The organism is Sphingopyxis sp. GC21, assembly GCF_025727575.1.
Classification (GTDB): Bacteria; Pseudomonadota; Alphaproteobacteria; order Sphingomonadales; family Sphingomonadaceae; genus Sphingopyxis; species Sphingopyxis terrae_A.
In genome coordinates, this window is record NZ_CP095845.1 from 226,010 (window position 1) to 281,864 (window position 55,855).

A 55,855-nucleotide genomic window follows, 5' to 3' on the forward strand; every position below is an offset into this window, starting at 1 on the left:
AATATATGGATGCGCTCGAAAAGCTGCCGCGCACCATTGATGTCGCCTGTCATGTCCCGCACGGCGCGGTGCGCGCCTATGTGCTGGGCGACCGCGAACAGCCGGGCGCGGTGCCGACGGCCGAGGACATCGCCGAAATGTCGCGCATCGTCGAAGAGGGGGTGCGCGCCGGTGCGCTCGGCTTTTCGACGAGCCGCACCGTCATCCACAAATCGGTCGACGGTGAAGTCGTCCCCGGCACGACCGCGACCGCCGAGGAACTGATCGAGATCGGCCGTGCGATGGGCCGCGTCGGTTACGGCGTGTTCGAAATGGCGAGCGACCTCAACCGCGAATGGAACGAGTTCGACTGGATGGGCAAGCTGAGCCGCGAAACCGGCCTGCCCGTGACCTTTGCGGCGCTCCAGTCGATCGCCAAGGAATTGCCGCTCGACGAACAGATCGAAACGATGCGCGCCGAAAATGCGAAGGGCGCCAATATCGTCGCGCAGATCGCGCTGCGCGGCAACGGCATCATCATGGCGTGGCGCGGCACCGTCCATCCCTTCCGCTTCCGCCCGTCATGGCGCGCCATCGAAGGCCTGTCGTGGGAGGAGCAAAAGGCGAAGCTGCTCGACCCCGCGTTCAAGGCGCAGCTCCTTTCCGAAGACAATGACTTCAGCGAAGCGCCGCAGGACATCATGGGGCTGTTGATGGTCGTTGCCGGCGGCTGGACGATGCAGTTCGAGATGGACGATGATTTCGACTATGAACCCGGCGCCGATGCCAGCATCGCGGCGCGCGCCGCGGCGGCGGGTGTCGATCCGGCCGAATATGCCTATGATCTGCTGTGCCGCGACGGTGCGACCGGTTTCGCCTATCTGCCGATCCTCAACTATGCCGACGGCAATCTCGACTTCCTCGAGGCGCTGCAGGACAGCGATGATACGGTGAACAGCCTGTCGGACGGCGGCGCGCATTGCGGTACGATCTGCGACGCCGCATCGCCCACCTTCATGCTTCAGCATTGGGTGCGCGATCGCAAGCGCGGCGGGCGCGTGCCGCTGGAACGCGCGATCAAGCGCCAGTGCCGCGACACGGCGCTGCTCTATGGGCTCGAAGACCGCGGACTGGTGGCGCCGGGCTATCTCGCCGATCTCAATGTCATCGATATGGAAGCGATCAAGCTCGGCAAGCCTTGGCTCGCTTTCGATCTGCCCGCGGGCGGCAAGCGTCTGCTGCAAAAGGCCGACGGCTATGTCGCGACGGTCAAGTCGGGCGTCATCACCTTCAGGGGAGGCGAAGCGCAGGGCGTTTATCCGGGCGGCGTGATCCGCGGTCCGCAGCGCGTCGAGCTCGCGATGGCGGCGGAATGATGCGGGCCGTCCGGCTTCGCGCTCCCGCTTCGCTCGACAATCTGACGCTCACCGATCTCGCCGATCCCGGGCAACCGGGGCCGGGCGAGATCCGGGTGCGGCTGGCGGCGTCGTCGCTCAACTTCCACGACTATGCGGTGGTGGCGGGCATGATCCCCGCTGCCGACGGGCGTATCCCGATGTCCGACGGTGCCGGCGTGGTGGAAGCGGTGGGCGAGGGGGTGACGCAGTTCGCGGTGGGCGATCCGGTCGTCTCGATCTTCTTTCCCGACTGGATCGACGGCGCGCCGCCGACCAGTGCTTTCACGCGGGTGCCGGGCGACGGCATCGACGGCTATGCGCGCGAGGTCGTCGTGACGCCCGATCATTGGTTCACGCGCGTCCCGGCGGGCTATTCGGCAGCGGAGGCCGCTACGCTGACCTGCGCCGGGCTGACCGCCTGGCGCGCACTGTTCGTTGATGACGCGATCCGGCCGGGTTCGACCGTGCTGGTGCAGGGATCGGGCGGGGTGTCGATCTTTGCGCTGCAGTTCGCCAAGGCCGCAGGCGCGCGGGTGATCGCGACCAGCTCGTCCGACGACAAGCTCGCAAGGCTCAAGGATCTCGGTGCCGACGAGCTGATCAATTACAAGGCGGTTCCCGCCTGGGGCGCAAAAGCGATGGAACTGACCGGCGGGCGCGGGGTCGATTGCGTCGTCGAGATCGGGGGTGCCGGTACGCTCGACCAGTCGATGATCGCGACGCGCGTCGGCGGCCATGTCGCGCTGATCGGCGTGCTCGCTGGCTTTGCCGGGCCGGTGCAGACCGCGCTGCTGATGGCGAAAAATCTGCGCGTTCAGGGATTGACCGTGGGGAGCCGCCAGCAGCAGCTCGACATGATCGCCGGGATCGAGGCGAATGCGATCCGGCCGGTGATCAGCGATCATTTCCCCCTCGAAGGCCTTGCCGATGCGTTCCGCCATCAGGCGGCGAACAAGCATTTCGGCAAGATCGTCGTCGACATCTGATACGAAAAAGGACCGGCCTGTGGGATTTGCCGAATATGAAAGCTATGACGCGCTCGGCCTTGCCGACCTCGTCGCAAAGGGCGCGGTATCGCCGCTCGAGCTGGTCGATAGCGCGATCGAACGGATCGAGGCGCTCAACCCCCGCCTGAACGCGGTGATCTTCACCGATTATGACGGCGCCCGGACGCGCGCGAAGGCGCCGCTTCCCGACGGGCCGTTCCGGGGTGTTCCCTTCCTGCTCAAGGACATATTGGGCGATCTCGCCGGGTGGCCGACGCGTAACGGATCGCGCATCTCCCCGCCCGTTCCGATGCCCTTTACCGCGACGTTGGTGCAGCGCTTCCTGGCGGGCGGACTGATCCCGATCGGCAAGACCAATGTGCCCGAATTCGGCGTCGTCGCGACGACCGAGAGCAAGCTGTACGGGCCCGCCTGCAACCCCTGGAACCCGGCGCATTCAACCGGCGGCTCGTCGGGCGGATCGGGCGCGGCGGTGGCGAGCGGCATGGTGCCCGTCGCGCACGCCAACGACGGCGGCGGATCGATCCGCATCCCTGCAAGCTGCAACGGCCTGGTCGGGCTGAAGCCGACGCGCGGGCGCAACCCCTTGGGGCCGCTGCTCGGCGACGTCATGGGCGGCCTCGCCGCCGAACATATCGTCAGCCGCAGCGTGCGCGACACCGCGGCGATGCTCGATGTTACCGCGGGCGCCGAGCCCGGCGATCCCTATGCGGCGCCGCCCGCTCCGCCGAGCTGGCGCCGGGCCGCCGAGGCGCCATGCCCCAAACTGCGCATTGCGTTTGCGCGCGCTGCTCCGGGTGGTCGGGCGCTCGATCCTCAGGCGGTCGCCGCGGCCGAACATGCGGCAAAATTGTGCGAGAGCCTGGGTCATCATGTCGAGGAAGCATCGCCCCCGGTCGACAATGATGCGATGGTCCCGGCCTTCATGGCGATCTGGTCGAGCGGCGCGGCGATGCAGATCGACGGCATCGCGATGATGACCGGGCAGACCCCCGGTCCCGACAATCTGGAGGGGCTGACGCGCGGCCTTTACGCGATGGGCAAGGCGATCAGCGCGCCGCAGCTGTGGGGCGCGATCTTCCAGCTGCAGCAGATGGCGCGCGCGGTCGCGGCGTGGCACGCCGACCATGACGTCTGGCTGACCCCGACGCTCGGGGCCCCGCCGCCGCGCAACGGCAGTTTTCCGCTCGACAGCGAAGACGTAGCCGCCGGTTTTGGCGCGATGACCGACTATGTTCCCTTCACCGCGATCCAGAATGCGACGGGGCAGCCCGCGATCAACGTCCCCCTCTGGTGGACGCCCGAGGGACTGCCGATGGGAACGCAGTTCGTCGGTCGTTTCGGCGAAGAGGCGCTGCTGCTCCAGCTCGCGGCGCAGCTCGAAGAAGCACAGCCCTGGTTCGGCCGGCGACCGGCGCTCTAGGGGCGATCCTCAGACGAGCGCGCGAACGGCCGCTTCGGCGTCGTCGGCACCATTATAAGCGTGAAACGACAGCCGGACGGTGGTGCCGCGGAAGTCGGCGCTGATTGCATTCGCGGTGAGCGCAGCGGCGACGCGCGGCTGGTCGGTGCCGGTGTTGATGCACAGCGTCCCGCCGATGTCGCCTTTGGGCCAGCACCACTGCGGGGTCGAGGGTTCAAGCGCGGCGCGGAGGATCGTCTGGAGCGCGCGATTATGCGCGCGGATCCGCTCGACGCCGATCGCGGCGATGGCTTCGATGCCCGCGGTCGACAGGACGAAGGGGGCGACATCGGGGGTGCCCCCCCACCAGCGGCGCGCGTCGGGGGCATAGCGGAAGCTTTCGATATCCATCTCGAACGGATTGTCGTGGCTCCACCAGCCGCGCTCCATCGGATCGAGCGCGGTGCGGTCGTGCGGCGCGACCCACAGCCACGCGGCGCCCGGTCCGCCGCACAGCCATTTGACGCTCGTGCCGATCACCGCATCGACGCCCCATAGGGCGGGCGCGACGGGAACAACGCCGACCGATTGCGCGCAATCGGCGATGCAGCGTGCGCCCGCGGCGTGCGCGGCCGCGGCGACGGCGGCGATGTCGGTCAGCGCGCCGCTGTTCGAGCTGACGTGCATGGCAACGACTAGCGCGACATCGTCGTCCAGCGCCGACGCCCACTGCGCCGGATCGCGCACATCGGCGGCGGCAGGCAGATAGCGCGTCGTCCACCCCGCGGCGGCGAGCCCGCTTGCGACATAGCCGATCGTCGGAAAGGCGCTCGGCGCGAGCAGGATGGTGCGCCGCGTCGTCGCGGTGCCCAGCGCCGAAAGGTAGCGAGACAGCGCTGCGCTGACATTGGTGGCGGGGCACAGATCGCGCGCTTCGACGCCGATCAGCTTCGCCAGCGCGGCGCGCCAGCCGTCGATCGCCTCCAGCCAGTGCGGCCAGGCTTCGCCCGTCTCGCGCCACGGCGTCAGCATCCGGTCGCGCAGCAGCGCCTCGGCGCTGCGCGGCTGGCAACCGACGCTGTGGCTTTTCAGATAGACCGCGCCGGGCGGCAGGAAAAAGCGCCCGGCCACCGCGGCCGGCAGCAGTGCGCCGCTCACAGGCCGCTGCCGTGCCCGGCCGGCGCATTGCCGCTGATGCTGTCGCGCTTGACGCCATATTCGGCGCCCCAGCGGTCGGTCATTGCGGCGCGAATGTCCCACAGTTCGGGGAAGAAGCGATGCCGTGCGCCGGCATTGAGCAGTTCGACCGGACGCCCTTTGAGCGACTTCGATCCCATGCCGATCGACCGGTGGATGAGATAGATGTGATGGGCGCGAAAGATCTGGAACAGCTCGTCGAATTCGATCAGCGCCTCGGCAACCATAAAGGCCTCGTCGTGCCGGTAGCCGGTGTCATAGACGTCGGCGACGCTGCGCCCGGCAGGATCGAGATAGGCCGATTTGTAGCGCGCCCACAGCGGCTGCGGCAGGGTGAGCAGCAGCTGGAAGCCGGGGCTTTCCTGCCCCGACCCGTTGCCGAGCTGAAGCCGGATCGCCTGATAGTCGAACGGACTCATCGTCTCCAGCAGCGCCAGCTGATCGGTCATCAGCCGCATGATCCGGTTGACGCGGTCGAAGAGCGACAGGACGCGCATCGTCTCGCCCGCCGCCATATGACCGTCGATTTCGGCGAGGGTGAAGGCCATCAGCTTCATCCACAATTCCTCGACCTGATGGACGATCTGGAACTGCAATTCGTCGGGGGTGCAAAGCTCGGCGAGCGGCTTCTGGCAATCGAGCAGACGGTCGACCGCCAGATAGACGCCATAATCCTTCATGACCGGCGCTTCGATGCGCTGGTGAATATCCTGTTTGTCGAGGTGCATGGGAAATCCTTGCGATTGATGGAACCGAAAGGGCGCGCCGCTTGGGCGCGCCGACGGATCAATCGCGCGGGGCCACTCCCGCGGGCGGACGCCGCGGCGATCCCGCCTGGCCGAGCCAGAGGAGGGCGACCGCGGGGGTCATTGCGCGGCAAGATCCGCGGGCAGGGTGGGTTCGCCGATAAGGCCGAGGAAGCGGCGCCACATCATGTCGCGGGACGGCCCGCCGCGCTCGACATAGTCGCGCACCATCGCTTCGCCGAGCCCGTAGTTGATGACGTAACTGCGATATTTTTCGGTGAAATCGGTCATCTGCTCGGCGCGCGGTCGCGACACGAGCCCATATTTCTGGGTCAGCGCCACCGCCGTCGGCCGGTCGATCGCGCCGTCGAGATATTGCTGGGCAATCGTCAGCCGGGCGCCCGACAGCGCTTTCATCGCATCGAGAAGCTGCCAATAGCGTTCGTCGGCGGGCGGTTCCATGCCCGCCAGCGGCATGATCGTGCCGCGCTCGACGGCGATGCGTTCGTCCCCCGGAAAGGCAAGGTCGATGCCGTAATTGGCACTCCCTTCGGCAAGGAAGCTTTGCGGGCTGTAGAGCGGATAGACGCTATATTCGATCCAGTTGCGGTCGCGGACCAGCTTCGCTTCGATTTGCAGATTGAACAGATGGTGGCCCGGATAGCCTTCGTGGCAGCCGAGATCGAGCGCGCGCGACAGGCGGATCGGCAGGTCGGTGTTGACCTGGATGATGCTGCGATAGCCGCCCATGTAGAAATTATAGCCGCTCCAGCTCTTTCCAGTGACGAACTGCAGGTCGAAATTCTCGCCCTCGGGCATCGCCACCTGCGCGGCGGTGCGCGCGCGGCACTGGGCGATCGCTGCGTCGAAGGTCGGCTTCAGCCGGGCGGCGGGAATGGTGAAGCGGTTGAAATAGGCATCGACGCGATCGGCCAATTCGCCGTCGCCGGGGACGAGCTGCGCGATCGCGGCCAGCGCGGCGTCATAAGCGGACAGCGGTTCGAGCTTCGGGCGCACGCCGAAAAGCCGCTCGGCCTCGTCGGCAAAGGCCAGCCGCTTGCCCTGCAACATTTCGCTGCGCGTCTCGGCAGCGAGCAGCATCGCCTTCAGCGCGCGCAAGCGCCGTTGATCGGCGGCGGCGGTCAGGTGCGGCGTAACGTCGTCGAGCGATGCCGAGAGCTGGCGCGCGGCTTCGCCCAACATCGCAAGGCTGCGCGGATCGGTCACGGCCGCCGCCATCAGCGCCTTCGGTCCGTAATAGGCGTCGATATCGCTCTTGTTATGCGTACCCAGTTCGAGAACCAGCCCGACATAATCATGCGCGACGCTGTCGAGCGTGTGGCGAGCGACCGCGGCCACGGTGGGATCGAGCGCGGCGTCTGCTCCGGCGGGCGCCGGCATCGGCGGCGGCAGCACCGTCTGCGGCAGGATGGTGACGGCCATTGCCGGCTCCGCGGGCGCCTGTTCGGTTGGCGCGTCCTTTGCAGCGCGTTCGGCCGCCTTGCGCTGCGCCACCACCCGTCGCATCTCGGGGTCGAGCGCATAGCATCCCGACAGGGTCATGCCTGCAAGGACCGCAAGGGTCAGAAGCGCGCTGCGGCGGGGCATCAGCCAGCCGTCGCGGGCCGCACTTCGGAGGTGTCGCTGACATCGCCGTCGCGGGCGATTTCCGCGTCCGAACTCGTCTCGATCCCCGAATGGTCGGGATGGAGCGGGGCGAAGCGCAGCACGGCAAAACCGGTCAGCGCGGCGACGAGCGATCCCATCAGGATACCGATCTTGGCCTCCTCGATCAGCAGCGCGTTGCCCGGGAAAGCAAGGCCGCCGATGAACAGGCTCATCGTGAAGCCGATCCCGCACAGCACCGACACGCCATAGATCTGCAGCCAGGTCGCACCGCGCAGCTTGCCCGCGATCCCCAGCTTTACGGCCAGCCAGACGCTGCCGAAAATGCCGACCTGCTTGCCGAAGAACAGCCCGGCTGCGATGCCGAGCGGCAGCGGGGCGAAAATCTGGTCGACCCCCAGTCCGCGCACGTCGACACCGGCATTGGCGAAGCCGAACAGCGGCACGATCGCAAAGGCGACCCACGGGTGCAGACCATGTTCGAGGCGGTGAAGCGGCGAGGTTTCGCTGTCGGGCGCACCCGGCGTGCGTTCGAAGGGGATCGCCATCGCCGCGAGGACGCCGGCGATCGTCGCATGAACGCCCGAGAGCAGCATTGCGTACCAGAGCAGCGCAAAGAGCAGCAGATAGACAGCGAGATGCTTCACTCCGGCGCGGTTGACCGCGAACATCACGCCGAGCAGCAGCGCCGCAGCGCCGAGCGCCAGCATGTTGATTTCGGCCGTATAGAAAAGCGCGATGATCGCGACCGCACCCATGTCATCGACGATCGCGACGGTCACCAGAAACAGCTTGAGCGACGTCGGCGCGCGCTTGCCGAGCAGCGCGAGCACGCCGATCGCAAAGGCGATGTCGGTCGCAGCGGGAATCGCCCAGCCTTGCGCAAGGCCCGCCGTGCCCCCCGCAAGCAGTATGTAGATGACCGCAGGAACCGCCATGCCCGCTGCAGCGGCGATCATCGGCAGCCGCCGCCGGTCCCAGCTCGCAAGGCGTCCGTCAACGAACTCGCGCTTGATCTCGAGCCCGACGAGCAGGAAGAAGATCGCCATCAGCCCATCGTTCACCCACAGGTGAACGGTCATCGGACCCAGCTTGTCGGTCAGCGTCGGCCCCGTCACCGCATGGATTGCGTGGTGATAATCGGCGCCCAGCGCTGAATTGGCGATAATCATTGCCAAAGCGGCCGCGAAAATCAGCAACATCCCGCCGGCGCTCTCGCTTTCAAGAAAGTCGCGGAGAGCCGAGCGTGGCGACGAACTGCGGGTCACGAAATTACACCTCTTTTGTCTGGGGGCCATTTGGTGGACGTCGTAGCGCGCTCGAACGGCCGCGTCACGCTTTACAAACCGATTGTGCCGATCAGCCATTACCATATGGGACGCCAAGACGTCACGAACAGGGGCGGGGCAGGCGGGTGGAAGCGGTGACCGCATGGCTGGGCTGTCTGGTACAGGGCGCCGGCCATGATTTTGCTACCTTCACCGCCGCCCGGGGCGCGGCGGCGTTGCCCATTTCAGGCCTTGGAACAGGGCGTCCGGGGACCGGCGTCTGCCGCCAGCACAGGCCGCATAGGGGATTCGCCCCTTGCGCGCTTCTCCCGCTAGTCAGGTGGTTCCACCTGCGCTGAAAAGCCTCTAGGGTCGCCGGAATCGGTGCTGGTTTTGCGCCGCTGACGTGCATACGGGGCCCATGGATCTTTACCTTCCTGTCGCCAATCTGTCGGTCAACGCGCTGGTCATCGTGCTGTTGGGCGGCGGGGTCGGCTTTCTGTCGGGCATGTTCGGCGTCGGCGGCGGCTTTCTGACGACGCCGCTGCTGATCTTCTATGGGATCCCGCCCACGGTCGCTGCGGCTTCGGCCGCGACGCAGGTGACGGGGGCCAGCGTCTCGGGCGCACTCGCCCATTTCGAGCGCGGCGGAGTCGATTTGCGGATGGGCGCGGTGCTGATCGCCGGGGGGCTGCTCGGATCGCTGATCGGCGCCGGATTGTTCGAACTGCTCACCGCATGGGGGCAGATCGATACGACGATCAACATCCTCTATGTTGTGCTGCTGGGATCGGTCGGCGGGTTGATGGCGCGCGAAGCATGGGGCGCGCTGCGCGCGCTGCAGGCCGGGCTTCCGGCGCCGGCGCGCAAGCGCCGCCACCATCCGATGGTCGCGAACCTGCCGATGCGCTGGCGCTTCTATCGCTCGGGCCTCTATATTTCGCCACTCGCGCCGCTAATCCTCGGGGCGCTCGTCGGCATATTGACGATGTTGCTCGGCGTCGGCGGCGGTTTCATCATGGTCCCGGCAATGATCTTCCTGCTCGGCATGGGAGCGCAGGTGGTCGTCGGCACCTCGCTGTTCCAGATCCTGTTTGTCACCATCGCGACGACGATGGTCCATGCGATGACGACGGGCGCGGTCGATATCGTCCTTGCCGGCCTGCTGCTGCTCGGCAGCGTGACGGGCGCACAGATCGGTGCGCGTTTCGCGCAAAAGGTCCGCCCCGAATATCTGCGCATGGCGCTGGCGATCATCGTGCTGCTCGTCGCACTGCGCATGGCGGTCGGCCTCTTCATCCGTCCCGACGAAATCTACACCGTCCAGTGACGCGGATCGGCGCCTCGATCGCAGCGCTGCTGCTGTTGCTGCTGCCCGCCGCGGCGCAGGCGGTCGATCCGCGCCTGGTGCCCGACGTGTCGAGCCGCTCGATCGAAATCCAGTACAGCTTCACCGGCGAGGAATTGCTGCTGTTCGGCGCCATTCTCTATCCCGGTCAGCGCCTGCCCGACGACCGCGCCGATATCGTCGTCGTTCTGAAGGGCCCGGTGCGGCCGGTGGTGCTGCGCGAAAAGCAGCGCATCGCGGGCATGTGGGTCAACGCCAGCAGCATCCGGCTGCGCACCTCACCCGGTTTCTACGCGATCGGGTCGTCGCGCCCGGTCGACAAGCTGGTCGACGAACGCACCGCGGCGATCTTCGAGCTTGGCCTTAAAAATCTGTCGATGTCGCCGACAGGCTTTTCGGAGGCGAAGAAACTCGAGCGGTTCGAGGCGGGGCTGGTCGATCTTTATCGCCGCATGGGGCTCTTCTACGAAAACCCTTCGGCGGTCGAGATTACCGAAGGCGTGTTGTATCGGGCGCGAATCCCCGTGCCGGCGCGCGTTCCCGTGGGCACCTACCGCGCCGAAACCTATCTGATCAGCAAGGGACGCGTGCTGGCGGTCGCCTCGCGCGACGTCCAGATCCGCAAGGCGGGCTTCGAACGCTTCGTCGCGCTCGCGGCGCAGCGGCACGGATTCCTGTACGGCCTTGCCGCGGTCGCGCTGTCGCTGCTGCTCGGCTATGCCGCATCGGCGCTTTTCCGCCGCCGCTGATCTATCATAAGCGCTTTGTTTACCCTCGCCTGCGATAGTCGACGCGGGACAAACATATGGCGGGGCTGAATATGGATATGCATGGGGGCGGTTTTGGTACCGGCGACGCGACGGCTGCGCAGCATGTCAGGCTGGCGGGCGGCGGAACCGCGGCGCCGATTGCGGCGGTGCAGGCGCACCACCGCGACGACCTTCTGATCGGCGAAGTGATCGACATTGCCGGCTCGGCCTCGCGCATCCTGCTCGATGCTTCGGCGTTGCAGGGCTTGTCGACATCCAACGACCCTTCGGTCGCGATGGCGGGCCAGGTGGGCGCGCAGGTCAAGGTCCGCGTCGGCAATGTCTGGCTGCTCGCCAGCGTGCGCGACCAGCAGCTTTACGAGCGCGGCGAGGGGCTGATCGTTGCGGCGATCGATTTCCTTGGCGAAGGCGAAGAAGAAAAGCTGACCGGCCGCATCCATAATTTCCGCCGCGGCGTGACGCGCTATCCGATTCCGGGTAGCCAAGTCTATGCCGCGACCAGCGCCGACCTCAAGCAGATCTACGCCGCCGACGAGCGGGCGCATGTCGAGATCGGGACCGTCTATCCGACGCGCGACATTCGTGGTTCGCTGTATGTCGACGCGATGCTCGGCAAGCATTTTGCGCTGCTTGGATCGACGGGTACGGGTAAGTCGACGAGCGCCGCGCTGATCCTGCACAAGATCTGCGAGCTGGCGCCGCAAGGCCATATCGTGATGATCGACCCGCACGGCGAATATTCGGCGGCGTTCAAGGGCACCGGGGCGCTGTTCGACGTCGACAATCTCGCTATGCCCTATTGGCTGATGAATTTCGAGGAACATTGCGAGGTTTTCGTCACCAGCGAGGGGCGCGACCGCCAGGGCGATTGCGACGTGCTCGCCAAATGTCTGCTCCAGGCGCGGCTCAAGAACCGTCTGGCCGAGGGCATGACCAAGATCACGGTCGATTCGCCGATCCCCTATCTGCTGTCGGATCTGCTCAACATCCTGCAGAACGAGATGGGCAAGCTCGACAAGGCCACCTCGTCGGCGCCCTTCATGCGCATCAAGGGCAAGATCGAGGAAATGCGCGCCGACCCGCGCTATAATTTCATGTTCTCCGGCATGCTCGTCGCCGACACGATGGCAAACTTCCTCGGCAAGATCTTCCGCCTGCCGTCGGACGGCCGGCCGATCTCGATTATCGACGTGTCGGGGGTGCCGTCGGACATCACGGGTGTCGTCGTCGCGGTGCTGTCGCGCCTGACCTTCGACTATGCGATCTGGTCGCGCGGCGAGCCACAGCGCCCGATCCTGCTCGTCTGCGAAGAAGCCCACCGCTACATCCCGTCGAAGGATAGCGGGCAGGGGCAGGCGGTGCGCAAGATCCTCGAACGCATCGCCAAGGAAGGCCGTAAATACGGCGTGTCGCTGGGCCTCATCACCCAGCGCCCGTCCGACCTTGCCGAAGGCGTGCTGTCGCAGTGCGGCACGATCATCTCGATGCGCCTCAACAACGAACGCGACCAGCATTTCGTCAAGGCGGCGATGCCAGAGGGCGCGCGCGGCTTCATCGATTCGATCCCGGCGCTGCGCAACCGCGAATGCATCATCTGCGGCGAGGGCGTGTCGATCCCGATTCGCGTTCACCTCGACACGCTTGAGGAAGACAAGCGCCCCGCGTCGAGCGATCCGCTCTTCTCGCAGCTTTGGCGCGAAACCGGCGGCGAGCCCGAAATATTGGAGCGCGTCGTCAAGCGCTGGCGCAGCCAGGGCAGGTAAGGCTTCCGTCGTCCCGGCTTTCGCCGGGACGGCGATCTAGCCCGCTTGCGCCGGCTCCCACAATTCGATCGGATTGCCTTCGGGGTCGTGGACGCGCGCGAAGCGGCCGACTGACGGATCGTCCCACTCCTTCTTGGTGATCACCTCCTCGCCGGCGGCGCGGAACGGCGCGAGCACCGCGTCGAGATCGTCGACGCGCAGGTTGATCATGAACTGGCGGTCGGCCGGGAAATAGTCGGTGTCGGCCTTGAAAGGCGAAAAGACCAGCGGTCCGCCGGTCACCGTCCACACCCATTGATTGGCCGGCGCGCTGTCGTCGGCGCTGCATCCGCCGCCGACGCCGAGACGGTCGCGATACCAGTCGCTGAGCGCGGCAGGATCGCGCGCGCGGAAGAACAGGCCGCCGATGCCTTTGACATGCCCCATGGAAACGCCTCCTTCGCCTTGTGAGCAGAAGAAGCTAGCGCGCCACGCCTAGCGAATCCACTCGCCGCTCTTCTGATATTCCTCGCGGATCTGACCCGACTGGTTGAGCCGCGGATCGCTGTAGGCCGGCGGCGTGGGCGCCGCGGGCGCCGAAGGGGACGGTGCCGCGGTCTGTGCGGGCGCGCTCAGCGTGCCGGGCAGCGGTGCGGGGCCGCCCGCGGGCAAGGGATCGACCGCGGCGGCGGGCAACAGGGGGGCGCCCGGGATCGGCCCCTTCTTCAGGATCGCAAGCTGCTGCGCGACCGGAAGATAGGGGCCAGGCACCGGCTCGCGGCCCAGATAGGGCGCGCGGAACGCGTCGGGCATGCCCCAGCGGCCGCGCCAGCGGTGGAAGATATGGGCGCCGACGATGTTGGTCATCACCAGGCTCTTGCCCCAGCGCGGCCAGATTGCGGTGGTGTGATAATGGGTGGCGAGCCCGACGCCGGGAAACACGGCGCCGTTCAGAGCCGCCGATGCAATGCGGCTCGCACGCAGCCAGTTGTCGCGGCTCGGCGCGCGCGCCATCGCGCCGTCGCACGAGAAGGTGAACTGGCACACGCCGGCGCGTTCGGAACCCTGAAAGACGACGCCGCACACCGTGCCCGGAAAGCTCGGGTGGCGCACGCGATTGAGTATCGTCTGCGCCACGCCGCGCATCCCGTCATCGCTTTCGGAGGCCGCCTCGTAATAGAGGGCGGAGGTAAGGCAATAATGCGCGCGTTCGCGGTCGAGCGCGGTGACGCCGCGAAAGACATAGGACTTAGCCGCTGGGCCGACGAAGGCTTCGTCGCGAAGCTGCGCCGGATCGGCGGGCGGCAGTGCGGTCGCATCCGCATAGCCGACGCTGCTGGGATCGGGCAGCGTCGGGTCGATCTTGAGTGCGTCGGCATAGCTGACCGAATTCATCACCGCCCAGCGCGTCGGGTCATAGGGTTTGAAGGTCAGCGGCACTGACACGCTGTAGGGGCCGAAGCCGCGCGGGCGGAACTGCCCGCTCGACAGCGCGAGCGCTACGCTGGCGACAAGCACCGCGGCGAGCAGGCCGATCCAGAAGTTGCGCCCCGGACCCGCCGCCGCAGCGGCCGCGCGCGGCGCACCGCGCCAGGCGGCGCGGGCATCGGCATAGCCAGGGGCGTCGAGGTTGAGTTCGGGTTTCATGCGCGCGTCAAAATCCGGTGCCCCGCCCGATCGGCCGATTCGCCCGGGCGGCTGCGATCCCTGCTTATGCCGCGAGGTGCGAATAAAAGATTGCTCCGTCTGTGCGCTGTCCCGCAGCGGGACAGGAGAGGAAAGCGGCGGCGGTCAGGGGTGGATATCGGCCTGATACCAGCCGTGCCGCTCTGTCACCGTCATCGGCAGCCCGAACAGGCGCGTCAGGCTGTCGCCGGTCAGCAGATCGGCCTTCGCGCCGTCGCGGTCGAGGCGGCCGCCGCGCAGCATCACGATGCGGTCGATCTCGGGCAATATCTCCTCGATATGATGGGTAATCAGCAGCAACGCGACCCCGCTGCGCGCGACGCCGCGCAGCATGTCGAGGAAATGATGCCGCGCCGCGGGGTCGAGCCCGGCGCACGGCTCGTCGAGCAGCAGCGCGCGAGGGCGGTGCGCAAGCGCGCGGGCGATGAGGACGCGGCGGGCCTCGCCCGTGGACAGGCTCGCCATGCTGCGCCCGATCAGATGCTGCGCGCCGACATCGCCGAGCGCCGCCACTGACACATCGACCATCGCCTGCGTATAGCTTTGATGCGCCCACAGCCCGCGCGAGGCGAAAAAGCCCGAGACGACGCAGTCAAGCACCTCCAGCGGCGGCTCGGCGTCGAAGTCGAGCTGCATCGTCGACGACACAATGCCGAGCAGCTTGCGCAGATCGAAGACGTTCCAGCTGTCCTGCCCGAAGATGCGGACGTCGGCACCCCAGGCGGGATAGAGCTGGCGCGCGATCAGCTTGACCAAGGTCGATTTGCCCGACCCGTTGGCGCCAAGGATCGCGGCGCTCTCGCCCGCCGGAATGGTCAGCGCAGGCAGATCGAGAATGCACGCCTCGTCGGCCATGACGCGGACGTTCGACAGCGCAAGCAGGGGAGAATCGTCAACCATGCCGGCGCGTTGAGCATGACCGTGCGAGCGAGGGAAGGGGAAAGGAGAGGGAGAGGCCGCTTTGAGGGCGGGGAGTCCCCGCCAACGCTATTTTCAGTTCGATCTCATGCAATTCCGTGTTCGGCGACCTTGATTAGCAGGTCGGCACCTTCTTTGCGGTTCGCTGTTTCGGGCATTCCCTTGTTTACGAGATCGCCGAGCTTCTCTGCGAAAGGACTGCATTGTTGAAAGCGATACAGGTTCGCTTCACCGTGCGCAGGTTCAATATCGGTGGACCGCCAACCCGCTCTTTCCATGTCGCTTTTTAGGTACTGCCAATGGACTTCGTATGCCTCAAACACGACGAAGTTGCTTTGCTGCATTCTTTGGCCCGCAATATGGTCAAATAGTGGTCTAGCAAGCCAGGCAACCCCGACTGCCAGCACTAGCGCCAATGCTACTACCAGTTCGATCCAGTCGAGTAACAGTTCCATCGCATCGAGGCCTCTGGTTAATTGGCTACCTGTATGACGACCAAGCCCTAAGGAGTCCCTAAGTCCGCAATCGGTCGATGCTGTTGAAAAAGGCCCGAAGGGGGTTTTGGCGGGCAATATCGGAATCAAACAAGGGGCCTATGCGCATCGCTCGTTCGCGCAGTCGAGGCTTCGTGAATCCTTCTGACTGAAATTCTACAGGCGCATCGCCGCGGCCGACTTTTTCAACAGCATCGGTCCTTAACTGCCATCCATGCCGATCCGGCCAGACGACCCCAACCGACCGGAAAGCCGCCCACCCCAATCTCCGCTTGCCGACTCCCCGCAACGCGCCTATATGCACGCTCACTCCTAGACATGGCTAGCCAGATAGGACGTCGGGGCCGCGGGCCGCGGCGGCCGTAAACGCATGGCTTTTCCTGTCGCGATATTTGGGAATGTAGCTTGGTCGATTTCGACGTCCTCAATGCGATCATCGCGCCCGAAGCCGAGGCGATGGGCCTCGCGCTCGTGCGCGTCGCCTTTTTCGGCGGCGAGGAAGACCCTACGCTGCAGGTGATGGCCGAACGGCCCGATACGCGCCAGCTGACGATCGACGATTGCGCCGATCTGTCGCGCCGTATTTCGGACCGGCTCGACGCGCTGGAGGAAGCGGGCGAGGACCCGATCGAAGGCGCCTATCGCCTCGAAGTGTCGTCGCCCGGGATCGACCGCCCGTTGACGCGTCCCGCCGACTTTACCGACTGGGCGGGGCATGAGGCGAAAGTCGCGCTGAAGGAAAAGCGCGACGGGCGCCTGCGCTTCAACGGCGAACTCGCCGGCATCGACGCCGGCATCGTCACGATTTTCGACAAGGAAGGGGTCGAGCACAAGCTGCCGTTCGACGCGATCGACACGGCCAAGCTCGTCCTCACCGACAAACTGATTGCCGCAACCGTCCCGCTCTCGATCGAGGGTGCCGACGACATGGAAGAAGAAGGACAGGACTGATGGCCACTGCCATTTCCGCCAACAAGGCCGAACTGCTCGCGATCGCCAACAGCGTCGCCAGCGAGAAGATGATCGACAAGGGCATCGTCATCGAGGCCATCGAGGAAGCGATCCAGCGCGCGGCGCGCGCCCGCTACGGCGCCGAGAACGACATCCGCGCCAAGCTCGACGCGCAGACCGGCGACCTGCGCCTGTGGCGCGTCGTCGAGGTGGTCGAACAGGTCGACGATTATTTCAAGCAGGTCGACCTTGCCGCCGGCCAGAAGCTGCAGAAGGATGCGAAGGTCGGCGACTTCATCGTCGATCCGCTGCCCGCGGTTGACCTCGGCCGCATCGACGCCCAGTCGGCGAAGCAGGTGATTTTCCAGAAGGTCCGCGAAGCCGACCGCGAGCGCCAGTTCGAAGAATATAAGGACCGCGCGGGCGAGATCATCACCGGCGTCGTCAAGTCGGTCGAATTCGGCCACATCGTCGTCAACCTGGGCCGCGCCGAAGGCGTGATCCGCCGCGATCAGCAGATCCCGCGCGAACTGATGCGCGTCGGCGACCGCGTCCGCGCGCTGATCCTGTCGGTGCGCCGCGAAAATCGCGGACCGCAGATTTTCCTCAGCCGCGCGCACCCCGACTTCATGAAGAAGCTGTTCGCGCAGGAAGTCCCCGAAATCTACGACGGCATCATCGAGATCAAGGCCGCGGCGCGCGATCCGGGCAGCCGTGCCAAGATCGGCGTCATCAGCTATGACGGCTCGATCGACCCCGTCGGCGCATGCGTCGGCATGAAGGGCAGCCGCGTTCAGGCGGTCGTCCAGGAAATGCAGGGCGAAAAGATCGACATCATTCCCTGGTCGGAAGACACCGCGACCTTCGTCGTCAACGCGCTTCAGCCCGCGACGGTGCAGCGCGTCGTCATCGACGAAGATGACGGCCGTATCGAAGTCGTCGTTCCCGACGATCAGCTCAGCCTTGCCATCGGGCGCCGAGGCCAGAACGTCCGTCTCGCCAGCCAGCTGACCGGCAAGCAGATCGACATCATGACCGAGGCCGACGCGAGCGAAAAGCGTCAGCGCGAATTCGTCGAACGCTCGACGATGTTCCAGGAAGAACTCGACGTCGACGAAACGCTCGCGCAGCTGCTCGTCGCCGAAGGCTTCGGCGAACTCGAAGAAGTCGCTTATGTGCCGCTCGACGAACTGGCGAGCATCGAAGGCTTCGACGACGAACTGGCCGAAGAGCTGCAGAGCCGTGCGACCGAAGCGCTCGAACGCCGCGAAGAAGCCGCACGTCAGGAACGCCGCGGACTTGGCGTCGAGGATGATCTGGCCGAACTGCCGCACCTGACCGAAGCGATGCTCGTCACGCTCGGCAAGGCCGGGATCAAGACGCTCGACGATCTTGCCGATCTCGCAACCGACGAACTGATCGCGAAGAAGCGCAGCGAGAATCGCCGCGGCCCGGCGCGCGAGCGTTCGGAACGCGCCGAGGACAAGGGCGGCGTGCTTGGCGAATATGGCCTGTCGGAAGAACAGGGCAACGAGATCATCATGGCGGCGCGCGCGCACTGGTTCGACGACGAACCGGCTGCCGAAGCCGAAGCCCAGACCGGGGAGGCCGCCGATGCGGACCCCGCGCAATGATCAGCTAAGCCAAACCGACCGCGCGGGTAAGCGCGGACAGCACGCGCCCGAAAGGCGCTGTGTGGTAACCGGCGACGTGGCGCCGGCCGGACGGCTCGTGCGCCTCGCGCTCGGGCCCGACGGCATGATCGCGCCCGACGTGCTCGGCAAGGCGCCGGGGCGCGGCGCGTGGATCGGCGTCGACCGCGAAGCGCTCGAAGCGGCGCAGGCAAAGGGCAAGCTCAAGGGTGGGCTGGCGCGGGCGCTGCACGAAGGCGCCTTCACGATTCCCGACGATCTGGGCGCGCGGATCGAGGCGCAACTCGCGCGTGCGACGCTCGACCGGCTGGGGCTTGAGGCGCGCGGCGGAATGCTGATCCTCGGCAGCGAGCGGATCGAGGACGCGGCACGCCGCGGACAGGTCCGCCTGCTCCTGCATGCGCAGGATGCCGGCGAAGACGGGCGAAAGAAACTGGCACAGGCGTGGCGGGTCGGCGAGGATCACGAAGGGTCCGGCCGTGAGGGGACGGTCTTGCCGGTGGACCGATACACCCTATCTATGGCATTGGGGCGTGAAAATGCGGTGCATCTGGGCGTGACCGACGCCCGTGCCGCTGACCGGGTGCTGGCGCATTTGAGCCGCTGGCAGTTTTTCACCGGATGGTTTAGGGACGCGGCCAACCGCGTTTCCGATCAGGATTCCCGCACGGCGGGGAATGGGATGGCGTCCAGGGAGCCCGACACGGACTCTCCGGTTTCGGACGCGTATTGAAGGAATAAGACGTTTCGATGAGTGACGAACAGGACAAGCCGACTCTGACCCGCAAGCCCCTGGGGCTGAAGCGTACGGTAGAGGCCGGACAGGTGCAGCAGCAATTCAGCCACGGCCGCCGCAATACGGTGGTGGTCGAGGTGAAGCGCCGCCGCGTGCTTGGCCGTCCCGGCGAAGCGGCGCCCGCGCCTGAGGCTGAAGTGGTCGAGGCCGCGCCCGCACCCGCGCCGAAGCCGGCTGCACCCGCACCGGCGCCCAAGCCCGCCGCGCCCAAGGCCGACAGCCTGATGTCGCGTCAGGAGCGCCAGACGCAGTTGCTGCGCGAAGCCGAAGAGGCGCGTCTCGCCGCGCTTGAAGAAGCGCGCCGCCGCGAAGAGGCTGAACGTGCCCGTGCTCTGGAAGAAGAGCGCGCGCGTGCCGCCGAAGCGCGGGAGGAAAAATCCAAGGCTTCCGAGGAAGTGCCCGCTCCGGCTGCGGCCGAGCCCGCCGCCGAAGCGCCGGCCGCGCCCGCTGCCGAAGCCAAGCCGGCCGAAGCCGCGCCGCGCGCCGCCACGACGAGCAGCGCTGCGCCCGCGCCGCGTCGCTTCACGCCGGTCGAGGCGCCGAAGCGTCCCGAACCGAAGCGCGCCGAACAGAAAAAGGAACATCGCGGCGATCACCGGCGCCAGTCGGGCAAGTTGACCGTCACGCGTGCGCTCAACGAGGATGAAGGCGCGCGTGCGCGCAGCCTCGCCGCGCTGAAGCGCGCGCGCGAAAAGGAAAAGCGCTCGCATCTGACGCCGAGCGGGCCGCGCGAAAAGCAGGTTCGCGAAGTCGTCGTTCCCGACACGATCACCGTGCAGGAACTGGCGAACCGCATGGCCGAAAAGGGCGCCGATCTCGTCAAGGCGCTGTTCAAGATGGGCATGATGGTCACCGTCAACCAGACGATCGACCAGGATACCGCCGAACTGCTCGTCACCGAATTCGGGCACGAGATCAAACGCGTCAGCGAAGCCGATGTCGATATCCGCAACGATCAGGACGTCGATGCGCCCGAACAGATGAAGCCCCGCGCGCCGGTGGTCACCATCATGGGCCACGTCGATCACGGCAAGACCAGCCTGCTCGACGCGCTGCGCGGCACCAGCGTCCAGTCGGGCGAAGCCGGTGGCATCACCCAGCATATCGGCGCCTATCAGGTGAAGACCCCCGACGGGAGCCAAGTCACCTTCCTCGATACGCCGGGCCACGAAGCCTTCACCGAAATGCGCGCGCGCGGTGCCAATGTCACCGATATCGCGGTACTGGTGGTGGCGGCCGACGACGGGCTGAAGCCGCAGACGATCGAATCGATCAACCATGCGAAGGCAGCCGGGGTGCCGATCATCGTGGCGATCAACAAGGTCGACAAGGAAGGCGCGAACCCGCAGCGCGTGCGCGAGCGCCTGCTCGAGCACGAGATCGTCGTCGAGGAAATGGGCGGCGACGTCCAGAATGTCGAAGTTTCGGCGCTCAAGAAGACCGGGCTCGACAAGCTGCTCGACGCGATAGCGCTTCAGGCCGAGATCATGGAGCTCAAGGCCAACCCCGACCGTTCGGCCGAAGGGACGGTGGTCGAGGCGAAACTCGACAAGGGCCGCGGCCCCGTTGCCACGATCCTCGTCCGCCGCGGGACCTTGAAGGTCGGCGACATCTTCGTCTGCGGCGCCGAAAGCGGCCGCGTCCGCGCGCTCGTCAACGATCAGGGCCAGCAGATCAAGGAAGCCGGTCCGTCGATGCCGGTCGAGGTTCTTGGCCTCGGCGGGGTCCCGATGGCGGGCGACACGCTGACCGTCGTCGAGAATGAGGCGCGCGCGCGCGAAGTCGCCGCCTATCGTCAGGAACAGGCGCTCAAGAAGCGGACGGCGCAGGCGCCGGTCAGCCTCGAAGGCATGTTCTCGGCGCTCGCCGACAAGGCCAATGTCATCGAATATCCGGTGGTCATCAAGGCCGACGTGCAGGGCAGCGTCGAAGCGATCGTCAACGCGCTCAACAAGCTGTCGACCGACGAAATCCGCGTCCGCGTGCTCCATTCAGGCGCCGGCGCGATCACCGAAAGCGACGTGACGCTGGCGGCGGCGACGAATGCGCCGATCATCGGCTTCAACGTCCGCCCCAACGCCAAGGCGCGCGAGATCGCGAACCGCGAAAAAGTGCGCTTCATGTATTATGACGTCATCTATCACCTGACCGAGGAGGTCGCGAAGGAGATGGCAGGCGAGCTGGGTCCGGAACGCGTCGAAACCGTCGTCGGCCGCGCCGAGGTCAAGGAAGTCTTCCCGGCCGGCAAACGCGACAAGGCCGCTGGCCTGCTGGTGCTCGAAGGCATCATCCGCAAGGGGCTCCACGCGCGTCTCACGCGCGAGGACGTCATCGTCTCGGCAACGACCATCGCGTCGCTCCGCCGTTTCAAGGACGATGTCGCCGAAGTGCGCGCGGGCCTGGAATGCGGCGTCGTGCTGGCGGATACCAACGACATCAAGCCGGGCGATCACCTCGAAGTCTTCGAGGTCGAGGAACGCGCGCGGACGTTGTGATCGAACCATCGCCGCACCCCTGCATGCGCGGGGGTGCGGCAGGATATTGAGCGATGCGGCATAACGAAAAACCCGAAGGCCCCTCGGTCCGCGTCCTGCGCGTGGGCGAACAGGTGCGCCATGTCCTGAGCGAGATACTTCAGCGCGGCGACGTGCATGACGATGTCCTCGCGACGCATCCGGTGAGCGTGACCGAAGTGCGCATGTCGCCCGACCTGCGCCATGCCACGATATTCGTGAAGCCGCTGCTCGGCCGCGACGAGGAGGCGGTGCTGAAGGCGCTGCGCACCAACACCGCCTATCTCCAGCGCGAAGTTGCGCACCGCATCCGCATGAAATATGCGGCGAAGCTCAAATTTATTGCTGACGAAAGCTTCGACGAGGCGAGCCACATCGACCAATTGCTGCGCGACCCCAAGGTGGCGCGCGACTTGGGCGGCGGCGAGGGCGAAATTCAAGATTGAGCCCCGATGACGGGTTGGTGGGACCGGATAGGGGCTATTTTCCCTTCGGCGTCTTGATCCCTGCTGCGGCCTCCAGCTCGACCAGCGCTTCCTCCAGATAGTCGATCATCCGCTGCGCGTGCGGCACGCTGCGGCGGCAGGCGGTGATGCCGAAGTCGATGTTCCTGAAATTCGACACCTGCGTGATGTTCATCGCCATGCCGTCGACGGGGATGCTCGCGGGATACATGCCGTCGAGCCGCGCGCCGTTCCAGTACATCTGCTCGCGCGGGCCGGGGACGTTGGAGATGGTCGCCGAATAGGCGGGGAATCTGTCGGCGGTGCGCGTCAGCGCGGTGAGCATCTGCGGGAAATTGGTGATCGCGGTATAGAGCTGGATCTGCTGCGCGGTCATCGCGCGCAGCTGCGCCTTGGCGGCGTTCATCGACGACTGGATCGCCGCCATGCGTTCGGCGGGATCGTCGATATGGGTGGCGAGATTGGCCGTCACCGACGCCACCGAATTACCCGAATCGATATCGTCCTTGGGGCGGATCGAGACCGGCGCCATGGCTTTCAAAGGCTTGTCGGGCAGCTCGTTGAGCGATTGCAGATATTTGCGCATCGCGCCCGCGCACATGCCCAGCACCGCGTCGTTGATCGTCCCGTCATAGACCTTGCCGACCGCGCGGACGCGTTCGAGCGACCAGCTTTGCGCAACGAAGCGGCGGGCGCCGGTGATGTTGCGGTTGAAGCTGGTGCGCGGCACGCCGGCAAAGGGGGTGACCAGCCCTTCGCCGCCGATCCCGAACATCGCCGCGACATATTGGTTGAGCGCCTTGGTCACGCCGACGCTGTTGCCCCACTGCTCCTTCAGAAACTCGCCGATCGCGGCGATGTCGGTCAGGCTGGGGCGCGGCGGCTTTTTGGGCGACGGGAATTTGCGCTTATAGGCTTCATAAGCCTCGACCGACAGCGGCGAGCAGGTCCGCCGTTCCTTGGGGTCGGGCGAGAACATCGAATTGTAGAAATGGATGCTCGCCGCGCCATCCATCAGCGCATGATGCACCTTCTTGAATGTCGCGATCTGCCGATTGGGCAGCCCTGAGATCAGCGTGATCTCCCATAAGGGGCGGGTGCGGTCGAGCAGGCTGGAATGGAGGCGCGAGGCGAGTTCGAACATCTCGCGGTAGCGCCCAGGCTTGGGCAGCGCGGCCGAGCGCACATGATAGTGCATGTCGATGTCGCGGTCGGGTTCGAGCCGGATCGGGCCGTACTGGCCGAGCGGGGTGAGTTTCAGCACCTCGCTGAACGGCCGCCGCAGCCCTTCCGACTGGCGCAACAGTGCGAGCTGTTCGTTCAGCCAGTCGGTTTCGTCGACATCGTCGGGCAGCGTGTAGAGGTTGATGCCGCCGATGTGCATCGGCATTTCGCGACTTTCCCCCCACAGGAACATCGCATCGGTCACCGGCATCAATCGCATTGCAGCTCTCCCCACTGTTAATGCTGCATCTTTTGTGCGCAGCATGACAGCGGGGGCGGGCGAGTCAAGCTGCGGTGTCGACGGCTGCCGGCGCGCGGCGGGTGTCAGACGTGGGGCAGCACCATCCTGCGCGTGATGTCGGGGTCGCGGTCGCGGTGGACCGCGATGCCGGTAAGCAGACTTTCGGCGATCATCCGCGCCCGCGCGCCGACCAGCGCGACCGCCCCTTCGCTCGGCGCCACATCGCGCAGCGTGGCATAGAAGAGCCCGAGCCAATGCTGGAAATGGCTCTCGCCGATGGTCGGGATCGCAAGATGCCGGGCCATCGGATTGCCGGTGAAATTGCCGGCGCCGAGCAGGATCGACTGCCAGAAGCGGTTCATCTGCGCGAGATGCCCGGGCCAGTCGTGGATGCGGTCGTCGAAGATCGGGCCAAGCAGGGCGTCGCGCCGGATCGCGGCGTAGAAGCGATCGACGAGCGTTGCGATAAAGGCTTCATCGACCCCCATCGCGATGGCGGCGGCGCGCCGGTCCTCGCGCGCAGCGATGGCATGGGGGTGGGCGGGGACGGTCTTCTTCATCGCCTCGACTCGATAAACGGCATTTCATTTGCCGCTTTATCGACCTTGCGCATAAAAGCAATATTTCATATACCTATTTTATGCGATTGAGCCTTCACAGCGACTATGCGCTGCGCATCCTGATGGCGCTGGCGGCGACTGGGCGCCAGATGTCGGTCGACGAGATCGCCGGCCAATATGGCGTGTCGCGCAACCATCTCGCCAAGGTGGCGCAGCGGCTGCAGGCGCTCGGCTATGTCGCGGCGCAGCGCGGACGCGGTGGCGGGCTGACGCTCGCCAGGGCGCCCGAGACGGTGATCGTCGGCGCGGTGGTGCGCGAGCTCGAAAGGCTGGACGGCTTTGTCGAGTGTATGAACCCCGCGACTTCAGCCTGCCCGGTGCGCGGCGGCTGCGGATTGCAGGGCGCGCTCGCCGGGGCACTGGCAGCCTTCGCCGCGCATCTCGACGGCTATACCCTCGCCGATCTGTTGCCGCAGCCGGCGCGTTTTCGCGCGCTGCTCGGCGTCGCCTGATTGGGCTTGCGCGGCGCCGCCGAGGCGGTATCGCTCAAGCCATGGCCAAGCTCTATTTCTATTATGCCAGCATGAACGCGGGCAAGTCGACGACGCTGCTGCAGGCGGATTTCAACTATCGCGAGCGCGGGATGGAAACGATGCTGTGGACCGCCGCGCTCGACGACCGTTACGGCGCCGGGCAGATCACCAGCCGCATCGGCCTGCTTGCCGAGGCGCATAAATTCGATCCCGAAAGCGATTTGTGGGCGGCGGTGAGCGAGGAGCATCGTCAGCGCCCGCTGGCCTGCGTGCTCGTCGACGAGGCGCAGTTCCTTTCGAAAGATCAGGTGTTCGCGCTGGCACGGCTCGCCGACGAGGCGGATATTCCGGTGCTCTGTTACGGGCTGCGCACCGATTTCGCGGCCGATCTCTTTCCCGGTTCGGCGGCGCTGCTCGGTATCGCCGACGCGCTGGTCGAACTCAAGGCGGTGTGCGAATGCGGGCGCAAGGCGACGATGAACCTGCGCGTCGATGCCGCCGGCCGTGCGGTGGTCGCGGGGGCGCAGACCGAGATTGGCGGCAACGACCGCTATGTCGCCATGTGCCGCCGCCATTTCATGGCCAAGCGCCGGGCTGCGGCAGAGGCTTTGCAAGAGGCGGGCGCCGATGCTTGACCGGCTTTATGTCGAACTGACCGACGGCGACCTCCGGCTCGTCAAGCTGGCCGAGCCGCACCGCGAGGCGCTGCGCGCCGCCTGCGCCGCCGATACCGATATCTGGCCGATCTATTCGTCGAGCTTCGATTCCGATCATTTCGACACGAGCTTCAACGCGCTGATCGGGCATGAGAGCCGGATGCCCTATGCGATCGTCGACGGCGATCGGCTGGTCGGCATGACCGCTTATCTGCGTCCCGATGTGTCGGCGCAGACGGTGGAGATCGGCAACAGCTATATCGAGCCCGCCGCGCGCGGGACTGGCCTCAATGGCCGCGTCAAACGACTGATGCTCGACCATGCCTATGCCGTCGGCATTCGCCGCATCGAATTCCGCATCGATGAGCGCAACAAGCGCAGCCAGGCGGCCGTCACCAAGCTCGGCTGCACCAAGGAAGGGGTGCTGCGCGCTGAGCGGATCACCTGGACCGGCTTTGTCCGCGACACCGGCCTGTGGTCGCTGCTCGCCGATGAATGGCGCACAGGAAGCTGAAGTTGGTGGGAGCGTGGCAAGCGGGTCAGCGCCGGTTCAGCATCGACCCGCTAAGCCGTGTGCCGGGATGGGCCTCCATCTGGAAAGGTTCGTTATGAACAGATTATTCGCACTCTCCCTGGCCGCCGCCTTGCTTCCCCTTTCGGCAACTGCGGCGGCCGAAGGGGCACCGCAGGAATCGCGCGCGCTGGGCGTCGAAACCGGCATCAGCTTTCCCAGCAACGCGACGATCCGCACCTTTCAGGCCGATGGCGAGGATGGCGTGTGGATTCAGGACAGCCGCCGCGACTGGTATTATGCCACCTTCTTCGGTCCGTGCCGCGACATCGATTTTGCGCAGGCGATCGGCGTCGACACGCGCGGAACCTCGCGGCTCGACAAGTTCGCGTCGCTTCTGGTGCGCGGTGAACGCTGCGCGATTTCGTCTTTCGTGACATCGGCGCCGCCGCCGACCAAGGAAGAGCGCAAGGCAGCGCGCGAGGCGGAGAAAGCCGCCAAGGCCGCAGCGGACGCCGCCAAGTCGAATTGAGCCCGATCGAATCGATCCCGGTCGAATTGACAAGCATCGCCCGCGCGGCCTAGCCCGCGCGGCGATGAACGGATGGATCATAATGGACAAGCCCGTCGGGCTCGGCTCGACGCAGGCGGTTGCCGCAGTCAAGCGCGTGTGCCGCGAAGCCGGGCTGGGCAAGGTCAAGGTCGGCCATGGCGGGACGCTCGACCCGCTTGCCTCGGGCGTGCTGCCGATCGCGATCGGCGAGGCGACGAAGCTGTGCGGGCGCATGCTCGACGCGAGCAAGGTCTATGATTTCACGATCGAGTTCGGGACCGAGACCGCCGGGCTCGACGCGGAGGGCGACGTCGTTGCGACCAGCGACGTGCGGCCGCGGCTTTCGGAAATTGCTGCGGTTCTGCCGCGCTTTACCGGCGCGATGGAACAGGTGCCGCCCGCCTATTCGGCGATCAAGATCGACGGCGAGCGCGCCTATGACCGCGCGCGCGCCGGCGAAACGGTCGAGATGAAGGCGCGGGCGGTGATGATCCACTCTCTTCGTCATTCCGGACTTGCTGAGGCATATGTTGCCGAGGGCGCCGAATGGACCCCGGATCAAGTCCGGGGTGACGAAAGTGGAGAGGCGGAGCGGCTCGATTCCATCACGCTCACGGCGCATGTTTCGAAGGGTACCTATATCCGCAGCCTCGCGCGCGACATTGCGCGGGCGGTCGGGACGGTCGGGCATGTCACCATGTTGCGCCGGACGAAGGCAGGGCCGTTCGCGCTCGATCAGGCGATTTCGCTGGACAAATTGAACGCTTTCGGCCAAGGGGCCGCCCAATCAGAGATATTTCTGCCGCTGGAGGCAGGGCTGGTCGACATCCCGGCTCTGGACCTTTCCCCGGAAGCGGCAGGGGCGATCCGTCAGGGTCGTGTCTGGACCGGGGGAAGCACGCAGGACGGGCTCTATTGGGGACGCGACGCCGACGATCGGCCCGTGGCATTGATAGAGGCTTTGGCGGGAACGCTGAAGGTCGTGCGGGGCTTCAATCTGTAACAGGATGTTCGAAGGAAGAAACACATGTCGATTACCGCCGAACGCAAGGCCGAACTCATCAAGGAACATGCCCGCGAAAAGGGTGATACGGGTTCGCCCGAAGTGCAGGTCGCGATCCTGACCGACCGCATCAACACGCTGACCGGCCATTTCAAGTCGCACGCCAAGGACAATCACAGCCGTCGCGGGCTGCTGATGATGGTCAACAAGCGCCGCAGCCTCCTCGACTATCTCAAGAAGAAGGACGAGGGACGCTACACCGACCTGATCGCGAAGCTGGGTCTTCGCAAGTAAGACCATGAGGGCGGCTCCGGGTTCGGGGCCGCTTTCATTTTTGCCGTTCGCAAGAGCGGCGTGGAGAGGAGCCGCCGCAATCCGGCGCCGGCTTCCGAAAACCAGGGGCAGACAGACGCCCCGACCCGCCCGGGCCGGATTGCCCGGAACAGAGGCCCCGCCCGGCATAGGGCCCGGCGGGCGAAGGAAATTCCATGTTTGACGTGAAAAAAGTATCGATCGAGTGGGGCGGTGAAACGCTGACTCTCGAAACGGGCAAGGTTGCCCGTCAGGCCGACGGCGCCGTGATGGCGACACTGGGCGAAACGGTCGTTCTGTGCGCCGTGACCGCTGCCAAGTCGGTGAAGGAAGGGCAGGACTTCTTCCCCCTGACCGTCCATTATCAGGAAAAATATTCGGCCGCGGGGCGCATCCCCGGCGGCTTCTTCAAGCGAGAACGCGGTGCGACCGAAAAGGAAACGCTGGTCAGCCGTCTGATCGACCGTCCGATCCGCCCGCTGTTCCCCGAAGGCTTCTACAACGAGATCAATGCCATCGCTCAGGTGCTGAGCTATGACGGCCACAATGAACCCGACATCCTCGCGATGGTCGCGGCCTCGGCCGCGCTCACCATTTCGGGCGTCCCCTTCATGGGTCCGATCGGCGCTGCGCGCGTCGGCTATCTCGACGGCGAATATATCCTCAATCCGACCGACGAACAGGTTGCCGAAGGCGACCTCGACCTCGTCGTCGCCGCGACGCACGACGCGGTGATGATGGTCGAATCCGAAGCGAACGAGCTGTCGGAAGAGATCATGCTCGGCGCCGTGATGTTCGCGCACGATGCGTGCCGAGAAGTCGTCAAGGCGATCATCAAGCTTGCCGAACAGGCTGCCAAGGAACCTTGGGAAATCGCATCGTCGGACGACAATGCCGCGATCAAGGACAAGCTTAAGAAGCTGATCGGCAAGGACATCGCCGCCGCCTACAAGCTGACCGACAAGTCGGCCCGTTCGAACGCGCTCAACGAAGCGCGCGCGAAGGCGAAGGAACAGTTTGCAGCCGACGGCCTCAGCCCGCAGGAAGTCATGGCCGGCATCAAGCTGACCAAGAAGCTGGAAGCCGAAATCGTCCGCACCGCCATCCTGAAGGACGGCAAGCGCATCGACGGCCGCACGACGACGCAGATTCGTCCGATCGTCGCCGAAACGCACTTCCTGCCGCGCGCGCACGGTTCGGCGCTGTTCACCCGCGGTGAAACCCAGACGATCGCGACCTGCACGCTGGGTACCAAGGAAGCCGAACAGATGATCGACGGCCTCAACGGCCTGTCGTATCAGAACTTCATGCTGCACTATAACTTCCCGCCCTATTCGGTCGGCGAAGTCGGCCGCTTCGGCGCGCCGGGCCGCCGCGAAGTCGGCCACGGCAAGCTGGCGTGGCGTGCGCTGCACCCCGTGCTGCCGAAGAAGGAAGATTTCCCCTACACCATCCGTCTTACCAGCGACATCACCGAATCCAACGGTTCGTCGTCGATGGCGTCGGTGTGCGGCGGCAGCCTCGCGATGATGGATGCCGGCGTGCCGATCGCGCGCCCGGTGTCGGGTATCGCGATGGGCCTGATCCTCGAAGGCCAGGATTTCGCAATCCTGTCGGACATTCTGGGTGACGAAGATCACCTCGGCGACATGGACTTCAAGGTGGCGGGCACGTCCGAAGGCATCACCACGATGCAGATGGACATCAAGATTGCCGGCATCACCAAGGAAATCTTCGAAAAGGCGCTGGCGCAGGCCAAGGAAGGCCGTGCGCACATCCTCGGCGAAATGAACAAGGCGCTCGGCGAAGCCCGTAGCGAATTGTCGGCGCATGCGCCGCGTATCGAAACGATCACGATCGACAAGTCGAAGATCCGTGACGTCATCGGCACCGGCGGCAAGGTCATCCGCGAAATCGTCGCGACGACCGGCGCCAAGGTGGACATCGACGACGAAGGCACGATCAAGATCGCCTCGTCGGATACCGCGCAGATCGAAGCCGCCAAGGCGTGGATCCTCGGCATCGTCGAAGAAGCCGAAGTCGGCAAGATCTATAACGGTAAGGTCGTGAACCTCGTCGATTTCGGTGCATTCGTGAACTTCATGGGCGGCAAGGACGGCCTCGTCCACGTGTCGGAAATCAAGAACGAACGCGTCGAAAAGGTCGCCGACGTTCTGTCCGAAGGCCAGGAAGTCAAGGTCAAGGTCCTCGAGATCGATCCGCGCGGCAAGGTCCGCCTGTCGATGCGCGTCGTCGATCAGGAAACCGGCGAGGAACTGGAAGACACGCGTCCGGCGCGCGAACCCCGCGAACCGCGCGGTGATCGTGGTCCGCGCCGTGACGGCGGCGATCGCGGCGACCGTGGCCGTGGCGGCCGCGATCGCGGCCCCCGCCGCGATGGCGGCGACCGCGGCCCGCGTCGCGAGCGCAGCGAAGACGGTCCGGAAGATCAGGGCCATGTGCCCGACTTCCTGAAGGACTGATCCTTCGACTCTCGAACCAATCGAAGGGGCCGCGAAAGCGGCCCCTTTTCTTTTGGGCGCTGCCGGCCTCCGGGTGGGGAGAGAGGCTTCGGCCTGCCCGTCGAAACATTTGGACCGGGCCCGAAACGGGGCGGTGCTTGGGGAGCGGCGGCTATGCGCCCGGAGTCCGGACGCTATTCCTCGGTCCGGATCAGGATCATCTCGCCGATCAGCGCGAACAGGATGAACGGCCCCCATGCGGCGAGGAAGGGGGAATAGGCGCCGAGGTCGCCCATCGCGAGCGCGAAATTGTCGGCGACGAAATAGGCGAAGCCCAGCGCCATGCCGATGATTGCACGCACGAACAGCTTGCCCGATCGCGCCAGGCCGAATGCCGCGACGGCGCCGAGTAGCGGCATCAGGACCGCCGACAGCGGCCCCGAAATCTTGTGCCACAACACGCCTTTCAGCGCATCGACGGGTCGCCCCGCTGCCTCGAGATCGCCGATTGCCGCCTTGAGCTCGGTGAAGGGCAGTTGATCGCCGTCGACCTGCGCCAGGGTGAACTGGTCGGGACGCACGCCCGGCGCGGCGACGATGGTGCCGAGCGGCTGGACGATACCGGCGCGGCGCAGGAAGCGCTTGGCGTTGGTGAGTTCCCACCCACCCGCGACCGGCCGCGCGCTGTCGCCCGAAAGTATCGAGGACAATACGCCCCCCGACCGTTCATAGATGCGCACGCCGTGCAGCGTGATCGCTGTTCCGGTACCGCTGACGGTCGCGGCGTTGATCAGATTGTTGCCGTCGCGAACCCATATGTTCGACCGAATCCCGGTGTCTTTCGGAATCTGCGCATATTCGACCTTCTGCCAGGCGGCGAGCGCCGCGGTCGCGCGCGTCACGATCCTTTCGTTGAAGCCGAAGCTGATCGCGGCAACGAACAGCGCGGCAAGGAACAGCGGCGCCAGCACCTGATGCGCCGACATGCCCGACGCCTTCATCGCGATGACCTCGCTGTTCTGGTTGAGCGTGATCAGCGTCAAGATCGTCCCGAGCAGGACGGAGAAGGGCAGAAAGGTCTCGATGATCTGCGGCAGGCGCAGCCCGACATAGCGCCACACGTCGCTGTCGCTGTTGCCTGCGACCGACAGGATCTTGCCGCTCTCGCCGAGAAGGTCGAGCGTCTGGAGTACGAGCACGAGCGCGAACAGGATCGCGAAGCTGCGCACCAGAAACAGCCGCCCGACATAGAGCGCCATGGTTCGCGACGGAAAGAAATGGAGCTGGTTCATCGTCAGATATGCTGCTGCTTGCGCTGGAACAGGCGGATGAAGGCGCGGACTTTCTGCCCGGCCTTGGCCGCGACGCGCTCGAGCGCGCCGATTGGTTGGCCGCCGGGGACATGCGCCACCGTATAATACATCCACACCGCAAGCGCGCCGAACAGCAGCAGCGGAATCCACAGCGCCAGCAGCGGATCGACCGCACCGCGCGCGCCCAGCGCTTCGGCATATTCGTTGATCTTGTGCTGGGTGACGAGCAGCACGATCGACAGGAAGACGCCCAGCGAACTTGTCGATCGCTTGGGCGGAATTGCCAGCGCGATCGCCATCAGCGGGATGAAGAACATCGACACCACTTCGACGATCCGGAAGTGGAAATTCGCGCGCGATTCGAGCCGCGTCGCCAGCGGTTCGGCCTGGTCGTGACCGACGACGAGCAATTCGGGGATCGTCAGTTCGCGATCGGCGCCGCCGCGGGTGCGGAACGCCTCGATCTTGGGTAGCGGAATCGGCAGGTCGTGACTGTCGAAGGTCAAGACCCGCGGCACCGCGAATTTCGGCGATTCATGGATCAGCACGCCGCGCGTCAGGCGCAGGATGATCGTGTCGGGATCGTCGGTGGCAAGAAACTGTCCCTCGGCGGCGGTTGCCGAAACGCTTTGCCCGTCCTTGTTCTCGCCGCGCACGAAGATGCCGCGCAGATTGCGCCCCTCGTTATAGCTCTGCTCGATGCGCAGCGTCATCCGGCTGCCCAATTTGGTGAATTCGCCGACCTTGATCGACGCGCCGAGCGCGCCCGACCGCAATTCGAAGCGCAGCCCTTCATAGGCGTAGCGCGCATAGGGCTGGATAAAGCCGACGATCGCGAGGTTGAGCAGCGCCAGCGCGAAGGCAAAGGCATAGGGCATGCGCATCAGCCGTCCGAAGCTCATCCCCACCCCGCGCAGCACGTCGAGCTCGCTCGACGTCGCGAGCCGGCGGAAGGCGAGCAGGATGCCGAGCATCAGCCCGATCGGGATGCCAAGCGACAGATATTCTGGGATAAGATTGGCGAGCATCCGCCACACGACGCTCACCGGCCCGCCTTCGGTCGCGACGAAATCGAACAGGCGCAGCATCTTTTCCAGCACCAGCAGCATGGCCGAAAGGACCAGCGTACCGAGCATGGGAAAGAAGATGAGCCGCGCGATGTAACGGTCGATGGCGGGCAGTCTATTCAATCTTTCGTCGCCCCATCACCATGATTTGGCCGCAAATGGTTCCGATATCCGGATTCAAGGGCAACAGGGACCCATGTCGGCTCGGTGCTGGCGTGGCTATAACCACTGGGAGCTAATGCGTCATGTCGAAATTTATCTCGGCGTCGCTCTGCGTGGCTCTGCTCGCCGTATCCGTGGCAGCAAACGCAGAGGGACAGGTTATCACCAACGACCTGTCGAAATGCCGGAGCGGTCCGTCCACCCTCGTCCACATCAACGGCGTGAAGGCCGGGACGGGCAAGATTCGTGTGCAAAGCTATCGTGCCACAGCGTCCGAATGGCTCGCCAAGGGGCGCTGGATCACCCGTGTCGAAGTGCCGGCACAGGCCGGGTCGATGACCGTTTGCGTGCCGCTGCCCGAAGCGGGCCACTATGGCATTGCGGTGCGCCACGACGTCAACGGCAACGGCAAGACCGATCTGACCTCGGACGGCGGCGGCATGTCGAACAACCCGAGCATCAACATCTTCAATCTCGGCAAGCCGAGCTACAAGAAGACGGGGTTCGATGTTGGCAACGCGCCGAAGACGATCTCGATCAACATGAAATATATGTAGGGGCTCGATGGCAAGCGTCGCCCTTCTTTCCAATCCGCGCTCAACGGGGAATCGTGCCCTGTTGCCGCGGGTTCGGGAATATTGCGCGGCGCACCCCGACATTTTTCATTACGAGGTCGAGGATGTCGACCAGATCGGTGAAGCGATTCGTACGATCGCGATGGTCAGCCCGCGCATCGTCGCGATCAACGGCGGTGACGGCACCGTTCAGGCCGCGCTGACCGAACTTTATTCGGGGGGCCATTTCGGCGGTTCGCCGCCGCCCGTCGCGGTGCTGCCGAACGGCAAGACCAACCTGATCGCGCTCGATCTGGGCGCCGAAGGCGATCCGATCAAGGCGCTCGAGCGCGTCGTCGAACTCGTGTCGAATGGCCGGCTCGAGGATCATGTCATTGAACGGCAGCTCATCGCGCTCGACAGCGGCGGCAATCGCCCCGTGCTCGGCATGTTCCTGGGTGGTGCCTATCTGGCCGACGTGATGCTCTATTGCCGCAATCGCATCTATCCGCTCGGCCTGCCCAACGGCCTGTCGCATGTGCTCGCCGCGATTCTTGGGCTTTTCGCGATCATCTTCGGCATTGGCGGCGGGCGCCTGCCGCCGAAGCCCGAGCCGCTGACCGTGTCGCTGATCCGACAGGGCCAGCTCAAGGGCAAATTCTCGCTGCTCATCGTCACGACACTGGAAAAGCTGCTGCTGAGTATCCGCACCAGCGATACGCACGGCGGCGACGGGCGGATGAAATTGCTCGCGGTCGACCGCAGCGTCGGCGCGCTGTTCCGCATGCTCGGGGCCACTTGGCGAGGGACCCTCGGCCAGCATCAGCTCGCCGGGGTCCATTTCGAACAGGGTGATGAGATCCGTATCGAGGGCGAACGCTCGAACGTGATCCTCGACGGCGAGATTTTCGAGGCAAAGCACGGCCGGCCGATCATCCTGACCTCGACCCAGCCGGTACCCTTCCTGCGCCTCGCCGCCTGAGCGCTCGCATGTCGGCGCATACCGATCTCGTCCGCGAAGAGCTTTCGACACCGGTCGATCCGCGCGTCGCTGCGATGGCGGCGGCGATCGCGGCCCGCTACCCGGGCAGCGCCCGCGCGGTACTCTTTTACGGCAGCTGCCTGCGCGAAAGCGAACTCGACGGGCTGATGCTCGATTTCTATCTGATCGTTTCGGACTATGGCGATGCCTATCCGAAGCGCTGGCTCGCGGCCGCCAACCGGCTTATCCCGCCAAACGTCTTTCCGTTCGAGCATGAGGGGCTGATCGCCAAATATGCGGTGCTCAGCGAAAGCGATTTTCACCGCCTGAACGGCCCTGAAACGCGCAACGTATCGGTCTGGGCGCGCTTTGCTCAGCCGTCGCGGCTCGTCTGGGCCGTCGACGATACCGCGCGGGACCGCGCGGTATCGGCGGTGGCACGCGCCGCGCCGACATTGCTCGCGGCGGCGGGATCGGTCGATGGCGAGGCGCCGCTCGATTGGTGGCGGCGCGCCTTTTCGTTGACCTATTCGGTCGAATTGCGCGCCGAACGCACCGGCCGGGCGCAGTCGGTCGTCGATGCCGACGCCGCGCGCTACGACCGCTTCAGCCTGCCGGCGATGGCGGCAATCCCGGCCGGTGCTACCGGTGGCGGCTGGGCGCGGCGGCGGATCGAGGGCAAGCTGCTCAGCATCTTGCGGCTCGCCAAGGCCAGCCTGACCTATGCCGGCGGGATCGATTATCTCGCCTGGAAGATCAACCGCCATGCGGGCACCAAGATAGAGATCAAGCCGTGGCAGCGCCGCTGGCCGCTCGTCGCCGCGCTGACGCTGGTGCCGCGCCTCGTGAAGAGCGGCGCAATCCGCTAGGAAGCGATGCGCTCCGGTGCGGGCGCATCGCCGCAGCGGCGGATCGCCTGTTCGAGCGCGTTCAGCGTAAAGGGCTTGCGCAGCACGTCATGGTCGCCAAAGCTTTCGAACTCGCTGGCATCGCCGGCGTAGCCGGTGACGAACAGCACCGACAGATCGGGCCAGCGTTCCTTCAGTTCTGCGACCATTTCGGGGCCGGTCAGGCCGGGCATCAGCACGTCGCTGAGAATCAGGTCGAACCCGCCATGCGCTTCGACCAGCCCGGCGGCGGCGCGCGGATCGTCGCAGGCGATCGCTTGATGACCAAGCTCGGTTACGGCGTCGACGGTGGCGGCCAGGACGCGCTCGTCATCCTCGACCACCAGAATGCGCATCGCGTCCGTCGGCGGTTCGCTCACCGCTGCATCGGAACCGCCCGCGGGCGCCGCCGCTTCGGCATGCGGCTTTGCGACGGGCAGCAGCATCGCAACGCGCGTGCCTTCGCCCTCGACCGAATGAATCTGCACCTCGCCGCCCGACTGGCGACAAAAGGCAAAGACCTGACTCATCCCCAGGCCCGTGCCCTGACCCGCGGGTTTCGTGGTGTAGAAGGGGTCGAACACGCGCTTGAGTACCTCGGGCGACATGCCGCAGCCGGTATCGATCACCTCCACCGCCAGCGCGGCGGTGTCGTCCTTTTCATCGCGCAGCGTCCGGATCGTCAGCGACCCGTGCCCGTCCATCGCGTCGCGCGCGTTTACGGCAAGGTTGAGCAGCGCATTTTCGAATTGCTGCTTGTCAACCCAGCAGGCGAGCCCTTCGGTCTGAAGGTCGAGCGTCAGCGCGATACGGTCGCCGATCGTGCGCCCGATCAATTCCGAAAAGCCCGCGATGCAGGCGTCGATCGGCGTCATTTCGGGGCGCGCGGGTTCGGACCGTGCGAAGGCCAGCAGGCGGCGGGTCAGGTCGGCGGCGCGATTGGCCCCGTCCATTGCATTGCCGATGTGGCGCTGTGCCTTTTCGGGCGCTTCGCCGATCCACCGCTGCGCAAGTTCCAGCCCGCCTACGACGACAGCGAGCATATTGTTGAAATCATGCGCGATGCCGCCGGTCAACTGGCCCACCGCTTCCATCTTCTGCGCCTGGCGAAGCTGCTCCTCGGCGGCGGCGCGTTCGGCCATTTCGCTGCGCAGCGCGCTGTTCGCTTCGGCAAGCTCGGCCGTTCGCTCGTTCACCGCCGCCTCCAGCAGCATCGCGCGGTCGCTTTCGGCCAATTGTTCGCGCCGTGCCGCGCGGCGTTCGCTCTGGGCCCGAACGAGTGAGACGGTCGCTGCAATCGCGATCACGGCGGCGGCGGCGGCGAGCACGGTGAACAGCAGGATCGCCTGGTTCAGGCTGGCGCGGTCGGCGGCTGCAAGCTGGTTGCGGTTGGCAAGGATCGCGCGTTCGTTGCCGATCAATTCGGTCAGCAGCCGGTCGATGCGCAGCAGCGCGGCATCGTGTCCGGCGGCGTTATATTTCGAGATCGCGGCAATGGTCTGGTTGTAATTGGCGCTGAGCGCCGCATCGCCGAGCTGTGTCCCGCGCCGGTCGAGTTCGGCGGTCAGTGTCTTGACCAGCGCCGCCTGCTCCGGATTGTCGCGGACGTTGCGGCGGAGCAGCGCGAGATATTGCTGCGACAGCCCCCACTGCTGCTGAAAAACGCGACCGTCCTCCTTTTTCAGGCCGACAGCGAAGCGGCCGAGTGCCGCCTCGGCGCGCGCCAGCGCGGCATCGAGGCTGCGCGTCTGTGAAATCACTTCCAGGCTGTGCGCCTGCCAGCTCAGCGAGCGGTCATAATTGTCGTTGGCACGGCTCATCAACATGATGAGCGCGCCGACGACGCCCGTCAGCACCGCGCCCAGCCCGACGGTCAGCCAGAAGCGCAGCCGTTCGCGACGGCTCTCATTGTCGTGATCCAAATCCCGCTCGAACACGCTGATCTTCTATCCAACAAGCGTTCCGGGGCAAAGCGGTGAAGACCGCACGGCGCGGTGTTCCGCTCGGTTCGCCCCGAAAATGAATCCGCTGGTCGGCGGCGCGGCTCGGTTCAGCCGATAATTCCCACGCGCTTGCCCGCGCGCTCGAAGCGGCCGAGGATCTCGCTCACCTGCTCGCTCGAATGTTCAGCACATAGCGAGCAGCGCAGCAGCGTCATGCCCGCGGGGGTCGCGGGCGGGCGGGCGAGATTGACGTAGAGGCCTTCTTCGAGCAGCGCTTCCCACATCATCGCGCCCTTTTCGAGGTCGGGCATGATGACCGCGATGATCGCCGACTGCGGCTCTTCGGTACCCAGCGTGAAGCCGAGATCGCGCAGCCCCTTGTGCAGCGTCTTCGAATTTTCCCACAGATGCGCGCGCTTGTTCGACCCGTGCATCAGCTTGCGGATGCTCGTCGCCGCGGTCGCGACGACGCTCGGCGGCAGCGAGGCGGTGAAGACGTAAGGGCGGCAGACGAGGCGCAAGATCTCGAACTTCGGATGGTTCGACACGCAGAAGCCACCGACGGTGCCGACGCTCTTCGAAAAGGTGCCGATGATGAAGTCGACATCGTCGATCACGCCCTGCGCCTCGGCGACGCCGCGGCCATGTTCGCCAATGAAGCCCATCGAATGCGCCTCGTCGACCAGCACCATCGCGCCATTTTCCTTGGAGACGCGGATCATCTCCTTCAGCGGCGCCACGTCGCCGAGCATCGAATAGACGCCTTCGAGCACGACGAGCTTGCCGGCCTCGGCGGGCAGGCGCTTCAGCCGCTTTTCGAGCGCTTCGACATCGTTGTGGCGAAAAGCGACGATTTCGGCGTCGCCCATCTTGCATCCGTCATAGATCGACGCGTGGCTGTCGATGTCGAGGATGACATAGTCGCCCTTGCCGGCGATCGTCGAAATGATGCCGAGGTTCGCCTGGTATCCGGTCGAGAACACCATGGCATGATCCATGGCGTAAAATTCCTTCAGCGCGTCCTCGCACGCCTTGTGCCCCTGATAGGTGCCGTTGAGGACGCGGCTGCCGGTGGTGCCGCTGCCGAACTTCTCGAGCGCGTCCTTGCCCGCGGCGATGACATCCTCGTCGAAGGTCATGCCCATATAATTATAGGTGCCGAGCAGGATCGTTTCGCGCCCGTTGCAGATCGCGACGGTGGGCGAGAGCACTTTCTCCATCACCAGGCTGAACGGATCGGTCACGCCGGTCGCAAGCAGCGCCGCGCGCTGTTCGATGAGCGGATCGAATTTGGAGAAAAGGTCGGTCATATTCGTTTCTTCCGTGTGCCGCGGCGAAAGCCGGGGTCCAGATAGGTCGCGCGACGTCGCGTTGACCCCGGTTTTCGCCGGGGAGCACAAGATTTTCAGCCCTGCAGCTTTTCCACCGCGGCGACGAGCTGGCCGACGGTTTCGATCTCGGCCTGCATGTTCATGCTGATGATGATGTCGAACGTATCCTCGACCTCGGCGACGAAATCCATCACCGTCAGGCTGTCCCATTCAAGGTCGCCGGCAAAAGTCGTCGCGTCGGTCAGGGCGACGCCCTTCTTGTTGAAAGGTTCGATCAGGCCGTGGATCTGGTCGGCGAGGGGGGTGCTCATGCGGGTGCGTCCCATAATGAAAAAACTGCGGGCGGGCATGCCGCGCCCCGTCCCGCTTGGCAAGCGATTGCGGCGGCAATCGGGCAGCATCTTGCCGTTCGCGGTCCTTCGTGCCATCCGGGCGAAGGTCGCCGCAAGCTGAAGGGGCAGGGAGGGGGCTGGATGGACAGCGCAAAATCGGACGCGGCGCCGGAGCGGCCCGCCATATCCTTTCCGCCCAACGCGGTGCATCTCGTGCGCACCAATCAGCAGATCACGATGCAATTGTCGCAGATGGCCGATCAAAAGGCGTCGATCCTGATGGGCGCGACCTTCGTGGTCTTCACCCTCGCGGTCGGACAGGCGCGCGCCGGGGCGGGGGCCTTCGCGCTACCGCTCGCGCTGCTGGCGACCTTCTCCTTCCTCTCGGCGCTGCTCGCCATATCGGCGGTACTCCCGCGCGTCGGCAAGGCGCCGCCCGCAGTCTTTCGCGATGGTAAGGATCATAGCAATATCCTCTTTTTCGGCCGGTTCGAGCAGATGGAGGAGGACGAGTTCATCGACGCGGTCAAGGCACGGATGCGGACCGAGGAGGATCTTTATGAAACGATCCTGCGCGACACCTATCAGAACGGCCTCGTCCTCGCGCGGCGCAAATATCGCTACCTCGCCTATGCCTATCGCCTGTTCGTCGTCGGCCTGACGCTGACCTTCCTAGCCTTCGCCTATGAGATGGCGGTAATGTGGGCGGGGTAAAGGCCGAAATGAGAGAGCGGCTGTTGCCTTTTTATCACCCCCCGCATCCGAAACCGCGCGCGGCGCTCGCGCGCTATTGAGCGGCCGCAAAAGCGCGCCTATCCGGGCCGGCTATGCTCGAGCAGGCCCACCCCCTGACGGCGGATCAACCGCAGACTTTCCGCGCCGAATTTCGCGCGACGCTGGCGCTCGCCCTGCCGCTGGCGGCGGCGAACCTGCTGCAGATGATGGTCCATGCGATCGACGTGATCTTCGTGGCGCGGCTCGGCGATGCGCCGCTTGCAGCCTCGTCGCTTGGCGTCTCGATCTTCGGCCTGTTGCTGTGGACAGGGACCGGGCTCGTCGGCGCCGCAGCGCCGCTCGTCGCTGCCGAACTCGGGCGGCGCAAACATGCCGTGCGCGAAGTACGGCGCACCGTCCGCATGGCGCTGTGGCTCAGTGCGATCGTGTCCGTGCTGTTCATGGGCGTCTGCGCCGCGGGCGGCCCGATCATGCGCGCAACCGGGCAAGACCCCGAAATCACGGCACATGCCGCCAGTTTCCTGTTGATCCTGATGTGGGGCATGGTGCCGATGATCGCAGCGAGCGTGTTGCGCATCTTTGTTTCGGCGCTCGGACGTCCGACGATTGCCACCGCGATCACCTTCCTCGCGCTGTTCGTCAACGCCCTCGGCAACTGGAGCCTCGTCTTCGGCCATCTCGGCATGCCGGCCCTCGGACTGCAGGGCTCGGCGCTGTCGAGCGTCATCACGAGCACGGTGATGCTGATCGCCTATATCATCGTGATCCAGACCGACCGGCGGCTGCGCCGCTATCATCTGTTCGGCAACTGGTGGCGCTCCGAATGGCCCCGCTTCTGGGAAATGCTCCGGATCGGCACCCCGATCGGCCTCATCATTCTGGCCGAGGCCGGGCTGTTTACCGGCGCCGCTTTCCTGATGGGCCGGATCGGTGAGGCGCAGCTTGCCGGGCACACCCTCGCGCTCCAGATCGCGGCGCTCGCCTTCCAGATCCCGTTCGGCGTGGCGCAGGCGGCGACGATCCGGGTCGGCCTTTCCTATGGCGCGCGCGACCATCGCGGCATTACGCTCGCGGGGCAGGCGTCGCTGATCCTCGGTATCGGTTTCATGGTCGTGACCGCGGCGGTGATCTGGCTCGCGCCGCGGCTCGTGCTGTCGATCTACGTCGACGTCGATGCGGCGCGTAACGCCGCGCTCGTCCATTTTGCGCTGCAGTTCCTGCTCGTGGCCGCCGCGTTCCAGCTGTTCGATGGCGCCCAGACGGTCGCGGCGGGCGTATTGCGCGGGCTTCAGGATACGCGCGTGCCGATGATCATCGCGGTCTGCGGCTACTGGATCGCGGGCTATGGCACCGCCGTCTACCTCGGCTTCTGGACGCCGCTTGCGGGCGTTGGCGTGTGGATCGGTCTGGCGGTCGGGCTCATCGTGGTGTCGGCGGTACTGCTGATGCGCTGGGGGATGCGGGCGCGGTTGGGGTTGTTGCCTTCATTGGTTGATCGTTGAGATGCTTGGTGGCCGTCTTCACTCGGCCGACGAGCATTTTGAACTCTTCTGGCGTTAGCGCGCGAAATTGTCGGCCGGTGGAGTCCTGAATTGCGGAAACGTTCCGGAAAACAAAATAGCTGCCAGTCTCACCGCCAGACATCTCCGCGAGATTGAGGGTGGAATGAACGATGTCGTTTCGGCAATCCACCAACGGTCGAATTTCGGCGATCCGCTGGTGAGCTTTAGCGGGATATCGGAACGCGGCCTTTTCGAGAGTGTCGAGCTTATGAGTCAGCGACGCGCTGGGTGAGAATTTCCCTTGCTGCGCTAGTTTCCGGACAATCGTTTCCTCAAGCCGCGCGAATGCATCGAGAAGTTCGCTGCGCAGTCGCGCGCCGCGCTCCAGCAAGTCCCGCTGGACGGGTGAATCTGCACCCTTGATGATCGGAATCTCGCACCCCATCTGACCGCCGTACCGCGCCGCCGAAAATTTTCCCTTAATCGCCTTGACGCTGTCACACCCTCCACCCATATGCCCGGTTGTTAGCACTCGCACCCCGTGAGTGCTAAGTCTGACATCCATTGCATTACTGGAGGGACATCCATGCAATTTCGTCCGCTGCACGACCGCGTGCTCGTCCGCCGTATCGAAGCCGAAGAAAAGACGGCTGGCGGCATCATCATTCCCGACACCGCCAAGGAAAAGCCGCAGGAAGGCGAAGTCGTCGCCGTCGGCACCGGCAGCAAGGCCGAAGATGGCAAGGTGACGCCGCTCGACGTCAAGTCGGGCGACCGCATCCTGTTCGGCAAATGGTCGGGCACCGAAGTCAAGGTCGATGGCGAAGAGCTTTTGATCATGAAGGAATCGGACATCCTCGGCGTTCTCGCCTGAGCCTGTTTGCCGATTTCAGTGTGAAGTTACGCAGTTTTCTGCGCTTTTATTAAAGGAGCATCCTCATGGCTGCCAAGGACGTTAAATTTTCGCGCGACGCACGCGAACGCATCCTGAAGGGCGTCGACATCCTCGCCGACGCCGTCAAGGTCACGCTGGGCCCCAAGGGCCGCAATGTCGTGATCGACAAGAGCTTCGGCGCCCCCCGCATCACCAAGGACGGTGTCTCGGTCGCCAAGGAAATCGAACTCAAGGACAAGTTCGAAAACATGGGCGCGCAGATGCTGCGCGAAGTCGCCTCGAAGGCGAACGACAAGGCCGGTGACGGCACCACCACCGCGACGGTCCTCGCCCAGGCGATCGTCCGCGAAGGCATGAAGTCGGTTGCTGCCGGCATGAACCCGATGGACCTGAAGCGCGGCATCGACCTCGCGGTCACCAAGGTCGTCGAAGACCTCAAGGGCCGTTCGACCGCCGTGTCGGGCTCGTCGGAAATCGCGCAGGTCGGCATCATCTCGGCCAATGGCGACGTCGAAGTCGGCGAAAAGATCGCGGAAGCGATGGAAAAGGTCGGCAAGGAAGGCGTGATCACCGTCGAGGAAGCCAAGGGCCTCGAGTTTGAACTCGATGTCGTCGAAGGCATGCAGTTCGACCGCGGCTATCTGTCGCCCTACTTCATCACCAACCCCGAAAAGATGACGGTCGAACTGGCTGATCCGTACATCCTGATCTTCGAAAAGAAGCTGTCGAACCTTCAGTCGATGCTTCCGATCCTCGAAGCGGTTGTGCAGTCGGGCCGTCCGCTGCTCATCATCGCCGAAGACATCGAAGGGGAAGCGCTCGCGACGCTGGTCGTCAACCGTCTGCGCGGCGGCCTCAAGGTCGCGGCCGTCAAGGCGCCGGGCTTCGGCGATCGCCGCAAGGCGATGCTGCAGGACATCGCAATCCTGACCGCCGGCGAAATGATCAGCGAAGACCTGGGCATCAAGCTCGAGTCGGTCACGCTGAACATGCTCGGCCAGGCGAAGCGCGTCACGATCGACAAGGACAACACCACCATCGTCGACGGTGCGGGTGAAGGCGACGCGATCAAGGCCCGCGTCGAACAGATCCGCGCGCAGATCGAAACCACCACGTCGGATTACGATCGCGAAAAGCTGCAGGAACGTCTGGCGAAGCTCGCCGGCGGCGTTGCGGTGATCAAGGTCGGCGGTGCGACCGAAGTCGAGGTGAAGGAACGCAAGGATCGCGTCGACGACGCGCTGCACGCGACCCGCGCCGCGGTCGAGGAAGGCATCGTCCCCGGCGGCGGTACGGCTCTGCTGTATGCCACCAAGGCTCTCGATGGGCTGAAGGGCGCCAACGACGACCAGACCCGCGGTATCGACATCGTCCGCAAGGCGATCGAAGCGCCGCTGCGTCAGATCGCGGCCAACGCCGGCCATGACGGTGCGGTTGTCGCCGGCAACCTGCTGCGCGAAAACAACCAGGATCAGGGCTTCAACGCCGCGACCGACGTCTATGAAAATCTGAAGGCCGCCGGCGTCATCGACCCGACCAAGGTCGTGCGCACCGCGCTTCAGGACGCTGCCTCGGTTTCGGGCCTGCTCATCACCACCGAAGCGGCGGTGAGCGAGCTTCCCGAAGACAAGCCGGCGATGCCGATGGGCGGCGGCGGCATGGGCGGCATGGGCGGCATGGACTTCTAAGTCCTTACCGTTCGGCGCTCAGCCAACAAGAAACGGGGCCGGAGGAGCAATCCTCCGGCCCTTTTCTGTCCACCCACCTTTTTCCGGGCCATTGCCAGTTCATGCGCCGCAGCATAGCTAGGCGGTCATGAGCCTGCTTCTCGTCCTTGCCGCGCTGCTCGCCGATCCCGCGGCCGCCGTCGCTCCGCCTGCGCCGCCGCCGCGCGCCACGATCGAACGCTGCGGCTACCGGGTGGTCCAGACCTATCCGCACGATCCGTCCTCCTTCACCCAGGGCCTGTTCTGGGACGACGGCCATCTTTACGAAGGGACGGGGCAGTACGGCCATTCGCGCATCGCGCGGCTCGACCTGGCGACCGGCAAGGCGCTCGCCGAAACGCCCCTCCCCGCCGACCAGTTCGGTGAAGGGATCACGCGCTGGCGCGACCAGATTATCGGCGTCACCTGGCAGAACGGCATCGGCCATCGCTGGCGCCTCAAGGATCTGAAGCCGGTCGGCGGCTTCACCTATTCGGGCGAAGGCTGGGGAGTGACGACGCTCGGCGATACGATCGTGCTCAGCGACGGGACACCGACGCTGCGCTTCTTCGATCCCGCCACGATGGCGGAAAAGCGCCGCGTCACCGTTCGCTTCGGCGGCCGTCCGCTCGCCATGCTCAACGAACTCGAGGCGATCGACGGGCAGGTCTGGGCGAATGTGTGGATGAGCGACGTCATCGTGCGGATCGACCCCGACAGCGGCGCCATCGTCTCCTACATCGACCTGACCGGGCTGCGCAAAGTCGCCGGGGTCAGCGACAGCGACAGCGTGCTCAACGGCATCGCGTGGGACGCGAAGGGCAAGCGGCTGTTCGTCACCGGCAAATATTGGCCCAAACTCTACGAGATCGCCCTCGCAAACTGCGCATAGGGGCCGGTTCTAGCTCTTGAGCGCCGCTGCCATCCGCGCCGCCGCTGCGTCATAGACGCGCGCTTTCAACCCCTCGGTCACCGCGGCGGGCGCCCGGTCGGGGTGGCCGCCGGCGAAGGGCGGGGCCGGATCATATTCGATTGCGAGCTGGATCGCCTGCGCGGCCGCGTCGCCCCGCATCCGCGCGACCAGCGTCAGCGCGAAATCGAGGCCCGACGTCACCCCGCCGCTCGTCACGACGGGGCCGTCCTCGACCACGCGCGCCGCTTCGTGGCGCGCACCGACCATCGGCAAGAGATGCGTATAGGCCCAGTGCGTGGTCGCGCGCCGCCCTCCGAGCAGCCCGGCGCGGCCGAGCAGGAAGGCGCCGGTGCACACGCTCGTCACCCAGGTGGCGCCCGCCGCCTGCCGCGCGATGAAATCGATCGTTGCCGGGTCGCCCAACGCTTCGGCGACACCATGTCCGCCGGGAACGCACAGTATATCGGCCTGCGGCGCCGCAGCGAAATCATAAGTCGGCAGGATTGCAAAGCCGCAGTCGGTCGATATCGGATCGAGGTTGGCCGCGGCGCCGATCAACCGCGCGCCGGGCAGGCGGCACAGCGCCTGCGCCGGCGCGGTGAAATCGAGCTGGGTGATGCCGGGAAACAGCAGAAAGACGATGGTGGTTTGCGGTGCTTCGAGCATCGGGATGGTCCTTTTCCGACGGATCACCCAGGCGCGCGGCTCGCATCGGTCCCGCTCCCCGATGGAACTCCATCTTCAGCGCCAGTTGCGGGACGCCTGTCTTCTATCGCGGCAACCGCTTTGGCGAAAGCCTATTTGCCGCCGTCTTCGCCGCTCGCGGCGCTGTCGGCTTTCGTATCGGTGCCGTCGCGGCTTTCGAGCATTTCGGCCGCATCGTCGAGCGCCTTGGCTTCGCTGACCGTGACGCCGCCGGGGCCGGGCTCATTGTCGGTGCGGCTGCAGCCGGCAACGAGGCACAGGGCCGCGGCCAAGGCCGCGCAGGTTGGAAATTTCGTCATGTCGGCTCCTGCGAAAAGGGGCTCCGCCATTCCGGCGAAGCCCCTCTTTCCCTATCAGGCCAAGGGCCTGCCGACGACTTACTTGTCGTTGGCTTCGGCCTTCTTGGTTTCTTCCTGAATCTTGTCACCCGCGGCAGCAGCGGCGTCGCCAGCGGCATTCACGGTGCCTTCGACGGCGTTGCCGGCGTCCTTCGCGGCATCGGCGGTCGCGTCAGCGGCGTCGGCCGCCCCATCGGCGACGGCATCGCCCGCGCTGGCGGCATCGGCGGCGATCGCATCGCCGGCTTCAGACGTTTCCTGCTGCGCCTTTTCCGAGCAAGCGGCGAGGCTGAAGGCCGCTGCGGCCATCGAGGCGAGGATGATCTTGCGCATATATGTTCCTTTCGATGTGCAAGCGGCCGGATAACCGGCCACTGGGCGCGGAGATTAACTGCGCCTGCCCGGCTTGGCAACCGTGCGGCGGGACGCGGTGGCCGCGGGGTATTGATCGCAAAAGGAAAAGGGGCCGCCGACGCATGTCGACGACCCCCGATTTCCTTGCCTGTGCAGGCGAAAGTGGAAGCTTACTTCTTCGCTTCTTCCATCTTCGCGGCAGCGGCATCGGTCGCTTCCTTGGCGGCCGCAGCGGCTTCGCTGGCCTTGTCGGCAGCTTCGCCAGCCTTGTCGGCAGCGTCGCCGGCGGCAGCGGCTGCGTCGGTCGCGGCCGAAGCGGTCGCGTCGGCGGCGCTCGAAGCGGCTTCCATCGCGCCGTCAGCGGCGCCTTCGACGGTTTCGGTGGCCGCGGTGTCGGCCGGAGCGGCTTCGTCAGCAGCCTTCTGCGAGCAAGCGGCAACGCTCAGCGACGCAGCGAGGACGAGCGACAGAGTGATCGACTTCTTCATTTGGGATACCCCTCTTGATTGAACTTCTCGACCGGCGGGCGGACCGGACCAATGCGATCCTGCTCCCGTTGATCGGGCGCCGGAATTACAAGGTTGTAAGTGGGGGCGCAACGGACTTTTTGTCCCAGGGGTGGCGTTCGTCGCAATCGCGCGCGCCGTCGTTGCTCGACAATTCGTTGACCACATATAAAGAAGTCTTTATATGATACTGCTATGAGCGAGCTGATCGACATTTTCCGGGCCCTGGCCGACCCGACGCGGTTACGCGTCGTTGCCTTGCTGCGCGAGATGGAGCTGGCGATCGGCGAACTGGCGGCGGTGCTCGAACAGAGCCAGCCGCGCGTTTCGCGCCACGTCCGCATCCTGGCCGAAGCCGGGATCGTCGAGCGCCGCCGCGAGGGGAGCTGGGTCTTCCTGCGCATCGCCGAACAGGGGCCGGGCGCCGACATGGCTGCTGCTGCGGGGTCTTGGCCCTTCTCGGCGCGCGAGGCGCTGGTGATCGCGCAGGATGCGCGCCGGCTTGCCGCGGTTCGCGCCGAGCGCGCAGCGGTGGCCGAACGCTATTTCGCCGACCATGCGGCCGAATGGGATGCGATCCGGTCGCGCCACGTCGCCGAAAGCGAGGTCGAGGACGCGATGGTCGCGATGATGCACGGGCGCGCGCTGGGTCATCTGCTCGACGTCGGCACCGGCACCGGGCGCATGGCCGAAATCTTCGCGCCAACGGCGCAGCGGATCACCGCCCTCGACCGCAGCCCCGAAATGCTGCGCATCGCGCGCGCCAAACTGTCGGATCAGGCAGTGCCGGTCGATCTGGTGCAGGGTGATTTCCTCGCGCTGCCCATCGCCGACGCCAGCGTCGATTCGGTGGTTATCCACCAGGCGCTGCACTTTGCGCACGAACCCGAGCGGGTCATCGCCGAAGCCGCCCGCGTGCTGCGTGATGGCGGGCATTTGCTCGTCGCCGATTTTGCGCCGCACGAGGATGAGGAGCTGCGCGCTCTGGCAGCGCACGCGCGCCTCGGCTTTTCGGATACGCAGATCGGCGGCTGGTTCGCCGCGTCGGGGCTGACGCTCGAACGGACGCAAACACTCGAAGGCGGTGCGCTCGCGGTCAAGCTGTGGCTTGGCGCGCGCCGCCGTGAGCAGGATCAACCCCCCGTCGCCGCGGGCGACGGCGAAGGCAAAAGGCTCGCCGCATGACCACTTCCCTCGACGCGCTGGCCGAAGCGCGCCGCGCTGCGGCGTCGCCGCTGTTCGCCAATCTGGAAGGCGACATCGGGGTCAGTTTCGAATTCTTTCCGCCCAAGACCGAGAAGATGGAGGCGCAGCTGTGGGACACGTTCCGCACGCTTGAGCCGCTGGCGCCGCGCTTCGTATCGGTAACTTATGGTGCGGGCGGATCGACGCGCGAGCGCACCCATGCGACGGTGGCGCGGATCGCGTCCGAAAGCGCGGTGCCGCCCGCCGCGCACCTGACCTGCGTCGAGGCGTCGCGCGGTGAAATCGAAGAGGTTGCGCGCGCCTATTGGGACGCGGGCGTGCGGCATATCGTCGCGCTGCGCGGCGATGTCCCCGGCGGCGGTGCGTATCGGGCGCATCCCGATGGTTTTGCCAATGCGGTCGAGCTCGTCGCCGGGTTGAAGCGGATCGCGCCGTTCGACATTTCGGTCGCCGCTTATCCCGAGGTGCATCCCGACGCCGATTGCCCGCAGGCCGATCTCGACAATCTGAAGCGTAAGCTCGATGCCGGGGCGACGCGCGCGATCACGCAATTCTTCTTCTCGCCCGAAGCCTTCCTGCGCTTCCGCGACGCCGCGGATGCGGCGGGCATCGACGCGCCGATCGTGCCGGGCATCCTGCCGGTGTCGAACGTCTCGCAGACGCGGCGCATGGCCGATATGTGCGGCACCGCAATCCCCGCATGGATGATCGCGCTGTTCGAGGGGCTCGACGACCTGCCCGCCGCGCGTCAGCTCGTTGCCGCGACGGTCGCGGCCGAAATGTGCCGCCGCCTCTACGCGGGCGGGGTACGCGATTTTCACTTCTACACGCTCAACCGCGCCGAACTCAGCTATGCGATCTGTCATATGCTGGGGTTGCGGCCGGTGGCGCCGGCAAAGGATAAGGCGGCATGATCTCAGCGCGCGAGGCCCTGATCGCGGCGGCGAAGGATCGCATCCTGCTCACCGATGGTGGCTGGGGCACCCAGATCCAGCTCCGCAAGCTCGGCGAAGCCGATTATGCGGGATCGCTCCGCCTCGGTCACGACCAGAAGGGTAATAACGACATCCTTGCGCTGACGCGGCAGGATGTCGTGACCGCGATCGGCGAGGCCTATCTCGCCGCCGGATCGGACATCGTCTCGACCAACACGTTCAGCGCGAACCGGATCAGCCAGGCCGATTATGGCGCCGAAGCGCTGGTTGCTGACATCAACCACGAAAGCGCGCGCCTGGGGCGCGAAGCGGCCGACAAGTTCGCGGCTGAGGACGGCCGGCGCCGCTTCGTCGCGGGCGCGGTCGGGCCGACGAACAAGACGCTGTCGCTGTCGCCCGACGTCAACAATCCCGGCTATCGCGAGATCGATTTCGACGAATTGAAGGACGTCTATCGCGAACAGGTAATCGCGCTGGCTGAAGGCGGAGCCGATTTCATCCTGATCGAGACGATCTTCGACACGCTGAATGCCAAGGCCGGCATCGCCGCGACAATCGAGGCGGAGGCGAAGGTCGGGCGCGAGCTGCCGCTGATGATCTCGATGACGCTCACCGACCTGTCGGGCCGCAACCTGTCGGGCCACACGGTCGAGGCTTTCTGGTATGCGGTGCGTCATGCGAAGCCGCTGACAGTAGGGCTCAACTGCTCGTTCGGCGCGGCGCAGCTTCGCCCGCATGTCCGCGTGCTCTCCGACCTCGCCGACACGCTGGTGATGGTCTATCCGAACGCCGGCCTGCCCAACGAGCTTGGCGAATATGACGAACTGCCCGACACGACCGCGGCGCTGGTCCGCGAATGGGCCGACCATGGTCAGGTCAACATCCTCGGCGGCTGCTGCGGATCGACCCCGGCGCATATCGCGGCGATGGCAAAGGCCGTACAGGGCCTCCACGCGCGCCGGATTCCCGAGGTGCCGGTGCGCACGCGCCTTGCCGGGCTGGAACCCTTCACGATGGCGGCGGCATCCTGATGGAGGACGGACCGACATGGGCGATCCGCGAGGCCGGAGAGGCTGATGCCGCCGCGTTGGCATTGATCGGCGCCGCGACCTTCCTCGAAACCTTCGCGGGCATTCTCGACGGCCAGGCGATCGTCGGGCATTGCGCGGCGCAGCATCAGGAGGCCGCCTATCGCGCCTATCTGGCGTCGGGCGCGCGCGCCTGGCTTGCCGAGGCGCAGCCGGGCGGCGCGCCGATCGGCTTCGCGCTGATCGGCCGGCCCGACCTCGCCGCTGCCGAGGCGGGCGACATCGAACTCAAGCGCATTTATTCGCTGTCTCGTTTTCATGGCAGCGGACTTGGCGCCGCCCTGATGCGCTGCGCTCTTGACGCTGCGGCAGGGCATCGCCGCCTGTTGCGCGGCGTTTACGCCCGCAACGAACGGGCGCTCGCTTTCTATCGCAAGCAGGGCTTCGTCGACGTCGGGACACGCCAGTTCAACGTCGGGGGAAAGCTCTACGACGACCGCGTTCTCGCCCGCCCGCTTGCTGCCTGATTCTCTTTGGACCGTTCGATGACCGCAACTCTCTCCTCCTCCTCGTTCGTCAACATCGGCGAACGCACCAACGTCACCGGCTCCGCCGCCTTCAAGCGGCTGATCCTCGCCGACGATTTCACCGCGGCGGTCGAGGTCGCGCGCCAGCAGGTCGAAAATGGCGCGCAGGTCATCGACGTGAACATGGACGAAGGCCTGCTCGACGCCGTGCGCGCCATGACGACCTTCCTGAAGCTGATCGCCGCCGAACCCGACATCGCGCGCGTGCCGGTGATGATCGATTCGTCGAAGTGGGAGGTGATCGAAGCAGGGCTGAAATGCGTCCCCGGCAAGCCGATCGTCAATTCGATCAGCATGAAGGAGGGCGAGGAGGCTTTCCTGGACCATGCACGCAAATGCATGGCCTATGGCGCCGCGGTTGTCGTGATGGCGTTCGACGAGGTGGGACAGGCCGACACCAAAGAGCGCAAGATCGAGATTTGCGAGCGTGCCTACAAGCTGCTGATGACCATCGGTTTTCCGCCCGAGGACATCATCTTCGACCCCAATATCTTCGCGGTCGCGACGGGGCTCGAGGAGCATGACAATTATGCGGTCGATTTCATCGAGGCGGTGAAGGAAATCCGCGTCCGCTGTCCGCACGTCCATTTCTCGGGCGGGCTGTCCAACCTCTCGTTCGGCTTTCGCGGCAACGAGACGGTGCGCCGCGCGATGCACAGCGTCTTCCTCTATCACGCAATCCCCGCCGGGCTCGACATGGCGATCGTCAACGCGGGGCAGCTCGACGTCTATGACACGATCGACCCCGAACTGCGCACCGCGTGCGAGGATGTCATCCTCAACCGCAAGGTGGAGGGCGAGGAACTGAGCCCGACCGAGCGGCTGATCGCGCTCGCCGAACGCTACAAGGGCAGCAACGCGGCGCAGGAAAAGGCGGCCGAGGAATGGCGCGGCTGGCCGGTCGAAAAGCGGCTCGAACATGCCTTGGTCAAGGGCATCGACGCGCATGTCGTCGACGATACCGAAGAGATGCGGCTGCTGATGGACCGCCCGATCGAGGTGATCGAGGGGCCGTTGATGGACGGCATGAATGTCGTCGGCGACCTGTTCGGCTCGGGCAAGATGTTCCTGCCGCAGGTCGTCAAATCGGCGCGCGTCATGAAAAAGGCGGTCGCGCATCTGCTGCCCTTTATCGAAGCCGCCAAGGAACCCGGCGCGAAGGGCAAGGGCAAGGTCGTGATGGCGACCGTGAAGGGCGACGTCCATGATATCGGCAAGAACATCGTCGGCGTCGTGCTGCAATGTAACGGGTTCGAGATCGTCGATCTGGGCGTCATGGTGCCCTGGCCGAAAATCCTCGAGGCGGCGAACGAGAATGACGCCGACATGATCGGCCTGTCGGGCCTAATCACCCCCTCGCTCGACGAGATGGTGACGGTGGCCGAGGAAATGCAGCGCGCCGGCATGACGATGCCGCTGCTGATCGGCGGCGCGACGACGTCGAAGGTCCATACCGCGCTGCGCATCGACCCCGCCTATCAGGGGCCGGTCCTGCACGTGCTCGATGCGAGCCGCGCGGTCGGTGTCGCGACCTCGCTCGTCAGCGACACCGGGCGCGATGCGTTCGTTCGCGGTTACAAGTCGGATTACGAACATATCCGCGACGTGCGCGCCAACAAGGGGCAGAGCGCGCTGGTGCCGATCGACGATGCGCGCGCTAACGGCTTCGTCGTCGACGAGCATATCCGGCCGTTCCCGCCCGAAAGGCCCGGCGTCCATGTGTTCGACAATTGGGATCTGGCTGAACTCGTCGAATGGTTCGACTGGACGCCCTTTTTCCGCGCATGGGAGCTGGCGGGCAATTACCCGGCGATCCTCGACGACGAAATCGTCGGCGAAAGCGCGACGAACCTCTATGCCGACGCGCGCGCGATGCTCGAAAAGATCATCGGCGAGGGCTGGCTTCACGCGCGGGGCGTCGCGGCGCTATGGCCTTGCCGACGCGAAGGCGACGATGTCATCATTCACCTTGCCGAGGAAGAACGGCATGTCCGTATCCCCTTCCTGCGCCAGCAGATCGCGAAGCGCGAAGGGCGCCCGAATATGTGCCTCGCCGATTTCGTCAGCCACGACGGCGACTGGATCGGCGGCTTTTCGGTCGCTATCCACGGCATCGAGCCGCACCTTGCGCGCTTCAAGGCGGCGCACGACGACTATAGCGACATATTGCTGAAGGCGCTCGCCGACCGCTTCGCCGAAGCCTTTGCCGAACGGCTCCACGCGCATGTCCGCACCGATCTGTGGGGCTATGCGCCCGCCGAACAATTGACGCCAGAGGCGATCATCAAGGAAGAATATCGCGGCATCCGTCCCGCGCCCGGTTATCCCGCGTGCCCGGATCACAGTCTGAAGCCGATCCTCTTCGACCTGCTCGATGCCGGGGCCAATTCGGGGGCAACGCTGACCGAGAGCTTTGCCATGCTGCCGACCGCAGCGGTTTCGGGCTTCTATTTCGGCCATCCCGACGCAAGCTATTTCGGGGTCGCGCGCGTGGGGGAAGATCAGCTTGCCGACTATGCCGTGCGGCGCGGGGTCGATATCGAAACCGCCCGCCGCTGGCTGCGTCCGAACCTCGACTGACATCGGTAAAGGGGGCGGGTTAACCCGGCGGGGGAGGGCTGTCCGACAAAGGGACAGCGCCTTCGTTAACCAGCTTCGCGAAGGACGTGGGGCCGCAAAAGGGGTATGGCGCGGCGATGATCCAGATGCTCCTTCGTCGGCCCATGCTGCCGCTTCTCGCCCTGCCGATGCTGTTCGCGCCCGCGCCGCTGCCCGCGCAGGCGGGGGCAGCGCCCTATGTCGTCGCCGAAAGCGGCCGCGCCTTCGGGCGGCTTCAAGAGGCGGTCGACGCGATCGGCGATGGCGACGGCACGATCCGCATCGCGACGGGCTATCATCGCGATTGCGCGGTCCAGACCGCCGGCCGCGTTGCCTTCGTCGCGGCCGAGGCAGGGCGCGCGATCTTCGACGGCGTGAGCTGCGAGGGCAAGGCGGCGCTGGTGCTGCGCGGCCGCGCCGCGCGCGTCGACGGTCTGGTGTTCCAGAATATGCGCGTTCCCGACGGCAATGGCGCGGGCATCCGGCTCGAACAGGGCAATCTCGACGTGGCGAACAGCCTGTTCCGCAACAGCGAGGAAGGGATTTTGACCGCCAATGATCCGGCGGCGACGCTGACGATCGACCGCTCGACCTTTTCGCGCCTTGGCCGCTGCGACCGCGGGCTGAGCTGCGCGCACAGCGTCTATACCGGCGAATATGGACGCGTCGTCGTGACGCACACGCGCTTCGAAAAGGGCAGCGGCGGCCATTATCTGAAGGCCCGCGCGCGCGAGGTCGAAATCAGCGACAATAGTTTCGACGATACGCAGGGGACCGCGACCAATTATCTCATCGATCTGCCCTCTGGTTCGACCGGACGGATCACGGGCAATCTGCTCGTCCAGGGGCGCGACAAGGAAAATTACTCGGCGCTGATCGCGGTCGCAGCCGAGAGCCGCGACAATCCGTCGCGCGGGCTGGTGATCGAGGGCAATCGCGCGAGCATCCCGCAGGGCATCGGCCGATCCTCGGTGTTCGTCGCCGACTGGAGCGGCGAGCCGCTGGCGATCGGGGCCAATCAGATCGGCCCCGGCCTCAAGCCCTTCGAAAAGCGGTAAGCAAGCGCGCCCGGCGCGGCGGGTCAGGCCTCGCCGCGCGTCTCGATCAGCGACGCGGCCAGTGCCTCGGCGGGCGTCTTGCCGCCCCACAGCACGAACTGGAACACCGGGTAAAAGCGCTCGCATTCGTCGATAGCGCTTTCGACCAGCGTTTCGGTGATGTCGAGCGGCATCGCCGCATCGCTGCCGATCAGCATCGCGTGACGATAGAGTATGGTGCCGCTGTTTGACCATAGCTCGAAATGGCCGAGCCAGAGTTGTTCGTTGATCATCGCGAGCGCTTCATGCGCGACGCTGCGCTTGTCCTCGACGACGCGGATGTCGGGGAAGGCGAGCAGTTGCAGCACCCCGTCCTCGGGCCGCCACACCGCGCGCAATTCATAGGTCGTCCAGCTGCCCTGTGCGGTCGCGACGATCTCGTCCTCGCCGATCATTTCGTGCGGCCAGTCGTGCGCCGCAAAATAGGACGCCAGCATATCCATCGGCGCGGCTTCCTGGCCGTCCTCGTCGTCGTAAATATCGTCGGTCATGGCTGCGCCCTTAGCGCGACTTTGGCCGGGTGGCGAGTCGCGCGGGGGAAAGCCCGCTCCGTTACTTCTTGGGTGCGGCGCGGGGCTTGGCCGGCGCCTTCGCGGCGGCGGCCGGCTTTGCCGCGGCTTCGAGCTTGTCGAGCCGCGCCTTCAGCGCGTCGGCTTCGGCGCGTGCCTTGGCCGCCATTTCTTTCACCGCCTCGAATTCCTCGCGGCTCACAAAGTCCATGCGGCCGACGAATTCCTTCGCGCGTTCGCGCATCGCGGTTTCGGCTTCGCGTCCGGCACCGGCGACGGTGCCTGCGATACCGTTGACCATCTTGGCCAGATCGTCGAAAAACCGGTTTTCGCTTTGCATTATCCTGTCCTTTGTCGGGGTCGTCCCCTGTATTCACCCAAATCGGGTCGTCATCCTATCTGGGAGGTCGCGGCGGCCGGCACAAGGGTTTCGGCGTCGGGGTTGCGCTGATCGATCTGGAAATTCAGGATCGTCGCGAAGCTGAGCCATATCATATAGGGGACGAGCAGCCACGCCGCCGCCTTGCGGATCCGCGCAAAGGCAAAGGTCGTCGCGATCGTCACCATCAGGATGAAAATGACGAGATAGAGCGCGGCGGTCACCTGATGCATGCCGAAAAAGAGCGGCGACCAGGCGAAATTGGCGATCAGCTGCACGAAGAACAGCGCCAGCGCAAAGCCGCGCCCGCGCGCGCCGCGCGCGTGGAGGATCATCGCCAGCGCCAGGCCGAGCAGGACATAGAGCGTCGTCCACACGACCCCGAAGACCCAGCCGGGCGGAACGATCGCGGGCCGGTCGAGCGCCATGAACCAGCGATTGTCATAGCCGCTGTTCGAGAGCAGACCCATCAGGCTGCCGATCAGGACGAGCGCCGGGACGGTGAACATCGCCCAGCGCCAATAGGACATGCGTAGCTGACCGGGGGTGGCAATCTCGCTCATGCATCTGGTCCTTCGCGCGCGAATCTGTGTCGGTCATGCTGTCGCGGCGCGCACCGCCCGCGTCAAGCTGCGGATTTCGTAGCCGCAATCAGAAATTCGACATTTCCTTCGGGTCCGGTGATCGGACTTTCGACCGTCTCAACGACGCGCCAGCCCGAACGTTCCAGCCAGTCGCGCACCTCGGAGCAGACGCGGGCGTGCACCGCGGCGTCGCGTACCACGCCCTTTTTGCCGACCTCGTGCCGTTCGGCTTCGAACTGCGGCTTGATCAGAGCGACGAGGCGCGCGCCCGCTTTGGCAAAGGCCATCGGCACCGGCAGCACCTTCGACAGCGCGATGAAGCTCGCGTCGCAGACGATGAGATCGACCGGCTCGGGAATATGATCGGCGGTCAGGATGCGCGCGCTCGTCTGCTCGTGGACGATGACGCGGTCGTCCTGCCGCAACTTCCAGGCGAGCTGGTTGGTCCCCGAATCGACCGCATAGACGCGTGCCGCGCCGCGGTTCAGCATCACGTCGGTAAAACCCCCGGTCGACGATCCCACGTCGATCGCCACCGCGCCCGCAATATCCCAGCCCAGATGCGTCAGCGCATGGTCGAGTTTGATCCCGCCGCGCGACACCCATGGATGGTCGCGGCCCTTGACGCTGATCGCGGCATCCTCGGCGATCTGCTGCCCCGCCTTGTCGATCTTGCGGTCGCCGACGAAGGCGAGG

The 55,855-nt window shown here is 65.5% G+C and carries 56 protein-coding genes and 1 riboswitch (2 of these 57 cut by a window edge); of the genes, 32 read left to right on the plus strand and 24 right to left on the minus strand.

Annotated elements, in window-relative coordinates:
* The 3 genes in view from MU856_RS01080 to MU856_RS01090 are tightly spaced (at most 19 nt apart) and all read left to right on the plus strand, a layout consistent with a single transcriptional unit that may run on beyond the window.
* Positions 1–1,355: the 3' portion of an N-acyl-D-amino-acid deacylase family protein gene (locus MU856_RS01080; RefSeq protein ID WP_263588236.1), read on the plus strand. Its footprint begins 394 nt before the window's first position; the window shows 1,355 of its 1,749 coding nt (coding positions 395–1,749); its start codon lies off the left edge, out of view; its stop codon occupies positions 1,353–1,355.
* A complete protein-coding gene (locus tag MU856_RS01085; protein WP_062903012.1) occupies positions 1,355–2,362 on the plus strand; it encodes a zinc-dependent alcohol dehydrogenase family protein in 1,008 nt (335 codons plus the stop codon). The genes MU856_RS01080 and MU856_RS01085 overlap by 1 nt, the downstream gene beginning before the upstream one ends.
* A 19-nt stretch (positions 2,363–2,381) precedes the next feature.
* A complete protein-coding gene (locus MU856_RS01090) occupies positions 2,382–3,806 on the plus strand; it encodes an amidase (RefSeq protein ID WP_263588237.1) in 1,425 nt (474 codons plus the stop codon).
* A gap of 9 nt (positions 3,807–3,815) precedes the next feature.
* Here MU856_RS01090 and MU856_RS01095 read toward each other — a convergent pair whose 3' ends face one another.
* From MU856_RS01095 to nhaA, 4 genes are all read right to left on the minus strand, one after another.
* Positions 3,816–4,943: an aminotransferase class V-fold PLP-dependent enzyme gene (locus MU856_RS01095; protein ID WP_217373144.1), complete on the minus strand. Its 1,128-nt coding sequence runs from the start codon at positions 4,941–4,943 to the stop codon at positions 3,816–3,818.
* Positions 4,940–5,710: a tryptophan 2,3-dioxygenase family protein gene (locus MU856_RS01100; protein WP_263588238.1), complete on the minus strand. Its 771-nt coding sequence runs from the start codon at positions 5,708–5,710 to the stop codon at positions 4,940–4,942. Before MU856_RS01100 ends, MU856_RS01095 begins: the two co-directional genes overlap by 4 nt.
* 138 nt (positions 5,711–5,848) lie before the next feature.
* Positions 5,849–7,336, minus strand: coding sequence for a hypothetical protein (locus MU856_RS01105; protein ID WP_263588239.1), 1,488 nt, complete (start codon positions 7,334–7,336; stop codon positions 5,849–5,851).
* On the minus strand, positions 7,336–8,652 hold the full coding sequence (nhaA, locus tag MU856_RS01110; protein ID WP_263589006.1) for a Na+/H+ antiporter NhaA: 1,317 nt from the start codon (positions 8,650–8,652) through the stop codon (positions 7,336–7,338). The genes MU856_RS01105 and nhaA overlap by 1 nt, the downstream gene beginning before the upstream one ends.
* 391 nt (positions 8,653–9,043) lie before the next feature.
* Here nhaA and MU856_RS01115 point away from each other — a divergent pair, with 391 nt between their 5' ends.
* The 3 genes from MU856_RS01115 to MU856_RS01125 all read left to right on the plus strand — a co-directional run bounded on the left by MU856_RS01115 (position 9,044) and on the right by MU856_RS01125 (position 12,503).
* Complete coding sequence (locus tag MU856_RS01115; RefSeq protein ID WP_003042748.1) at positions 9,044–9,952, plus strand: sulfite exporter TauE/SafE family protein; 909 nt, start codon at positions 9,044–9,046, stop codon at positions 9,950–9,952.
* Complete coding sequence (locus tag MU856_RS01120) at positions 9,949–10,719, plus strand: TIGR02186 family protein (protein WP_003042747.1); 771 nt, start codon at positions 9,949–9,951, stop codon at positions 10,717–10,719. Before MU856_RS01115 ends, MU856_RS01120 begins: the two co-directional genes overlap by 4 nt.
* Positions 10,720–10,790: 71 nt before the next feature.
* Complete coding sequence (locus MU856_RS01125) at positions 10,791–12,503, plus strand: ATP-binding protein (protein WP_186401633.1); 1,713 nt, start codon at positions 10,791–10,793, stop codon at positions 12,501–12,503.
* A 36-nt stretch (positions 12,504–12,539) separates the two neighbouring features.
* Here the strand turns inward: MU856_RS01125 and MU856_RS01130 are convergent, their stop codons facing one another.
* The 4 genes from MU856_RS01130 to MU856_RS01145 form a co-directional block, all read right to left on the minus strand.
* The gene (locus MU856_RS01130) at positions 12,540–12,929 is read right to left on the minus strand and encodes a VOC family protein (RefSeq protein ID WP_062900997.1); all 390 of its coding nucleotides are present in this window, start codon (positions 12,927–12,929) and stop codon (positions 12,540–12,542) included.
* Between the two features lie 48 nt (positions 12,930–12,977).
* Positions 12,978–14,129, minus strand: a complete 1,152-nt coding sequence (locus tag MU856_RS01135) for a cell wall hydrolase (RefSeq protein ID WP_263588240.1) — start codon at positions 14,127–14,129, stop codon at positions 12,978–12,980.
* Between the two features lie 144 nt (positions 14,130–14,273).
* Positions 14,274–15,068, minus strand: coding sequence for an ABC transporter ATP-binding protein (locus tag MU856_RS01140; RefSeq protein WP_062900995.1), 795 nt, complete (start codon positions 15,066–15,068; stop codon positions 14,274–14,276).
* Positions 15,069–15,172: 104 nt separating this feature from the next.
* Positions 15,173–15,541: a hypothetical protein gene (locus MU856_RS01145; protein WP_062900994.1), complete on the minus strand. Its 369-nt coding sequence runs from the start codon at positions 15,539–15,541 to the stop codon at positions 15,173–15,175.
* 444 nt (positions 15,542–15,985) lie between these two features.
* Between MU856_RS01145 and rimP the strand changes: the two genes are divergently transcribed.
* The 5 genes from rimP to rbfA are packed head-to-tail and all read left to right on the plus strand — an operon-like array spanning position 15,986 to position 21,938.
* Positions 15,986–16,531 (plus strand): ribosome maturation protein RimP, encoded by a 546-nt coding sequence (gene rimP / locus MU856_RS01150; RefSeq protein WP_062900993.1) that lies wholly within the window; start codon positions 15,986–15,988, stop codon positions 16,529–16,531.
* Positions 16,531–18,165 (plus strand): transcription termination factor NusA, encoded by a 1,635-nt coding sequence (gene nusA / locus MU856_RS01155; protein WP_003042722.1) that lies wholly within the window; start codon positions 16,531–16,533, stop codon positions 18,163–18,165. Before rimP ends, nusA begins: the two co-directional genes overlap by 1 nt.
* Positions 18,146–18,916, plus strand: a complete 771-nt coding sequence (locus MU856_RS01160) for a DUF448 domain-containing protein (RefSeq protein WP_062900992.1) — start codon at positions 18,146–18,148, stop codon at positions 18,914–18,916. The genes nusA and MU856_RS01160 overlap by 20 nt, the downstream gene beginning before the upstream one ends.
* A gap of 17 nt (positions 18,917–18,933) precedes the next feature.
* Positions 18,934–21,474: a translation initiation factor IF-2 gene (gene infB, locus MU856_RS01165; protein ID WP_263588241.1), complete on the plus strand. Its 2,541-nt coding sequence runs from the start codon at positions 18,934–18,936 to the stop codon at positions 21,472–21,474.
* A gap of 53 nt (positions 21,475–21,527) precedes the next feature.
* Positions 21,528–21,938: a 30S ribosome-binding factor RbfA gene (gene rbfA / locus MU856_RS01170; protein WP_263588242.1), complete on the plus strand. Its 411-nt coding sequence runs from the start codon at positions 21,528–21,530 to the stop codon at positions 21,936–21,938.
* A gap of 34 nt (positions 21,939–21,972) precedes the next feature.
* Here the strand turns inward: rbfA and MU856_RS01175 are convergent, their stop codons facing one another.
* Both MU856_RS01175 and MU856_RS01180 read right to left on the minus strand, forming a co-directional pair.
* Positions 21,973–23,400, minus strand: a complete 1,428-nt coding sequence (locus MU856_RS01175; RefSeq protein WP_263588243.1) for a WS/DGAT/MGAT family O-acyltransferase — start codon at positions 23,398–23,400, stop codon at positions 21,973–21,975.
* A gap of 104 nt (positions 23,401–23,504) precedes the next feature.
* Positions 23,505–23,981 carry a group III truncated hemoglobin gene (locus MU856_RS01180; protein ID WP_186401129.1) on the minus strand — a complete coding sequence of 159 codons (477 nt, stop codon included), beginning with the start codon at positions 23,979–23,981 and terminating at the stop codon, positions 23,505–23,507.
* An 80-nt stretch (positions 23,982–24,061) separates the two neighbouring features.
* Here MU856_RS01180 and MU856_RS01185 point away from each other — a divergent pair, with 80 nt between their 5' ends.
* The 7 genes from MU856_RS01185 to pnp all read left to right on the plus strand — a co-directional run bounded on the left by MU856_RS01185 (position 24,062) and on the right by pnp (position 30,032).
* The gene (locus MU856_RS01185; RefSeq protein ID WP_263588244.1) at positions 24,062–24,493 is read left to right on the plus strand and encodes an RrF2 family transcriptional regulator; all 432 of its coding nucleotides are present in this window, start codon (positions 24,062–24,064) and stop codon (positions 24,491–24,493) included.
* A gap of 41 nt (positions 24,494–24,534) precedes the next feature.
* Positions 24,535–25,149, plus strand: a complete 615-nt coding sequence (locus MU856_RS01190) for a thymidine kinase (protein ID WP_263588245.1) — start codon at positions 24,535–24,537, stop codon at positions 25,147–25,149.
* The gene (locus tag MU856_RS01195; protein ID WP_186401126.1) at positions 25,142–25,684 is read left to right on the plus strand and encodes a GNAT family N-acetyltransferase; all 543 of its coding nucleotides are present in this window, start codon (positions 25,142–25,144) and stop codon (positions 25,682–25,684) included. The genes MU856_RS01190 and MU856_RS01195 overlap by 8 nt, the downstream gene beginning before the upstream one ends.
* 94 nt (positions 25,685–25,778) lie before the next feature.
* The gene (locus MU856_RS01200; protein ID WP_062903008.1) at positions 25,779–26,213 is read left to right on the plus strand and encodes a DUF6491 family protein; all 435 of its coding nucleotides are present in this window, start codon (positions 25,779–25,781) and stop codon (positions 26,211–26,213) included.
* A gap of 64 nt (positions 26,214–26,277) precedes the next feature.
* Positions 26,278–27,237, plus strand: coding sequence for a tRNA pseudouridine(55) synthase TruB (gene truB / locus MU856_RS01205; RefSeq protein WP_186401125.1), 960 nt, complete (start codon positions 26,278–26,280; stop codon positions 27,235–27,237).
* 24 nt (positions 27,238–27,261) lie between these two features.
* A complete protein-coding gene (gene rpsO / locus MU856_RS01210; RefSeq protein ID WP_003042688.1) occupies positions 27,262–27,531 on the plus strand; it encodes a 30S ribosomal protein S15 in 270 nt (89 codons plus the stop codon).
* A 194-nt stretch (positions 27,532–27,725) separates the two neighbouring features.
* Positions 27,726–30,032 (plus strand): polyribonucleotide nucleotidyltransferase, encoded by a 2,307-nt coding sequence (gene pnp, locus MU856_RS01215; protein ID WP_062900983.1) that lies wholly within the window; start codon positions 27,726–27,728, stop codon positions 30,030–30,032.
* A gap of 173 nt (positions 30,033–30,205) precedes the next feature.
* Here pnp and lptG read toward each other — a convergent pair whose 3' ends face one another.
* Complete coding sequence (gene lptG / locus MU856_RS01220) at positions 30,206–31,303, minus strand: LPS export ABC transporter permease LptG (protein ID WP_058811232.1); 1,098 nt, start codon at positions 31,301–31,303, stop codon at positions 30,206–30,208.
* A 2-nt stretch (positions 31,304–31,305) separates the two neighbouring features.
* Entirely contained in the window at positions 31,306–32,514 is a 1,209-nt protein-coding gene (gene lptF, locus MU856_RS01225) for an LPS export ABC transporter permease LptF (protein ID WP_082819824.1), read from the minus strand.
* A 122-nt stretch (positions 32,515–32,636) separates the two neighbouring features.
* On the opposite strand from lptF, the gene MU856_RS01230 reads away from it, so the two are divergent.
* Genes MU856_RS01230 through MU856_RS01240 form a run of 3 tightly spaced genes read left to right on the plus strand, consistent with a single transcriptional unit; the run spans position 32,637 to position 34,958 of the window.
* Positions 32,637–33,110, plus strand: a complete 474-nt coding sequence (locus tag MU856_RS01230; protein WP_062900982.1) for a DUF2141 domain-containing protein — start codon at positions 32,637–32,639, stop codon at positions 33,108–33,110.
* A 7-nt stretch (positions 33,111–33,117) separates the two neighbouring features.
* On the plus strand, positions 33,118–34,089 hold the full coding sequence (locus MU856_RS01235) for a diacylglycerol/lipid kinase family protein (RefSeq protein WP_003042677.1): 972 nt from the start codon (positions 33,118–33,120) through the stop codon (positions 34,087–34,089).
* 8 nt (positions 34,090–34,097) lie between these two features.
* On the plus strand, positions 34,098–34,958 hold the full coding sequence (locus tag MU856_RS01240; protein ID WP_263588246.1) for a hypothetical protein: 861 nt from the start codon (positions 34,098–34,100) through the stop codon (positions 34,956–34,958).
* Here the strand turns inward: MU856_RS01240 and MU856_RS01245 are convergent.
* From MU856_RS01245 to MU856_RS01255, 3 genes are all read right to left on the minus strand, one after another.
* On the minus strand, positions 34,955–36,913 hold the full coding sequence (locus tag MU856_RS01245; RefSeq protein ID WP_062900980.1) for an ATP-binding protein: 1,959 nt from the start codon (positions 36,911–36,913) through the stop codon (positions 34,955–34,957). The two genes, MU856_RS01240 and MU856_RS01245, sit on opposite strands and share 4 nt — an antisense overlap.
* A 113-nt stretch (positions 36,914–37,026) precedes the next feature.
* Entirely contained in the window at positions 37,027–38,229 is a 1,203-nt protein-coding gene (spt, locus tag MU856_RS01250) for a serine palmitoyltransferase (protein WP_062900979.1), read from the minus strand.
* A 95-nt stretch (positions 38,230–38,324) separates the two neighbouring features.
* Complete coding sequence (locus MU856_RS01255; protein WP_040589850.1) at positions 38,325–38,561, minus strand: acyl carrier protein; 237 nt, start codon at positions 38,559–38,561, stop codon at positions 38,325–38,327.
* Positions 38,562–38,723: 162 nt separating this feature from the next.
* On the opposite strand from MU856_RS01255, the gene MU856_RS01260 reads away from it, so the two are divergent.
* Together MU856_RS01260 and MU856_RS01265 are read left to right on the plus strand one after the other, a co-directional pair.
* Positions 38,724–39,296, plus strand: a complete 573-nt coding sequence (locus MU856_RS01260) for a Pycsar system effector family protein (protein WP_186401121.1) — start codon at positions 38,724–38,726, stop codon at positions 39,294–39,296.
* A 113-nt stretch (positions 39,297–39,409) separates the two neighbouring features.
* A complete protein-coding gene (locus MU856_RS01265; RefSeq protein WP_263588247.1) occupies positions 39,410–40,819 on the plus strand; it encodes an MATE family efflux transporter in 1,410 nt (469 codons plus the stop codon).
* Here the strand turns inward: MU856_RS01265 and MU856_RS01270 are convergent.
* Positions 40,737–41,351: a hypothetical protein gene (locus MU856_RS01270; RefSeq protein ID WP_263588248.1), complete on the minus strand. Its 615-nt coding sequence runs from the start codon at positions 41,349–41,351 to the stop codon at positions 40,737–40,739. The two genes, MU856_RS01265 and MU856_RS01270, sit on opposite strands and share 83 nt — an antisense overlap.
* 54 nt (positions 41,352–41,405) lie before the next feature.
* On the opposite strand from MU856_RS01270, the gene groES reads away from it, so the two are divergent.
* From groES to MU856_RS01285, 3 genes are all read left to right on the plus strand, one after another.
* Positions 41,406–41,693 carry a co-chaperone GroES gene (groES, locus tag MU856_RS01275; protein WP_003042663.1) on the plus strand — a complete coding sequence of 96 codons (288 nt, stop codon included), beginning with the start codon at positions 41,406–41,408 and terminating at the stop codon, positions 41,691–41,693.
* Positions 41,694–41,758: 65 nt separating this feature from the next.
* Entirely contained in the window at positions 41,759–43,402 is a 1,644-nt protein-coding gene (gene groL, locus MU856_RS01280; RefSeq protein ID WP_062900975.1) for a chaperonin GroEL, read from the plus strand.
* A gap of 127 nt (positions 43,403–43,529) precedes the next feature.
* Positions 43,530–44,312: a glutaminyl-peptide cyclotransferase gene (locus tag MU856_RS01285; RefSeq protein ID WP_263588249.1), complete on the plus strand. Its 783-nt coding sequence runs from the start codon at positions 43,530–43,532 to the stop codon at positions 44,310–44,312.
* A 9-nt stretch (positions 44,313–44,321) separates the two neighbouring features.
* On the opposite strand, the gene MU856_RS01290 is transcribed toward MU856_RS01285, so the two are convergent.
* The 4 genes from MU856_RS01290 to MU856_RS01305 all read right to left on the minus strand — a co-directional run bounded on the left by MU856_RS01290 (position 44,322) and on the right by MU856_RS01305 (position 46,218).
* Complete coding sequence (locus MU856_RS01290; protein ID WP_263588250.1) at positions 44,322–44,999, minus strand: DJ-1/PfpI family protein; 678 nt, start codon at positions 44,997–44,999, stop codon at positions 44,322–44,324.
* Positions 45,000–45,017: 18 nt separating this feature from the next.
* Positions 45,018–45,098, minus strand: a riboswitch (ZMP/ZTP riboswitch).
* Between the two features lie 32 nt (positions 45,099–45,130).
* The gene (locus tag MU856_RS01295) at positions 45,131–45,337 is read right to left on the minus strand and encodes a hypothetical protein (protein WP_186401116.1); all 207 of its coding nucleotides are present in this window, start codon (positions 45,335–45,337) and stop codon (positions 45,131–45,133) included.
* A 78-nt stretch (positions 45,338–45,415) separates the two neighbouring features.
* Positions 45,416–45,709 (minus strand): hypothetical protein, encoded by a 294-nt coding sequence (locus MU856_RS01300; RefSeq protein ID WP_003042652.1) that lies wholly within the window; start codon positions 45,707–45,709, stop codon positions 45,416–45,418.
* Between the two features lie 191 nt (positions 45,710–45,900).
* Complete coding sequence (locus tag MU856_RS01305; protein ID WP_003042650.1) at positions 45,901–46,218, minus strand: hypothetical protein; 318 nt, start codon at positions 46,216–46,218, stop codon at positions 45,901–45,903.
* Positions 46,219–46,431: 213 nt separating this feature from the next.
* Between MU856_RS01305 and MU856_RS01310 the strand changes: the two genes are divergently transcribed.
* The 6 genes from MU856_RS01310 (at position 46,432) to MU856_RS01335 (ending at position 53,648) form a co-directional block, all read left to right on the plus strand.
* Positions 46,432–47,421: an ArsR/SmtB family transcription factor gene (locus MU856_RS01310; RefSeq protein WP_263588251.1), complete on the plus strand. Its 990-nt coding sequence runs from the start codon at positions 46,432–46,434 to the stop codon at positions 47,419–47,421.
* Positions 47,418–48,356, plus strand: coding sequence for a methylenetetrahydrofolate reductase (metF, locus tag MU856_RS01315; RefSeq protein ID WP_186401114.1), 939 nt, complete (start codon positions 47,418–47,420; stop codon positions 48,354–48,356). The genes MU856_RS01310 and metF overlap by 4 nt, the downstream gene beginning before the upstream one ends.
* On the plus strand, positions 48,353–49,408 hold the full coding sequence (locus MU856_RS01320) for a homocysteine S-methyltransferase family protein (RefSeq protein WP_263588252.1): 1,056 nt from the start codon (positions 48,353–48,355) through the stop codon (positions 49,406–49,408). Before metF ends, MU856_RS01320 begins: the two co-directional genes overlap by 4 nt.
* Positions 49,408–49,932: a GNAT family N-acetyltransferase gene (locus MU856_RS01325; protein WP_263588253.1), complete on the plus strand. Its 525-nt coding sequence runs from the start codon at positions 49,408–49,410 to the stop codon at positions 49,930–49,932. The genes MU856_RS01320 and MU856_RS01325 overlap by 1 nt, the downstream gene beginning before the upstream one ends.
* Before the next feature lie 18 nt (positions 49,933–49,950).
* Positions 49,951–52,572 (plus strand): methionine synthase, encoded by a 2,622-nt coding sequence (gene metH, locus MU856_RS01330; RefSeq protein WP_263588254.1) that lies wholly within the window; start codon positions 49,951–49,953, stop codon positions 52,570–52,572.
* Between the two features lie 116 nt (positions 52,573–52,688).
* On the plus strand, positions 52,689–53,648 hold the full coding sequence (locus MU856_RS01335) for a right-handed parallel beta-helix repeat-containing protein (RefSeq protein WP_186401110.1): 960 nt from the start codon (positions 52,689–52,691) through the stop codon (positions 53,646–53,648).
* A gap of 23 nt (positions 53,649–53,671) precedes the next feature.
* Here the strand turns inward: MU856_RS01335 and MU856_RS01340 are convergent, their stop codons facing one another.
* The 4 genes from MU856_RS01340 to MU856_RS01355 form a co-directional block, all read right to left on the minus strand.
* Positions 53,672–54,178, minus strand: a complete 507-nt coding sequence (locus MU856_RS01340) for a YbjN domain-containing protein (protein ID WP_062764065.1) — start codon at positions 54,176–54,178, stop codon at positions 53,672–53,674.
* 61 nt (positions 54,179–54,239) lie between these two features.
* A complete protein-coding gene (locus tag MU856_RS01345) occupies positions 54,240–54,536 on the minus strand; it encodes an accessory factor UbiK family protein (RefSeq protein WP_058811245.1) in 297 nt (98 codons plus the stop codon).
* Positions 54,537–54,586: 50 nt separating this feature from the next.
* Positions 54,587–55,138: a TspO/MBR family protein gene (locus MU856_RS01350; RefSeq protein WP_186401108.1), complete on the minus strand. Its 552-nt coding sequence runs from the start codon at positions 55,136–55,138 to the stop codon at positions 54,587–54,589.
* 62 nt (positions 55,139–55,200) lie between these two features.
* Positions 55,201–55,855: the 3' portion of a TlyA family RNA methyltransferase gene (locus MU856_RS01355; protein WP_186401107.1), read on the minus strand. It continues 86 nt past the right edge of the window; only the last 655 of its 741 coding nucleotides appear in the window; the start codon falls outside the window, past its right edge; its stop codon occupies positions 55,201–55,203.

Coding starts and splice junctions, on each gene's coding strand:
- MU856_RS01085 (WP_062903012.1), top strand. CDS start 1,355: ATGCGGGCCGTCCGGCTTCGCGCTCCCGCTTCGCTCGACAATCTGACG.
- MU856_RS01100 (WP_263588238.1), bottom strand. CDS start 5,710: ATGCACCTCGACAAACAGGATATTCACCAGCGCATCGAAGCGCCGGTC.
- MU856_RS01105 (WP_263588239.1), bottom strand. CDS start 7,336: ATGCCCCGCCGCAGCGCGCTTCTGACCCTTGCGGTCCTTGCAGGCATG.
- nhaA (WP_263589006.1), bottom strand. CDS start 8,652: ATGGCCCCCAGACAAAAGAGGTGTAATTTCGTGACCCGCAGTTCGTCG.
- MU856_RS01115 (WP_003042748.1), top strand. CDS start 9,044: ATGGATCTTTACCTTCCTGTCGCCAATCTGTCGGTCAACGCGCTGGTC.
- MU856_RS01125 (WP_186401633.1), top strand. CDS start 10,791: ATGGATATGCATGGGGGCGGTTTTGGTACCGGCGACGCGACGGCTGCG.
- MU856_RS01130 (WP_062900997.1), bottom strand. CDS start 12,929: ATGGGGCATGTCAAAGGCATCGGCGGCCTGTTCTTCCGCGCGCGCGAT.
- MU856_RS01135 (WP_263588240.1), bottom strand. CDS start 14,129: ATGAAACCCGAACTCAACCTCGACGCCCCTGGCTATGCCGATGCCCGC.
- MU856_RS01140 (WP_062900995.1), bottom strand. CDS start 15,068: ATGGTTGACGATTCTCCCCTGCTTGCGCTGTCGAACGTCCGCGTCATG.
- MU856_RS01145 (WP_062900994.1), bottom strand. CDS start 15,541: ATGGAACTGTTACTCGACTGGATCGAACTGGTAGTAGCATTGGCGCTA.
- nusA (WP_003042722.1), top strand. CDS start 16,531: ATGGCCACTGCCATTTCCGCCAACAAGGCCGAACTGCTCGCGATCGCC.
- MU856_RS01160 (WP_062900992.1), top strand. CDS start 18,146: ATGCGGACCCCGCGCAATGATCAGCTAAGCCAAACCGACCGCGCGGGT.
- infB (WP_263588241.1), top strand. CDS start 18,934: ATGAGTGACGAACAGGACAAGCCGACTCTGACCCGCAAGCCCCTGGGG.
- rbfA (WP_263588242.1), top strand. CDS start 21,528: ATGCGGCATAACGAAAAACCCGAAGGCCCCTCGGTCCGCGTCCTGCGC.
- MU856_RS01175 (WP_263588243.1), bottom strand. CDS start 23,400: ATGCGATTGATGCCGGTGACCGATGCGATGTTCCTGTGGGGGGAAAGT.
- MU856_RS01180 (WP_186401129.1), bottom strand. CDS start 23,981: ATGAAGAAGACCGTCCCCGCCCACCCCCATGCCATCGCTGCGCGCGAG.
- MU856_RS01185 (WP_263588244.1), top strand. CDS start 24,062: ATGCGATTGAGCCTTCACAGCGACTATGCGCTGCGCATCCTGATGGCG.
- MU856_RS01190 (WP_263588245.1), top strand. CDS start 24,535: ATGGCCAAGCTCTATTTCTATTATGCCAGCATGAACGCGGGCAAGTCG.
- MU856_RS01195 (WP_186401126.1), top strand. CDS start 25,142: ATGCTTGACCGGCTTTATGTCGAACTGACCGACGGCGACCTCCGGCTC.
- MU856_RS01200 (WP_062903008.1), top strand. CDS start 25,779: ATGAACAGATTATTCGCACTCTCCCTGGCCGCCGCCTTGCTTCCCCTT.
- truB (WP_186401125.1), top strand. CDS start 26,278: ATGAACGGATGGATCATAATGGACAAGCCCGTCGGGCTCGGCTCGACG.
- rpsO (WP_003042688.1), top strand. CDS start 27,262: ATGTCGATTACCGCCGAACGCAAGGCCGAACTCATCAAGGAACATGCC.
- pnp (WP_062900983.1), top strand. CDS start 27,726: ATGTTTGACGTGAAAAAAGTATCGATCGAGTGGGGCGGTGAAACGCTG.
- lptG (WP_058811232.1), bottom strand. CDS start 31,303: ATGAACCAGCTCCATTTCTTTCCGTCGCGAACCATGGCGCTCTATGTC.
- MU856_RS01230 (WP_062900982.1), top strand. CDS start 32,637: ATGTCGAAATTTATCTCGGCGTCGCTCTGCGTGGCTCTGCTCGCCGTA.
- MU856_RS01235 (WP_003042677.1), top strand. CDS start 33,118: ATGGCAAGCGTCGCCCTTCTTTCCAATCCGCGCTCAACGGGGAATCGT.
- MU856_RS01240 (WP_263588246.1), top strand. CDS start 34,098: ATGTCGGCGCATACCGATCTCGTCCGCGAAGAGCTTTCGACACCGGTC.
- spt (WP_062900979.1), bottom strand. CDS start 38,229: ATGACCGACCTTTTCTCCAAATTCGATCCGCTCATCGAACAGCGCGCG.
- MU856_RS01255 (WP_040589850.1), bottom strand. CDS start 38,561: ATGAGCACCCCCCTCGCCGACCAGATCCACGGCCTGATCGAACCTTTC.
- MU856_RS01260 (WP_186401121.1), top strand. CDS start 38,724: ATGGACAGCGCAAAATCGGACGCGGCGCCGGAGCGGCCCGCCATATCC.
- MU856_RS01265 (WP_263588247.1), top strand. CDS start 39,410: ATGCTCGAGCAGGCCCACCCCCTGACGGCGGATCAACCGCAGACTTTC.
- groES (WP_003042663.1), top strand. CDS start 41,406: ATGCAATTTCGTCCGCTGCACGACCGCGTGCTCGTCCGCCGTATCGAA.
- groL (WP_062900975.1), top strand. CDS start 41,759: ATGGCTGCCAAGGACGTTAAATTTTCGCGCGACGCACGCGAACGCATC.
- MU856_RS01285 (WP_263588249.1), top strand. CDS start 43,530: ATGAGCCTGCTTCTCGTCCTTGCCGCGCTGCTCGCCGATCCCGCGGCC.
- MU856_RS01290 (WP_263588250.1), bottom strand. CDS start 44,999: ATGCTCGAAGCACCGCAAACCACCATCGTCTTTCTGCTGTTTCCCGGC.
- MU856_RS01295 (WP_186401116.1), bottom strand. CDS start 45,337: ATGACGAAATTTCCAACCTGCGCGGCCTTGGCCGCGGCCCTGTGCCTC.
- MU856_RS01300 (WP_003042652.1), bottom strand. CDS start 45,709: ATGCGCAAGATCATCCTCGCCTCGATGGCCGCAGCGGCCTTCAGCCTC.
- MU856_RS01305 (WP_003042650.1), bottom strand. CDS start 46,218: ATGAAGAAGTCGATCACTCTGTCGCTCGTCCTCGCTGCGTCGCTGAGC.
- MU856_RS01310 (WP_263588251.1), top strand. CDS start 46,432: ATGAGCGAGCTGATCGACATTTTCCGGGCCCTGGCCGACCCGACGCGG.
- metF (WP_186401114.1), top strand. CDS start 47,418: ATGACCACTTCCCTCGACGCGCTGGCCGAAGCGCGCCGCGCTGCGGCG.
- MU856_RS01320 (WP_263588252.1), top strand. CDS start 48,353: ATGATCTCAGCGCGCGAGGCCCTGATCGCGGCGGCGAAGGATCGCATC.
- MU856_RS01325 (WP_263588253.1), top strand. CDS start 49,408: ATGGAGGACGGACCGACATGGGCGATCCGCGAGGCCGGAGAGGCTGAT.
- metH (WP_263588254.1), top strand. CDS start 49,951: ATGACCGCAACTCTCTCCTCCTCCTCGTTCGTCAACATCGGCGAACGC.
- MU856_RS01335 (WP_186401110.1), top strand. CDS start 52,689: ATGATCCAGATGCTCCTTCGTCGGCCCATGCTGCCGCTTCTCGCCCTG.
- MU856_RS01340 (WP_062764065.1), bottom strand. CDS start 54,178: ATGACCGACGATATTTACGACGACGAGGACGGCCAGGAAGCCGCGCCG.
- MU856_RS01345 (WP_058811245.1), bottom strand. CDS start 54,536: ATGCAAAGCGAAAACCGGTTTTTCGACGATCTGGCCAAGATGGTCAAC.
- MU856_RS01350 (WP_186401108.1), bottom strand. CDS start 55,138: ATGAGCGAGATTGCCACCCCCGGTCAGCTACGCATGTCCTATTGGCGC.